The 54,485-nt window shown below is 71.9% G+C and carries 58 protein-coding genes and 1 riboswitch (2 of these 59 running past the window's edge); of the genes, 34 read left to right on the top strand and 24 right to left on the bottom strand.

The window, feature by feature from the left end; all coding sequences use genetic code 11:
* The 3 genes from AMK18_RS26445 to AMK18_RS26455 form a co-directional block, all read right to left on the bottom strand.
* A protein-coding gene (locus tag AMK18_RS26445; protein WP_073864752.1) for a cobalamin biosynthesis protein crosses the window boundary here: on the bottom strand, positions 1-449 show its 5' portion. 544 nt of this gene lie to the left of the window's left edge; only the first 449 of its 993 coding nucleotides appear in the window; it begins with the start codon at positions 447-449; its stop codon lies off the left edge, out of view.
* Positions 450-572: 123 nt separating this feature from the next.
* Positions 573-700, bottom strand: a riboswitch (cobalamin riboswitch).
* 147 nt (positions 701-847) lie between these two features.
* Positions 848-1,081 (bottom strand): hypothetical protein, encoded by a 234-nt coding sequence (locus tag AMK18_RS26450; RefSeq protein ID WP_073864753.1) that lies wholly within the window; start codon positions 1,079-1,081, stop codon positions 848-850.
* Positions 1,082-1,114: 33 nt separating this feature from the next.
* Positions 1,115-2,380 carry an inorganic phosphate transporter gene (locus tag AMK18_RS26455; protein ID WP_018104690.1) on the bottom strand — a complete coding sequence of 422 codons (1,266 nt, stop codon included), beginning with the start codon at positions 2,378-2,380 and terminating at the stop codon, positions 1,115-1,117.
* Between the two features lie 132 nt (positions 2,381-2,512).
* Here AMK18_RS26455 and AMK18_RS26460 point away from each other — a divergent pair, with 132 nt between their 5' ends.
* The 3 genes from AMK18_RS26460 to AMK18_RS26470 all read left to right on the top strand — a co-directional run bounded on the left by AMK18_RS26460 (position 2,513) and on the right by AMK18_RS26470 (position 5,849).
* Complete coding sequence (locus AMK18_RS26460) at positions 2,513-3,172, top strand: class II aldolase/adducin family protein (protein ID WP_073864754.1); 660 nt, start codon at positions 2,513-2,515, stop codon at positions 3,170-3,172.
* Between the two features lie 60 nt (positions 3,173-3,232).
* The gene (locus tag AMK18_RS26465) at positions 3,233-4,360 is read left to right on the top strand and encodes an alpha/beta hydrolase (RefSeq protein ID WP_073864755.1); all 1,128 of its coding nucleotides are present in this window, start codon (positions 3,233-3,235) and stop codon (positions 4,358-4,360) included.
* 184 nt (positions 4,361-4,544) lie between these two features.
* Entirely contained in the window at positions 4,545-5,849 is a 1,305-nt protein-coding gene (locus AMK18_RS26470) for a hypothetical protein (RefSeq protein ID WP_018104693.1), read from the top strand.
* 152 nt (positions 5,850-6,001) lie between these two features.
* On the opposite strand, the gene AMK18_RS26475 is transcribed toward AMK18_RS26470, so the two are convergent.
* Together AMK18_RS26475 and ypfJ are read right to left on the bottom strand one after the other, a co-directional pair.
* A complete protein-coding gene (locus AMK18_RS26475; protein ID WP_073864756.1) occupies positions 6,002-6,409 on the bottom strand; it encodes a VOC family protein in 408 nt (135 codons plus the stop codon).
* 68 nt (positions 6,410-6,477) lie between these two features.
* Entirely contained in the window at positions 6,478-7,365 is an 888-nt protein-coding gene (gene ypfJ / locus AMK18_RS26480) for a KPN_02809 family neutral zinc metallopeptidase (RefSeq protein ID WP_073864757.1), read from the bottom strand.
* Positions 7,366-7,611: 246 nt separating this feature from the next.
* Between ypfJ and AMK18_RS26485 the strand changes: the two genes are divergently transcribed.
* The 3 genes from AMK18_RS26485 to AMK18_RS26495 all read left to right on the top strand — a co-directional run bounded on the left by AMK18_RS26485 (position 7,612) and on the right by AMK18_RS26495 (position 10,695).
* On the top strand, positions 7,612-9,210 hold the full coding sequence (locus AMK18_RS26485) for an ABC-F family ATP-binding cassette domain-containing protein (RefSeq protein WP_073864758.1): 1,599 nt from the start codon (positions 7,612-7,614) through the stop codon (positions 9,208-9,210).
* A 320-nt stretch (positions 9,211-9,530) separates the two neighbouring features.
* Complete coding sequence (locus AMK18_RS26490) at positions 9,531-9,752, top strand: helix-turn-helix domain-containing protein (RefSeq protein WP_007263382.1); 222 nt, start codon at positions 9,531-9,533, stop codon at positions 9,750-9,752.
* A 151-nt stretch (positions 9,753-9,903) separates the two neighbouring features.
* Positions 9,904-10,695: an enoyl-CoA hydratase/isomerase family protein gene (locus tag AMK18_RS26495; RefSeq protein WP_073864760.1), complete on the top strand. Its 792-nt coding sequence runs from the start codon at positions 9,904-9,906 to the stop codon at positions 10,693-10,695.
* Between the two features lie 59 nt (positions 10,696-10,754).
* Here the strand turns inward: AMK18_RS26495 and AMK18_RS26500 are convergent, their stop codons facing one another.
* Positions 10,755-11,453 (bottom strand): hypothetical protein, encoded by a 699-nt coding sequence (locus tag AMK18_RS26500; protein ID WP_073864794.1) that lies wholly within the window; start codon positions 11,451-11,453, stop codon positions 10,755-10,757.
* Positions 11,454-11,546: 93 nt separating this feature from the next.
* Between AMK18_RS26500 and AMK18_RS26505 the strand changes: the two genes are divergently transcribed.
* From AMK18_RS26505 to amaP, 5 genes are read left to right on the top strand one after another with little or no spacing between them, the layout of a single operon-like run.
* Positions 11,547-12,029, top strand: coding sequence for an Asp23/Gls24 family envelope stress response protein (locus tag AMK18_RS26505; RefSeq protein WP_018104699.1), 483 nt, complete (start codon positions 11,547-11,549; stop codon positions 12,027-12,029).
* Positions 12,030-12,062: 33 nt separating this feature from the next.
* Positions 12,063-12,254 (top strand): hypothetical protein, encoded by a 192-nt coding sequence (locus tag AMK18_RS26510; protein ID WP_018104700.1) that lies wholly within the window; start codon positions 12,063-12,065, stop codon positions 12,252-12,254.
* Positions 12,251-12,613, top strand: coding sequence for an Asp23/Gls24 family envelope stress response protein (locus tag AMK18_RS26515; RefSeq protein WP_073864761.1), 363 nt, complete (start codon positions 12,251-12,253; stop codon positions 12,611-12,613). Before AMK18_RS26510 ends, AMK18_RS26515 begins: the two co-directional genes overlap by 4 nt.
* Positions 12,610-13,296 carry a DUF6286 domain-containing protein gene (locus AMK18_RS26520; RefSeq protein WP_073864762.1) on the top strand — a complete coding sequence of 229 codons (687 nt, stop codon included), beginning with the start codon at positions 12,610-12,612 and terminating at the stop codon, positions 13,294-13,296. Before AMK18_RS26515 ends, AMK18_RS26520 begins: the two co-directional genes overlap by 4 nt.
* Positions 13,293-13,880, top strand: coding sequence for an alkaline shock response membrane anchor protein AmaP (gene amaP, locus AMK18_RS26525; RefSeq protein ID WP_018104703.1), 588 nt, complete (start codon positions 13,293-13,295; stop codon positions 13,878-13,880). The genes AMK18_RS26520 and amaP overlap by 4 nt, the downstream gene beginning before the upstream one ends.
* A gap of 126 nt (positions 13,881-14,006) precedes the next feature.
* Here the strand turns inward: amaP and AMK18_RS26530 are convergent, their stop codons facing one another.
* From AMK18_RS26530 to AMK18_RS26550, 5 genes are all read right to left on the bottom strand, one after another.
* Positions 14,007-14,762 carry an SDR family oxidoreductase gene (locus AMK18_RS26530; RefSeq protein WP_018104704.1) on the bottom strand — a complete coding sequence of 252 codons (756 nt, stop codon included), beginning with the start codon at positions 14,760-14,762 and terminating at the stop codon, positions 14,007-14,009.
* A gap of 4 nt (positions 14,763-14,766) precedes the next feature.
* Positions 14,767-16,593 carry a glycoside hydrolase family 15 protein gene (locus AMK18_RS26535; protein WP_073864763.1) on the bottom strand — a complete coding sequence of 609 codons (1,827 nt, stop codon included), beginning with the start codon at positions 16,591-16,593 and terminating at the stop codon, positions 14,767-14,769.
* 62 nt (positions 16,594-16,655) lie between these two features.
* Positions 16,656-17,459, bottom strand: coding sequence for an SURF1 family cytochrome oxidase biogenesis protein (locus AMK18_RS26540; protein ID WP_073864764.1), 804 nt, complete (start codon positions 17,457-17,459; stop codon positions 16,656-16,658).
* 71 nt (positions 17,460-17,530) lie between these two features.
* Positions 17,531-17,764, bottom strand: coding sequence for a hypothetical protein (locus AMK18_RS26545; RefSeq protein WP_026171732.1), 234 nt, complete (start codon positions 17,762-17,764; stop codon positions 17,531-17,533).
* Between the two features lie 63 nt (positions 17,765-17,827).
* On the bottom strand, positions 17,828-18,835 hold the full coding sequence (locus AMK18_RS26550; protein ID WP_018104708.1) for a DEDDh family exonuclease: 1,008 nt from the start codon (positions 18,833-18,835) through the stop codon (positions 17,828-17,830).
* 82 nt (positions 18,836-18,917) lie between these two features.
* On the opposite strand from AMK18_RS26550, the gene AMK18_RS26555 reads away from it, so the two are divergent.
* Positions 18,918-19,631, top strand: a complete 714-nt coding sequence (locus AMK18_RS26555; protein ID WP_018104709.1) for a VIT1/CCC1 transporter family protein — start codon at positions 18,918-18,920, stop codon at positions 19,629-19,631.
* Here AMK18_RS26555 and AMK18_RS26560 read toward each other — a convergent pair.
* On the bottom strand, positions 19,628-22,753 hold the full coding sequence (locus AMK18_RS26560) for an NACHT domain-containing protein (RefSeq protein WP_443333233.1): 3,126 nt from the start codon (positions 22,751-22,753) through the stop codon (positions 19,628-19,630). The genes AMK18_RS26555 and AMK18_RS26560 overlap by 4 nt on opposite strands.
* 148 nt (positions 22,754-22,901) lie before the next feature.
* On the opposite strand from AMK18_RS26560, the gene AMK18_RS26565 reads away from it, so the two are divergent.
* Genes AMK18_RS26565 through AMK18_RS26575 form a run of 3 tightly spaced genes read left to right on the top strand, consistent with a single transcriptional unit; the run spans position 22,902 to position 25,525 of the window.
* Positions 22,902-23,804, top strand: coding sequence for a sterol desaturase family protein (locus AMK18_RS26565; protein WP_073864766.1), 903 nt, complete (start codon positions 22,902-22,904; stop codon positions 23,802-23,804).
* Positions 23,801-24,460, top strand: coding sequence for a lysoplasmalogenase (locus tag AMK18_RS26570; protein ID WP_018104712.1), 660 nt, complete (start codon positions 23,801-23,803; stop codon positions 24,458-24,460). The genes AMK18_RS26565 and AMK18_RS26570 overlap by 4 nt, the downstream gene beginning before the upstream one ends.
* A gap of 21 nt (positions 24,461-24,481) precedes the next feature.
* Positions 24,482-25,525, top strand: coding sequence for a zinc-dependent alcohol dehydrogenase family protein (locus AMK18_RS26575; protein WP_073864767.1), 1,044 nt, complete (start codon positions 24,482-24,484; stop codon positions 25,523-25,525).
* A gap of 81 nt (positions 25,526-25,606) precedes the next feature.
* Here AMK18_RS26575 and AMK18_RS26580 read toward each other — a convergent pair whose 3' ends face one another.
* Complete coding sequence (locus AMK18_RS26580; RefSeq protein ID WP_073864768.1) at positions 25,607-27,145, bottom strand: S8 family peptidase; 1,539 nt, start codon at positions 27,143-27,145, stop codon at positions 25,607-25,609.
* 288 nt (positions 27,146-27,433) lie between these two features.
* Here AMK18_RS26580 and AMK18_RS26585 point away from each other — a divergent pair, with 288 nt between their 5' ends.
* The 3 genes from AMK18_RS26585 to moaA all read left to right on the top strand — a co-directional run bounded on the left by AMK18_RS26585 (position 27,434) and on the right by moaA (position 30,585).
* Positions 27,434-27,799 (top strand): DUF485 domain-containing protein, encoded by a 366-nt coding sequence (locus AMK18_RS26585; RefSeq protein ID WP_073864769.1) that lies wholly within the window; start codon positions 27,434-27,436, stop codon positions 27,797-27,799.
* Positions 27,796-29,433, top strand: coding sequence for a solute symporter family protein (locus AMK18_RS26590; RefSeq protein WP_018104716.1), 1,638 nt, complete (start codon positions 27,796-27,798; stop codon positions 29,431-29,433). Before AMK18_RS26585 ends, AMK18_RS26590 begins: the two co-directional genes overlap by 4 nt.
* Positions 29,434-29,595: 162 nt before the next feature.
* Positions 29,596-30,585 (top strand): GTP 3',8-cyclase MoaA, encoded by a 990-nt coding sequence (gene moaA / locus AMK18_RS26595; protein WP_073864770.1) that lies wholly within the window; start codon positions 29,596-29,598, stop codon positions 30,583-30,585.
* A 10-nt stretch (positions 30,586-30,595) separates the two neighbouring features.
* Here moaA and AMK18_RS26600 read toward each other — a convergent pair whose 3' ends face one another.
* The 3 genes from AMK18_RS26600 to AMK18_RS26605 all read right to left on the bottom strand — a co-directional run bounded on the left by AMK18_RS26600 (position 30,596) and on the right by AMK18_RS26605 (position 31,914).
* Positions 30,596-30,844, bottom strand: coding sequence for a hypothetical protein (locus AMK18_RS26600; protein WP_073864771.1), 249 nt, complete (start codon positions 30,842-30,844; stop codon positions 30,596-30,598).
* 125 nt (positions 30,845-30,969) lie between these two features.
* Positions 30,970-31,155, bottom strand: coding sequence for a hypothetical protein (locus AMK18_RS34665; protein WP_143202278.1), 186 nt, complete (start codon positions 31,153-31,155; stop codon positions 30,970-30,972).
* 390 nt (positions 31,156-31,545) lie between these two features.
* Positions 31,546-31,914 (bottom strand): DUF3099 domain-containing protein, encoded by a 369-nt coding sequence (locus AMK18_RS26605; protein ID WP_073864772.1) that lies wholly within the window; start codon positions 31,912-31,914, stop codon positions 31,546-31,548.
* 198 nt (positions 31,915-32,112) lie between these two features.
* On the opposite strand from AMK18_RS26605, the gene AMK18_RS26610 reads away from it, so the two are divergent.
* The gene (locus AMK18_RS26610) at positions 32,113-32,388 is read left to right on the top strand and encodes a GlsB/YeaQ/YmgE family stress response membrane protein (RefSeq protein WP_018104720.1); all 276 of its coding nucleotides are present in this window, start codon (positions 32,113-32,115) and stop codon (positions 32,386-32,388) included.
* Positions 32,389-32,472: 84 nt separating this feature from the next.
* On the opposite strand, the gene tyrS is transcribed toward AMK18_RS26610, so the two are convergent.
* The 3 genes from tyrS to AMK18_RS26625 are packed head-to-tail and all read right to left on the bottom strand — an operon-like array spanning position 32,473 to position 36,706.
* Positions 32,473-33,741 (bottom strand): tyrosine--tRNA ligase, encoded by a 1,269-nt coding sequence (tyrS, locus tag AMK18_RS26615; RefSeq protein WP_018104721.1) that lies wholly within the window; start codon positions 33,739-33,741, stop codon positions 32,473-32,475.
* A gap of 50 nt (positions 33,742-33,791) precedes the next feature.
* Positions 33,792-35,186, bottom strand: coding sequence for a metallopeptidase TldD-related protein (locus AMK18_RS26620; RefSeq protein ID WP_073864773.1), 1,395 nt, complete (start codon positions 35,184-35,186; stop codon positions 33,792-33,794).
* Positions 35,183-36,706: a TldD/PmbA family protein gene (locus AMK18_RS26625; protein WP_073864774.1), complete on the bottom strand. Its 1,524-nt coding sequence runs from the start codon at positions 36,704-36,706 to the stop codon at positions 35,183-35,185. Before AMK18_RS26625 ends, AMK18_RS26620 begins: the two co-directional genes overlap by 4 nt.
* A gap of 222 nt (positions 36,707-36,928) precedes the next feature.
* On the opposite strand from AMK18_RS26625, the gene fabG reads away from it, so the two are divergent.
* The 3 genes from fabG to AMK18_RS26640 all read left to right on the top strand — a co-directional run bounded on the left by fabG (position 36,929) and on the right by AMK18_RS26640 (position 38,975).
* Positions 36,929-37,648, top strand: coding sequence for a 3-oxoacyl-[acyl-carrier-protein] reductase (gene fabG / locus AMK18_RS26630; protein WP_018104724.1), 720 nt, complete (start codon positions 36,929-36,931; stop codon positions 37,646-37,648).
* 5 nt (positions 37,649-37,653) lie between these two features.
* Positions 37,654-38,421 carry an enoyl-ACP reductase FabI gene (gene fabI, locus AMK18_RS26635; protein WP_073864775.1) on the top strand — a complete coding sequence of 256 codons (768 nt, stop codon included), beginning with the start codon at positions 37,654-37,656 and terminating at the stop codon, positions 38,419-38,421.
* 173 nt (positions 38,422-38,594) lie between these two features.
* Positions 38,595-38,975 (top strand): hypothetical protein, encoded by a 381-nt coding sequence (locus AMK18_RS26640; protein ID WP_073864776.1) that lies wholly within the window; start codon positions 38,595-38,597, stop codon positions 38,973-38,975.
* 9 nt (positions 38,976-38,984) lie between these two features.
* On the opposite strand, the gene AMK18_RS26645 is transcribed toward AMK18_RS26640, so the two are convergent.
* A complete protein-coding gene (locus AMK18_RS26645; protein ID WP_018104727.1) occupies positions 38,985-39,659 on the bottom strand; it encodes a FadR/GntR family transcriptional regulator in 675 nt (224 codons plus the stop codon).
* Between the two features lie 100 nt (positions 39,660-39,759).
* On the opposite strand from AMK18_RS26645, the gene AMK18_RS26650 reads away from it, so the two are divergent.
* The 4 genes from AMK18_RS26650 (at position 39,760) to AMK18_RS26660 (ending at position 42,123) form a co-directional block, all read left to right on the top strand.
* On the top strand, positions 39,760-41,049 hold the full coding sequence (locus tag AMK18_RS26650; RefSeq protein WP_073864777.1) for a CynX/NimT family MFS transporter: 1,290 nt from the start codon (positions 39,760-39,762) through the stop codon (positions 41,047-41,049).
* A 26-nt stretch (positions 41,050-41,075) separates the two neighbouring features.
* Positions 41,076-41,186: an SGM_5486 family transporter-associated protein gene (locus tag AMK18_RS35535; protein WP_018104729.1), complete on the top strand. Its 111-nt coding sequence runs from the start codon at positions 41,076-41,078 to the stop codon at positions 41,184-41,186.
* A 146-nt stretch (positions 41,187-41,332) separates the two neighbouring features.
* Positions 41,333-41,533 carry a hypothetical protein gene (locus AMK18_RS26655; RefSeq protein WP_018104730.1) on the top strand — a complete coding sequence of 67 codons (201 nt, stop codon included), beginning with the start codon at positions 41,333-41,335 and terminating at the stop codon, positions 41,531-41,533.
* Positions 41,534-41,604: 71 nt separating this feature from the next.
* Positions 41,605-42,123 (top strand): SixA phosphatase family protein, encoded by a 519-nt coding sequence (locus AMK18_RS26660; protein WP_073864778.1) that lies wholly within the window; start codon positions 41,605-41,607, stop codon positions 42,121-42,123.
* Positions 42,124-42,202: 79 nt separating this feature from the next.
* Here the strand turns inward: AMK18_RS26660 and serB are convergent, their stop codons facing one another.
* Positions 42,203-43,459 carry a phosphoserine phosphatase SerB gene (gene serB / locus AMK18_RS26665; RefSeq protein ID WP_026171734.1) on the bottom strand — a complete coding sequence of 419 codons (1,257 nt, stop codon included), beginning with the start codon at positions 43,457-43,459 and terminating at the stop codon, positions 42,203-42,205.
* Positions 43,460-43,687: 228 nt separating this feature from the next.
* On the opposite strand from serB, the gene AMK18_RS26670 reads away from it, so the two are divergent.
* Positions 43,688-46,243: an ABC transporter ATP-binding protein/permease gene (locus tag AMK18_RS26670; protein WP_073864779.1), complete on the top strand. Its 2,556-nt coding sequence runs from the start codon at positions 43,688-43,690 to the stop codon at positions 46,241-46,243.
* 85 nt (positions 46,244-46,328) lie between these two features.
* Here AMK18_RS26670 and AMK18_RS26675 read toward each other — a convergent pair whose 3' ends face one another.
* Positions 46,329-47,072 carry a transglycosylase SLT domain-containing protein gene (locus AMK18_RS26675; RefSeq protein WP_018104734.1) on the bottom strand — a complete coding sequence of 248 codons (744 nt, stop codon included), beginning with the start codon at positions 47,070-47,072 and terminating at the stop codon, positions 46,329-46,331.
* A 440-nt stretch (positions 47,073-47,512) separates the two neighbouring features.
* Between AMK18_RS26675 and AMK18_RS26680 the strand changes: the two genes are divergently transcribed.
* Together AMK18_RS26680 and AMK18_RS26685 are read left to right on the top strand one after the other, a co-directional pair.
* Entirely contained in the window at positions 47,513-48,658 is a 1,146-nt protein-coding gene (locus AMK18_RS26680; protein WP_018104735.1) for a GAF domain-containing sensor histidine kinase, read from the top strand.
* On the top strand, positions 48,651-49,295 hold the full coding sequence (locus AMK18_RS26685) for a response regulator (protein ID WP_018104736.1): 645 nt from the start codon (positions 48,651-48,653) through the stop codon (positions 49,293-49,295). Before AMK18_RS26680 ends, AMK18_RS26685 begins: the two co-directional genes overlap by 8 nt.
* Positions 49,296-49,340: 45 nt before the next feature.
* On the opposite strand, the gene AMK18_RS26690 is transcribed toward AMK18_RS26685, so the two are convergent.
* Positions 49,341-50,120 carry a hypothetical protein gene (locus AMK18_RS26690; RefSeq protein WP_026171735.1) on the bottom strand — a complete coding sequence of 260 codons (780 nt, stop codon included), beginning with the start codon at positions 50,118-50,120 and terminating at the stop codon, positions 49,341-49,343.
* Between the two features lie 154 nt (positions 50,121-50,274).
* On the opposite strand from AMK18_RS26690, the gene AMK18_RS26695 reads away from it, so the two are divergent.
* From AMK18_RS26695 to AMK18_RS26715, 5 genes are all read left to right on the top strand, one after another.
* Positions 50,275-51,072, top strand: coding sequence for an ABC transporter ATP-binding protein (locus tag AMK18_RS26695; RefSeq protein WP_018104738.1), 798 nt, complete (start codon positions 50,275-50,277; stop codon positions 51,070-51,072).
* Between the two features lie 52 nt (positions 51,073-51,124).
* The gene (locus tag AMK18_RS26700; RefSeq protein WP_073864780.1) at positions 51,125-51,952 is read left to right on the top strand and encodes a hypothetical protein; all 828 of its coding nucleotides are present in this window, start codon (positions 51,125-51,127) and stop codon (positions 51,950-51,952) included.
* A gap of 59 nt (positions 51,953-52,011) precedes the next feature.
* Positions 52,012-52,443, top strand: coding sequence for an NfeD family protein (locus tag AMK18_RS26705; protein WP_073864781.1), 432 nt, complete (start codon positions 52,012-52,014; stop codon positions 52,441-52,443).
* 74 nt (positions 52,444-52,517) lie between these two features.
* Complete coding sequence (locus AMK18_RS26710) at positions 52,518-53,447, top strand: SPFH domain-containing protein (protein ID WP_018104741.1); 930 nt, start codon at positions 52,518-52,520, stop codon at positions 53,445-53,447.
* A 62-nt stretch (positions 53,448-53,509) separates the two neighbouring features.
* The gene (locus AMK18_RS26715) at positions 53,510-54,277 is read left to right on the top strand and encodes a sulfite exporter TauE/SafE family protein (RefSeq protein ID WP_018104742.1); all 768 of its coding nucleotides are present in this window, start codon (positions 53,510-53,512) and stop codon (positions 54,275-54,277) included.
* 10 nt (positions 54,278-54,287) lie between these two features.
* On the opposite strand, the gene AMK18_RS26720 is transcribed toward AMK18_RS26715, so the two are convergent.
* Positions 54,288-54,485 carry the final stretch of a hypothetical protein gene (locus AMK18_RS26720; protein WP_073864782.1) on the bottom strand. The gene runs 270 nt beyond the window's last position, so 198 of the gene's 468 nt are visible here — the last part of the coding sequence; its start codon lies beyond the right edge, outside the window — the gene reads right to left on this strand; its stop codon occupies positions 54,288-54,290.

Consider the following 54,485-nt stretch of genomic DNA (forward strand, 5'->3'; position numbering starts at 1 on the left):
GAGGTGTTCTCGGCGACGGACTCCACCACGGCGCGCGCGATCCCGGGGCCGTCCAGCGCCTGCGGGTCGCGCCCGCACAGGTGCGGCAGCCGCTCCCGGGCCAACTCGACGTCCCCCGCGGCGAGCGCCCCGCCGATGGCCCGGGCCTCGCGCCCCAGCGACGTACCGCCGACGACGGACCAGGTGGCGGCGGCGGTCAGGGCCACGGACGCGGCGGGGTGGCGGCGCAGGGCGCGGGCGGCGAGCGCGGCGCTCCCGGCGGCGCCCCCGGCGCAGATCAGGGTGTGCAGGGCGCCCCGGCCGCGGTGGTCGCGCCAGAGCCGGTCCTCGACGGCCGCGGCGGCCCGCCCGAAGGCGGCGACCGGGTGGCCCCTGCGGGGGTCACCGAGCAGCAGGTCGCCGATCAGGCCGGCGGTGGCGCCGTACGCGTAGATGCGATCGGCACGCACGGTTCAGCCGGCCGTACCGGAGTCCGCCGACAGAGGCTGTGGGGAGAGGGGCGCACGGCAGCCGGGCATGGCGATATGTCCTCACTCAGGGTCCGCGCCCTGGTTCGACGTGACGGCGACAAGAGTCTCCTGGCTTCCGGATCGGCGGATTCCCCCGGTCTTCCAGCCCGCTCGCGCGGGCCGTGACGTGCGGTGGGGGACCGCTCCCCGGTGACAGTGGCGGGACCGCGCCGGATTCGCACCGGCTTCCTCTGCTGTCGCCGTAATGGCTCCGGCAGTCCACCACGCCCCGCGAACGCCCGTCAACTCGCCGTTGACCTGCGACGGCAGGGTGTGGGCGGACGCACATCGGGCCGGACGCGCACGAGGTGCGTCCGGCCCGAGGGAGGGGGTTCGCGTCAGGCGACGATGAGGTAGATGCCGTACGCGACCGCCGCCGCGCACAGCCCGAAGCAGACGTACGCCCCGGCGTGCGCCAGCAGGAGCGAGGAGCCCGCCGGACCGCCCTGCGCAGCCGGTTCCGGCTGCTTGGAGAGGCCGACGATGCCGAGCGTGAAGAGGCCCACCAGAGCGACGGTGGTGACGAGGGAGACGCCGAAGACGGTGCCCAGAGCTGCCCAGTCGATGTTCATACGGGGTGTCCTTTACCGGAGTACCGGGGTCTGTCAGACCGTGGCGGGTCGGGCCGGATCGGCGGCGACGGGTGCGGCGGGCGCCGGAATGGTGGCGGCGAGGTCGTGCGCCACGGTGGGCGGCGGGCTCACGGCCGCGATGGCCTGGGTGACGACACCGGCGGGCTCGGCCGGGGCCGTGTCCTCGGTGCCCGGTGCGACATCGCCGTGGCCGACGGGCTTGCGGCGCGAGAGCACCCAGATCGCCCCGGAACCGGCGATCAGGAGGGCCGCGACGACCACGACGCCCCAGGTGCCCTGCTTCGTCAGGAACTCGGCGCCCGCCCCGACCAGACCGGCGGCCGGCAGGGTCAGGCCCCAGGCGACGAACATCCGGGTGGCGGTGGACCAGCGGACCACACCCCCGGCACGGCCGAGGCCCGCGCCCATCACGGCCCCGGAGCAGGACTGCGTGGTGGAGAGGGAGAAGCCGAGGTGCGAGGAGGCCAGGATGACGGTGGCCGCGCTGGTCTGGGCGGCGAAGCCCTGCGGGGGCTTCAGCTCGGTCAGGCCGCTGCCCATGGTGCGGATGATGCGCCAGCCGCCGAGGTAAGTGCCGAGCGCGATGGCCAGACCGGCGCTGACGATGACCCAGACCGGCGGGTTGGAGCCGGGGGAGAGGACGCCGCCGGTGACCAGGGCCAGGGTGATGATGCCCATCGTCTTCTGCGCGTCGTTGGTGCCGTGGGCGAGCGAGACGAGCCCGGCCGAGGCGATCTGCCCCGCCCGGTAGCCCTTGGCGGTGGCCTTCTCCTGGGCGTCGTTACGGATCTTCCCGCCGATCCGGTACGTGAGCCTCGTGGCCAGGAGCGCGGCCACACCGGCCACGATCGGGGCGGCGACGGCGGGCAGCAGCACCTTGGTGACGACGGTGCCGCCGTTGACCGACGACCAGCCGGCGGACATCACCGCGGCGCCGATGAGGCCGCCGAACAGTGCGTGGGAGGAGCTGGACGGGAGCCCGACCAGCCAGGTCAGAAGATTCCACAGGATGGCGCCGACGAGCGCCGCGAAGATGACCTCGGTTCTGAGGCCGTCCTCGTTGACGATCCCGCCGGAGATCGTCTTGGCGACCTCCACGGACAGGAACGCGCCGACCAGATTGAGAACGGCGGACATCGCGACCGCCGTCTTGGGTTTGAGTGCGCCGGTCGAGATGGTCGTGGCCATCGCGTTGGCGGTGTCGTGGAAACCGTTCGTGAAATCGAACACTAGAGCTGTCACGATCACTATCGCGAGCAGCAGCGTGATGTGTTCCATTTACCCAGGCAATCGTTCGACGTCATTGGCACGTGGAACGTAGGCAACTTGAGTGAACAGAAGATGAACTGAACAGGGCGCTGCGGTGACCCTCGCGGCGGCGGCCGGACGGGGCCCGGAAAGGATCTTCGGATGAGTGACGGACGGCACGACGCGATGGCCCGTGGATGGGAGGCGGTCGTCGCCGCGGCGCGCCGCACGGCGGCCGAGGGGCTGGTCGTCGGGACCTCCGGAAACGTCTCGCTGCGGGTCGGTGACACGGTGCTGGTCACACCCAGCGGAGTGCCGTACGACCGGCTGCGCCCCGAGGACCTGACCGGTGTCGATCCGGAGGGCAACCAGACCTTCGGAACACTGACCCCGACCAGCGAACTTCCCCTCCACCTCGCCGTCTACCGGAACACCGACGCGAAAGCCGTCGTGCACACCCACGCGGTCCACGCCACCGCCGTCTCCACCCTCGTCACCGAGGTCCCCTCCGTCCACTACGCCGCCGCGATGCTCGGCGGCCCGGTCCGCGTCGCCCCCTACGCCCGGTACGGCACCCCCGAACTCGCCGCGAACATGCTCACCGCCCTCCGCGACCGCACCGGCTGCCTGCTCGCCAACCACGGCACCGTCACCTACGGCGCCACCCTCGACGAGGCGTACGACCGCACCGCCCAGCTCGAATGGCTCTGCCGCGTCTGGCTCACCGCGAGCGCCGTACCCGGCCGCACCCCGGCCCTGCTCTCGGAGGACCAGCTCGGCGAGGTGCTGGAGGCCCTGAAGGGATACGGGCAACAAGGCTGAGGCGGCACCGGACGGCCCTGCCCGCTGGCATCGCGGCGCCCGGACCCCGACACTGAGGGTGTGCGCCCGGTTACCGCGACGGCAGCGGCCGTCACCACACTCATCGGCGCCGGCGCGGCAGCGGTCGCGGCCGGCCGGTTCGCCGGCGACGTCGCCCTCAAGACGCCGCCCGGCCGACCGCTCCCCGCCGACCGCGAACTCACCGTCCACGCGACGGCCGCCGGGCAGGTCACCCTGACCCGGTCCCTCACCTCGCTGCGCCCCGGCACGTACGGGCTGACCGGCAAGGACGTCCACGCCGTCGTCGGCCCCGTGATCGACCGGGCCCACCAGGCAGCCGACACGGTCGTACGCCGACTGGAACGCGTCGACCGCGGCATCCTCGCCCCCGGCGACAAGGTCCGCCTCACGCCCCAGGTGTACAGCGGCGACCCCGGCAGCGCCCTCGGCCTGGCCTTCCGCGAGGTGCGGATCCCCGGCGAGCTCGGCGAACTGCCCGCCTGGTACGTCCCCGCTCCCCGCCCCACCTGGGTGATCACCGTCCACGGCATCGGTGCCACCCGGGAGCACCCGCTGAACCTCCTCGGCTTCCTGCACGGCCAGCAGCTGCCCGTGCTCGACCTCGCCTACCGGGGCGACCCCGGCGCCCCGCGCTCCCCGGACGGGCTCGGCCACCTCGGCGAGTCCGAGTGGCGCGACCTGGACGCCGCGATCCGCTTCGCCGTCCGCAACGGCGCCGAGCAGGTCATCCTGTACGGCTGGTCCACCGGCGCGTCCATGGCGCTGCACGCCTGCGTGGGCTCCGCGCTCCGCGACCGGATCTCCGGCCTCGTCCTCGACTCGCCCGTGCTCGACTGGACCGACACCCTGCGCGGCCTGGCCGCCGCACGCGGGGTGCCCGCCGCGCTGCTGCCGCTGGCCGTGCGCGCCGCCCAGGGGCAGACCGGACTGCACGGCACCGCCCTCCTGGACACCTCGGTCCCCGTGACCCTGCACGTCCCCACGCTCGTCCTCCACGGCCCCGACGACACCCTGGCCCCCTTCATCCACTCCCGCCGGCTCGCCGCCGCCCGCCCGGACCTGGTCTCCCTGCACACCGTGGACCACGCTCCGCATGCGGCGATGTGGAACGCCGACCCGGCCCGCTACGAGGAGACCCTGCGCCGCTTCCTCACGCCCCTGATGTGAGGTGATGCGCCGGTTCGGCCGATTGGTCCCGGCCGGTGCGGGGGCCCGTCAACGCCGGTGACCCGGGTTCCGTTTGGGCTTTCGGGCCGTCAGGGGCAAGACTGCTCCCGTGACGTCCCGTACCCCGCGCGACTCCAGGCTGCGTCTTGTCCGCCCGCGACCCCTCGCCACCGCCCGCAGGGCCGTGACCACCCGGCGCACCAGGCCCGCGCCGCGCCCGCCCGAGGGCACCCCACCCCGGGCGGAGCTGGCCCGCCAGGCCCGGACGGTCCTCGCCGACGCCGTACGGATCGCCCGCTGGGCGGCCGACGGGGCGGCCCCCGGCACCACACCGCCGACCGCCCTCGAACACGCCGCCGCCGCGCTGGACATCTCCCCGGAGCAGGTCCGCTCCGGCTGGGACCGGGCCCGGCTCGCCGGACTGGTCGAACTCCACGGCGACACCGCACGCCCCGGCTGGCGGCTGCGCGCCTGGGACCGCGACGATTCCGCGGTGCTGCGCGGCTGGGTGGCGCTCTTCGACGCCTGGTCGCTCGTCCACCCCGCGCCCCGGGGCGTCGAGTCCACCGCGGTCGCCGAGGCCGTCGAGGCCGTGCCGCAGGTCCTCTCGCTGCTCCAGCTCTCGGCCGGCCCGGTCACCGTGCCCGCCCTCCTCGACCTCCTCGGCCAGCGCGTCGCGGAACTCCACGAGGAGCGCTGCGAGGTGCCGTACGGCTCCGAGCCGCTGCCCGCCCCCGCCGAACCGGCGCCCACCGCCCACCCCCCGGCCCTCGTCGCCCGCCTGCTCGACTGGGCCCTGGAGGGTCTGGCCGACGTCGGGGCGCTCACCCTCGGCGCGGACCAGGCCACGCTGACGCCGCTCGGCAACTGGGCGGTCTGGGTCAAGCTGGAACAGATCTGCGTCGCCGCGCAGAGCCCCGCCGGCAACATCGAGCAGGCCGCCGCCGACATGCTCCTCGGCTGCGCCCGCCTCACCCCCGGCCCCGCCCGCGCCGAATACCGCGCCTGGCTGGCCGCCCGCCCCGTCGGCAGTGCCGTCGCCGAACTGCTCGACGTCGCCCGGGGTGAGGACGCGTTGCTGCGTGGGCTCGCCTTCGAGGCCCTGCGCGTGGTCGGCGCCCCCGCGGAGCCCGAGGTCCGGGCCGTCCTGACCGACCCGCCCCTGCGCCCGTACGCGCTGCTCTGGCTCGCCGAGTACGACGGCGCGGACCCCGAGGACGCTCAGGAGGTCCTCAGCCGCGAGGAGGCCACCTGGCTCTGGGTCGACACGGCGGCGGCCGTCGCGGACCACGGTGAGACGGGCCTCCTGGTCCGCCACCTCGACTCGGCGGTCCAGGGCACGGTCCCGGCCCTCCTGGACGAGGTCCGCGCCGTCGGCCACCCCCGCACGGTCCAGGTCCTGGTGGCCCTGGCCGCGGCCCACCCGGACCCGGCCCTGGCCAAGGCGGTCCGCAAGGCGGCTTTCCAGGTCCACACGGGCGGCTCATGACACGGGGGCGCTGCCCCCGTACCCCCGCTCCTCAATCGCCGGAGGGGCTTATAGGTAGCCTCGCCGGCGTTTGAGGCGCGGGGTCCGGGGCAGCGCCCCGGTTTCGGGAAGGGGCAGGTAGGGGACAAGGCCCGCCGCAGGCGCGCCCCGCCTCAGCCCGCCGCCCCCGGCGCATACGTGCCGAAGCTCCACACGTTGCCCTCCCCGTCCCGCGCCATGTAATCCCGCGACCCGTACGACTGATCCGTGGGCGGCATCAGAATCTCCACCCCATGCTCAACCGCCCGCGCATAGTGCGCGTCCACTTCCTCCACCACCACGTACACCCCCGCAGGCCCCGCCCCCGCCATCGCCCGCGCGAACACCCCCTCCCGCCCCCGCGACCCCAGCATCACCCTGCCGTTCCCGCACGACAGCTCCGCATGCACCACCGACCCGTCGTCCCCCTCGTACACCGCCTCCGCGACGAACCCCAGCCCCTCCGTCAGCAGCCGGATCGCGCCCTTCGCGTCGTCGTAGAGGAGCGTCGGGTACACCGTCGCCACGCCCGTCTCCACCATCGCGCTCAGCCCCTTCGTACAGCTTGTGTGATCCACGTCTCAGTCTCGCACCGGCCACCGACAACGGCTCAGCGGAACGTGTCGCAGTCGCCCATGTCCCCGCTCCGGAATCCCGTGGTGAACCACTCCTGCCGCTGCGCCGCGGACCCGTGCGTCCAGGACTCGGGCGTGACCCGGCCCTGGAACCGCTCCTGGATCCGGTCGTCCCCGACCGACGCCGCCGCGTCCAGGCCGTCCCGGATGTCCGCCCGGGTCACCTCGGTGATCAGCGGCCGCCCGGTCGACTCGTCGGGCGTGGTCGTCGCGTGGTGCGCCCAGACCCCCGCGTAGCAGTCCGCCTGGAGCTCCACCCGGACCGCGTTGCTGTTCTCGCCGGTCCGCCCGTCCTGGGTCCGGCCCAGCGTCCCCATCTGGTTCTGCACGTGGTGCCCGTACTCGTGGGCGACGACGTACGCCTGCGCGAACGGCCCGCCGCTCGACCCGAACTTCGTCCGCAGCTCGTCGAAGAACCCAAGGTCGAGGTAGACCTGCCGGTCGCCGGGGCAGTAGAACGGCCCCACGGCCGAGGTCGCGGAGCCGCAGGCCGTACCGACCCGGTCGGTGAACAGGACGGTCCGCGCCGTCGCGTACCGCGCGTCGCGCCGGGTGAACTCCTGGCCCCAGTAGTCCTGCACGCTGTTGACCACCGCCACGATCCGGCAGTCGTCCTTCGTGTTGGCGTCCCGCCCGGTCCGGCACTCCTGTGCCACCTGCCCCGCCGAGGACGCGGTCGCCGTCGGCGAGTCGCCCGACGAGAGCCCGAGCTGATCGGGGCCCACCCCGAAGAGCAGCCCCAGGATGAGCGCGATCACCCCGGCGATGCCCCCGCCCACGGTGGCCCGGCCGCCCGGGACGCGGCTGCCGCGTACGTCCCTGACCTCCGACGTGTCCAGACCGGCGTCGTCGTCGAACTGCATCGCACACCCTCCGCCACGGATCACGGTCCCTTCGCCGAGTATCCGGTCATACGCCCCGTAATGCCCTGTTCACCTCCTGCGCCCGGGCGGGCGCACCCGTGGGGGGAGCACGCGGAAAAGTCGGTGGACACCGCCAGTAGACTGGTTTCCATGGCAGTTCTCCTTGTGCGTGTGCGTGAGTAGCGGCGTCGATCCGTCACCACCCGTCGTTCCTCCGCCCTTCCTTTCGCCCTGGAGTACCTCCCCGTGATCACCGCCTCCGGCATCGAGCTGCGCGCCGGCGCCCGTCTGCTCATCGAATCCGCCAGCTTCCGCATCGCCAAGGGCGACCGCATCGGCCTCGTCGGCCGCAACGGAGCGGGCAAGACCACCCTCACCAAGTGCCTCGCCGGCGAGGGCGTCCCCGCCGCGGGCACCATCACCCGCTCCGGCGAGGTGGGCTATCTCCCGCAGGACCCCCGCACCGGCGACCTCGACGTCCTGGCCAGGGACCGGGTCCTGTCCGCCCGCGGCCTGGACGAGATCCTGCGCAAGATGCGGGAGAACGAGGACCGGATGGCGAACGGCAAGGGCGCCACCCGCGAGAAGGCGATGAAGAAGTACGAGCGCCTGGAGACGGAGTTCCTCACCAAGGGCGGTTACGCCGCCGAGGCCGAGGCCGCCACCATCGCCGCCGCGCTCAGCCTGCCCGACCGGGTGCTCGGCCAGCCGCTGCACACCCTCTCCGGCGGTCAGCGCCGCCGCGTCGAGCTGGCCCGCATCCTCTTCTCGGACGCCGACACGCTGCTCCTGGACGAGCCGACCAACCACCTCGACGCGGACTCGATCGTCTGGCTGCGCGACTACCTCAAGACCTACCGCGGCGGCTTCGTCGTGATCTCCCACGACGTCGAGCTGGTCGAGACGGTCGTCAACAAGGTCTTCTACCTCGATGCCAACCGGTCCCAGATCGACGTCTACAACATGGGCTGGAAGCTCTACCAGCAGCAGCGCGAGGCCGACGAGAAGCGCCGCAAGCGCGAGCGCCAGAACGCCGAGAAGAAGGCCGCCGCCCTCAACGCGCAGGCGGACAAGATGCGCGCCAAGGCGACCAAGACGGTCGCCGCGCAGAACATGGCCAAGCGCGCCGACCGGCTGCTGTCCGGCCTGGACGAGATCCGGGTCGCCGACAAGGTCGCCAAGCTGCGCTTCCCCGACCCCTCGCCCTGCGGCAAGACGCCCCTGATGGCGGAAGGGCTCTCCAAGTCCTACGGCTCGCTGGAGATCTTCACCGACGTCGACCTGGCCATCGACAAGGGCTCCCGCGTCGTCATCCTCGGCCTCAACGGCGCCGGCAAGACCACGCTGCTGCGGCTCCTCGGCGGCGCCGAGCAGCCCGACACCGGCCAGGTCGTGGAGGGCCACGGCCTCAAGCTCGGCTACTACGCCCAGGAGCACGAGACCCTGGACCCGGACCGCACGGTCCTGGAGAACATGCGCTCCGCCGCCCCCGACCTGGACCTCGTCGACGTCCGCAAGACGCTCGGCTCGTTCCTGTTCTCCGGGGACGACGTGGACAAGCCGGCCGGGGTGCTCTCCGGCGGCGAGAAGACCCGACTGGCCCTGGCCACCCTGGTCGTCTCCTCCGCCAACGTGCTCCTGCTGGACGAGCCCACCAACAACCTGGACCCGGCCAGCCGCGAGGAGATCCTCGGCGCGCTGCGCACGTACAAGGGTGCCGTGGTCCTCGTCACGCACGACGAGGGCGCCGTCGAGGCCCTTCAGCCGGAGCGGATCATCCTGCTCCCGGACGGCATCGAGGACCTGTGGGGTGCGGACTACCGGGACCTGGTCGCCCTGGCCTGATCCCCCCGGACTGGATCATTCGGCCTACCCGAGATCCGTCATCTGTGTGAGTACGTCTCATACCTCGGCGCGGCGCCCGGCAGATAGCTGCCGGGCGCACCCATTTCCGCCCCCCTGCCCTTGCGTGCCCTGACCTGGACGTTCCTTCCCGGATGCTGGCACGACACCCCGTACGGCCTGTTGGAATGAGGCATTCCGGTCGCACCGGCGCACTCCCGGGGCGCGAATCCGGTCGCAGAGACCTTGCCGAATGGGTGGCCAGGAAGCGCCCGAGGGGTGATCATGAGAGTCCAGAGCGCACTTCCCATGAGGAGGCACGGGTGGCCGAGACTCTGAAGAAGGGCAGCCGGGTGACCGGCGCCGCGCGCGACAAGCTCGCGGCAGACCTGAAGAAGAAGTACGACTCCGGTGCGAGCATCCGGGCGCTGGCCGAGGAAACGGGCCGCTCCTACGGATTCGTCCACCGGATGCTCAGCGAATCCGGCGTGACGCTCCGCGGACGCGGCGGCGCCACACGAGGCAAGAAGGCCGCGGCGGCCTGACGGCCGGCAGCGGATCGGGGCACGTCGATGGAAGGCCCCAGGAGTTCCCTGGTCCGGGTGCGCCCACCCGGTCGGCCGCAGGGTCGATCCGGTGGTTACTGTTCAGTCACTTAGCTTGATGTGCTGACTGCACCCGAACCGGAGGACCCGTATGACCTCGCTCGACTCCGTGCTCGACCAGGACGGCGTCCGACTCACCGTCGACGACGCGGTTGCCACGGTGACCCTCACCAACCCGGCGAAGCGCAACGCCCAGTCTCCCGCTCTGTGGCGGGCGTTGACGGAGGCCGGACGGGCCCTGCCCGGCAGTGTGCGGGTCGTCGTGCTGCGCGCCGAAGGCGTGTCGTTCTCCGCCGGACTCGACCGCCAGGCGTTCACCCCCGAGGGGTTCGACGGTGAGCCGTCGTTCCTCGACATGGGGCGCGGCCCGGAGGCCGAGCTCGACGCGCTGATCGCCGAGTACCAGGAGGCGTTCACCTGGTGGCGCCGCAACGACATCGTGTCGATCGCGGCCGTCCAGGGCCACGCCATCGGTGCGGGCTTCCAGCTCGCCCTCGCCTGTGACCTGCGCATCGTCGCCGAGGACGTCCAGTTCGCCATGCGCGAGACCAGCCTCGGCCTGGTGCCCGACCTCACCGGCACGCACCCCTTGGTGCACCTCGTCGGGTACGCCCGCGCGCTGGAGATCTGCGCCACCGGCCGCTACGTCCACGCCGAGGAGGCGGAGCGCACCGGCCTGGCCAACCTCGTCGTGCCCGCCGCCGACCTCGAAGGCGCCGCGCGCGACCTGGCGGGTGCCCTGCTGGCCGCCCCGCGCGACGCCGTCATCGAGACCAAGGCGCTGCTGGGCGGCGCCCTCTCGCGTACGTACGAGGAGCAGCGCGCCGCCGAACGGGCCGCGCAGGGCCGCCGCCTCCGCGACCTGGCGAGCGCCCTCGGCTGACGCACGGGCGGGCCGGCCGGGGCCGAGACGCCCCCGCCGGCCCGGACCCGTACCGCGGCTCAGTCCTCCGCGACCGCCGTGACCAGCACCGCGACCGGGGGCCGCCCCTCGGCCGCCTCCGTCACCGCCTCGCGCACGGCGAGGGCCACGTCCAGCGCGCGGTGACCGCTCTCCGTCGCCAGTTCGACGCGCACATGGTCCTCGCCCGTCCGCACCGCCGGACCGAGCACCCCGGTCAGCGCCGCCACCCCGGCCACCGAGGCGGCGGCCCGCCCCGCGGCGTTCTCCGCGTCCACCGGGCGCACCTCCTCCGGCTCCGGCTCCACTCGTTCGGGTGAGCCGTCGAGCAGTTCCGTCACCCGCAGGTCCACCTCGGAGACCACCAGGCCCAGCCGGCGCGCGGCGGCCGACAGAAGGGCCGCGCGCAACGCGTCGGCGGCTGCGGGCAGGGGCCGGTCGGCCGTCGCGGTCATCGTCGCCTCGATTCGTAGGGGACCCGGCGGCAGCGCGCTCGGGGGCGGGGGCACCTGTGCGGCGGGCGCCGAGTCCGGGTCGGCCACGGCGATCCGCAGCTCACCCAGGACCGGACCGGGCTCGGGGCCCGCCACGGCCCGGCGCAGCACCGCGACCGCGGCCCGCTCCGCGATCCAGGCGCCGTCCGCCGGACCGCCCAGAGGGAGCAGTCGCCCCAGCGAGAGCCGTTGCCGTACCGCAGCCGTCCATGCGTGGGCCCTGTGCGGGCCGTCAGCCGTCGTCATGGCCACCAGACTGCCGTATCCACGGCGCGAGTCGGGGCAAGCGCCCTTAATGTGGGCGAAGTAGTCACATCTGCCCCGAAGGGAAGAGCGGCGATGACCGAGACCCCACAGCGGAACCGGCCCGAGAACCCCGACAGCAACGCCTCGGGCGGCAGCAGCCTGACCAAGCGCGGCGGCGGCGACCCCGGCACCCGCGGCCGTACGACCATCGCGGACGGCGTGGTCGAGAAGATCGCCGGAATGGCGGCACGCGACGTCGTCGGGGTGCACGCGATGGGCAGCGGCCTGTCCCGCACGTTCGGCGCGGTCCGCGACCGCGTCCCCGGCGGCTCCAAGTCCGTCACCCGCGGCGTCAAGGCCGAGGTCGGCGAGACCCAGACCGCGCTGGACCTGGAGATCGTCGTGGACTACGGCGTGTCGATCGCCGACGTCGCCCGCGATGTACGGGAGAACGTCGTCGCGGCCGTCGAGCGCATGACGGGCCTGGAAGTGGTCGAGGTCAACATCGCCGTCAGCGACGTGAAGCTGCCCGACGAGGACGACGATGACGACGAGTCAGAGTCCCGCGTCCAGTAGTCCCGGCGTCCCCGAGCGGTTGAGGAGCACACGATGAGCATGGCTGTGGCCGGTCTGCTGGCCGGCATGGCGCTCGGTTTCGCCGGATACTTCGGCGGGTTCGGAGCCTTTGTGCTGGTGGCCGCCCTCGGAGCGGTCGGCTTCGTCGCCGGCCGCTTCGTCGACGGCGACCTGGAACCCGGCGACTTCTTCCGCAGTCGCGAGCGCGGCGACCGACGGCGGTGACGGAGGTGTCGGGGGCGAGCGGCCCGGTCCCGGCCGGGGAACGGGGAGAGACGCGGATCGCCGACCGGGTGGTCGCGAAGATCGCCGCGCAGGCGGCCAAGGAGGCGGTCGACACGACTCCGAAGGAGGCGGCGTCGCCCCGTGCCACGGTCACCGTGCACCGCGACACCGCCCGCGTACGGGTGAGTCTGGAGCTGGGATATCCCACGGACATCGGCCACCAGTGCGGTGCCGTGCGTCGGCGGGTCGCCGAGCGGGTAAAGGCGTTGGCGGGGATGGAGGTGCCCGAAGTGGCCGTCCAGGTCGAACGCCTGCATCCCACCGGAGCGAGCCTGGCGGCACAGGGGAGGATTCGATGACCGAGCCCCACGACCCGGACGACGGCACGCGGCGACCGCCCGAGGCCGGGGCGGTGGAACACGGCAGTGTCCTCGCGCTCGACCAGTCGGCCTCCTCCGCGGCCTACGACCCCGCGCCCGACAAGGAACGGCCCGATGGCCGCGCGGGGCGCTTCTGGGCCGCCCGCCGCATCCCCGCCGGCATCGTCGCCGCGGTGATCCTCGGCGCGAGCGGCCTGCTCCTCTACGACGTGGCGGCGGTCCGCGCCGGACACCCCGCGATGCAGTGGCGCCGCACCCTGGCGGACGAGCTCGCGACCCGGCGGCTGGACGACGTCTGGGTGCTGACCGGCGCGTCCGTCGCGGCCGCCCTCGGGCTCTGGCTGCTGCTCCTCGCGCTCACGCCCGGGCTGCGCGACCTGCTGCCGATGCGCCGCGAACACACCGACGTGCGCGCCGGGCTGGACCGGACGGCGGCGGCCATGGTGCTGCGCGACCGGGCCGTCGAGGTGGCCGGCGTCCAGTCGGTCCGGGTCCGCATGGGCCGGAGCAAGGTGGGAGTGCGTGCCGTCTCGCACTTCCGGGAACTGGACGACGTACGGGCCGACCTGGACACCGTGCTCTCCACAGGCATCCGGGAACTGGGACTCGCCAGGCAGCCGAGCCTGTCGGTCCATGTCCGCCGGCCGGCGAAGAAGGGGTGAACGGCGTGCTCAGGACCGTCAACCGGGTACTGCTGGGGCTGGCCGGGCTGGTGCTGATCTGCGTGGGCGGCGGGGTGCTCGCCGCGGCGGCGGGCCTCTCCGTGCCGTCCTGGTGGCCCTGGTACGGCAAGAACGACGTCCTGCTCAGCGAGGCCGACCGGGACCGCTGGCGCGGCGAGGGCTGGTGGTGGCCGACCGTGATCGCGGTCCTCGCCGTCCTCGTGGTCCTCGCCCTGTGGTGGCTGCTGGCCCAGCTCCGCCGCTCGCGCCTCAACGAGGTGCTGGTGGACAGCGGGGACGGCGAGGGCGCCCTGCTGCGCGGCCGCGCCCTGGAAGGGGTGCTCGCCGGGGAGGCGGGCGCCCTGGACGGCGTCGCCCGCGCCCAGGTCACCCTGACCGGCAAGCGCTCCACCCCGGCCGCCCGGGTCCGGCTGCTGATGGAGCCGCACGCCGCGCCCGACGAGGCGCTGGGGAGGCTGAGCGGTGAGGCGCTGGCCCACGCGCGGGACTCCGCGGGGCTGGCCCGGCTGCCCGCCGAGGTCCGGCTCAAGGCCGTCAAGCACCGGGCCGCGCGGGTGAGCTGACGGGCGGTGCGGTGGCGCGGGCCCCGCGCCACCGCCGTATCACCGCACGCGGCCAGGGCGTGTCCGCGAAGTCCCGTCTGGCCCGCCACGCCCTTCGGGCGTACGACGGGACTTCGCGGACACGCCCTAGAAGCCGTGCCGGTAGCCGCCGTCGACCGGCACCATGATGCCCGTCAGGTACGAGGCGGCGGGGGACAGCAGGAACGCGGCCGTGCGGCCGAACTCCTCCGGGGTGCCGTAGCGGCGCAGCGGGATGTTCGCCTCGTTGGCGTTGCGCGAGGCCTCCGCGTCGCCCGAGAGCGCGTCCAGCTCCCGCACCCGGTCCGTGTCGATCCGGGCCGGCAGCAGACCCACGACCCGGATGCCGCGCGGGCCCAGCTCGTCGGCCATCGACTTCGCGACGCCGGCCAGGCCGGGGCGCAGCCCGTTCGAGATGGTCAGCCCGGCAATCGGCTCGTGGACGGAGCCGGAGAGCACGAAGCCGATGACCCCGCCCTCGCCGAGCGCCGCGGCGGCGGCCCTGGCCAGCCGTACCGCACCCAGGAAGACGGACTCGAAGGCCGTCTGCCACTGCTCGTCGGTGTTGTCCGCGATCCCGCCCGGCGGCGGGCCGCCGACGCTGATGAGGATGCCGTCGAGCCGGCCCAGGCCCTCCCGGGCGGCCTCCACCAGCCGTGCGGCCGACGCCGGGTCGGCGTTGTCGGCGGCGAGGCCGACGGCGTCCGGGCCCAGGTCGGCGGCTGCCTGCTGGGCGCGCCGTTCGTCCCGGCCGGTGATGATCACCTTCGCGCCGTCCGCCACCAGCGCCCGCGCGGTGGCGTAGCCGAGCCCGCGCGTCGCTCCGGTGACGATGTACACACGGTCCTTCAGTCCAAGATCCATGGCCCTATCCTGCCGTGCCGCCCCCGGCGTCGTCCTCGGCGGCCCGTGCTTCGGCCGGCTGCGCCTCGGCGAGCGCGACCGCCGTACCGACCAGACCGATGTGGCTGAACGCCTGCGGGAAGTTGCCGAGCTGGCGCCCCGCCGCCGTGTCGTACTCCTCGGCGAGCAGGCCCACGTCGTTGCGCAGGGCGAGCAGCCGCTCGAAGAGCTCGGTGGCCTCCTCGGGGCGCCCGGTCATCCGCAGGGCGTCCGCCAGCCAGAACGAGCAGGCCAGGAAGGCGCCCTCGCCGCCGGGCAGCCCGTCGATCGAGCCGCCGTCCGTGCTGTAGCGGCGCACCAGACCATCGCTGCCCAGCTCCTCGCGCACCGCGTCCACCGTGCCGATCACCCGAGGGTCGTCCGGCGGCAGGAAGCCGGTCCGGGCGATCAGGAGCGTCGCCGCGTCCAGCTCCCGGGAGCCGTACGACTGGGTGAAGGTGTTGCGCACCGGGTCGTAGCCCTTCTCGCACACCTCCCGGTGCACGGCGTCCCGCATCGCCCGCCAGCGGTCGGCGTCCCCGGCCAGCGAGGGATCGTCCTCCAGGCTGCGCACCGCCCGGTCGGCCGCGACCCAGGCCATCACCTTGGAGTGCACGAAGTGGCGCCGCTGCCCGCGGATCTCCCACAGCCCCTCGTCCGGCTCGCGCCAGGTGGACTCCAGGAACCCGAGCAGGCTGAGCTGGAGGCTCCAGGCGTGCGGCTTGTCGTCCAGGCCCGCGTCCCGGGCCAGCCGGAGCGAGTCGATGACCTCCCCGTAGACGTCCAGCTGGCGCTGGCGCACCGCCGCGTTGCCGATCCGGACCGGGGCGGAGTTCTCGTAACCGCGCAGCCACGGCAGCTCGGACTCGGGGAGTCTGCGCTCGCCGGCCAGCCCGTACATGATCTGGAGGTCCGCCGGGTCCCCGGCGACCGCGCGCAGCAGCCAGTCGCGCCAGGCGGCGGCTTCCTCCAGATAGCCGGCCGAGACCAGCGCGCCGAGGGTGAGCGTGGAGTCCCGCAGCCAGCAGAAGCGGTAGTCCCAGTTCCGTACGCCGCCGATCTCCTCCGGGAGCGAGGTGGTCGGGGCCGCCACGATGCCGCCGGTCGGGCCGAAGGTGAGCGCCTTGAGAGTGATCAGCGAGCGGATCACGGCGTCCCGGTACGGCCCCTCGTACTTGCAGCGGGCGGACCACTCGGCCCAGTCGGTCAGGGAGTTCTCCAGCGCCTCGTACGGGTCGACGAGCCCCGGCCGGGGCGAGTGCGAGGGGTGCCAGGTCAGCACGAAGGCCACCTTCTCGCCCTCGGACACGGTGAAGGAGGAACAGGTGGAGAACTGCTGGCCCCACGTCTTGACCGGCGGTTCGCTGCGCAGCCAGGCGGAGTCCGGCCCGGCGACCGCGACCCGGTGGCCGTCCGAGCGGCGCATCCAGGGCACGATGGACCCGAAGTCGAAGCGCAGTCGGATCACGGACGCCATCTCGACGGTGCCGCTGACCCCCTCGACGATCCGCATCACGTCCGGCTCCTTGTCGCGCTGCGGCATGAAGTCGATGACCTTGACGGTGCCGGTGCGTGTCTCCCAGTACGTTTCGAGGACCAGGGAGTCGCCCACGTAGCCACGCCGGGTGCAGGTGTCCGCGCCCTTGGGTGCGATCCGCCAGTGGCCGTTGTCCTCGTCGCCGAGCAGGGCGGCGAAGCACGCGCCCGAGTCGAAGCGGGGCAGGCACAACCAGTCGACAGAACCGTTTTTGCCGACCAGGGCCGCGGTCTGCAGATCGCCGATGAGGGCGTAGTCCTCGATGCGTGGGGTCACGTTCAGGCGTCTTCCCGAACGGGGCCTCCGTTAAGCAGACTCCGTGCCAGGAGAGGCGGGTGTCACGCCTGGGCGGGCTCGGGCTCCGGTGTCGCGTCCTCGGCGGCGGCCGCCTGTGCTGCCGCGACCCGGTCGCGCTTCTCGCGCCGGGCCAGGACCACGAAGCCCACCGGGACCCCGGCGGCGAACAGCCACCACTGCACGGCGTACGCCATGTGCGGGCCGATGGAGCTGTCGTCGGGGGCCTCGATCGGTTCCGGCGAGCCGTTCTTCGGCGCCGGGGCGGTGAGCTCGATGTAGCCGCCGAGCACCGGGCGGTCCAGCAGCCGGGCCTGCTGGGTGCTGCTGATCAGCATCACCTGACGGTCCGGAAGGTCCGAGATGTCCTTGATGCCGCTCGCGCCGGTCGTCTCGTCGGCCTTGAGCCGCCCGGTGACGGTCACCTCGCCCTTCGGGGCGGCCGGTACGTCGGGGAAGGCGTGCTGGTCGTCGGCGGAGGGGACCCAGCCCCGGTTGATCAGGACCGTGCCGCCGCCCTTGAGGTCGAACGGGACCAGCACGTGGACGCCGATGGAGCCGTCGGTGGCGGTCCTGCGACGGACGACCACCTCGTGCTTCTCGTCGAAGGTCCCGGTGGCCGTCACGGTGCGCCAGTAGTCCGCGCGCGGAACGGTGTGGCCGGGGGAGGTGAGTGCGGACACGGCGACCGGGTCCGCCTTCAGATTGCGCGAGATCAGGGCGTTCTGCGCGACCTTGTGCTCGTGCCGGTGCAGCTGCCAGAAACCCAGCTCGATCATCGTGGGGATGAGGACGAGCGAGAGGAGGGCGAGGATCAGCCACTGCCGGGTCATCAGGAAGCGGTACACCCCACGACGGTACAACCGGCCGCGGGGTGCCTCGCGCACGGGGTGGCCGAAGGGGTGGCCGCCCCGCGTCCTCAGACGCGGTCCACGATGCCCACCTTCCCCTCCGCGCGGGCGCAGTGCCCGCCGCAGAACCAGTGCCCGTCGACCTCGACGCCCTGGCCGATGACCTGGACCCGGCAGTGCTCGCAGATGGGCGCCATGCGGTGGATGGCGCAGGCGAAGCAGTCGAAGACGTGCACCGCGCCCTGCGCGTGCACCTCGAAGGACATCCCGTAATCGTTTCCGCAGACCTCACAACGTGCCATGCGCCACAGGGTGGGACCCGGAAGCGGCGGCGGGCAGCCGTCGGGCGGCGAGTCGCCGCCGGTTCACTCCGATGACGGCGTCGGCGCCGGCACCTTCGCGACGGCCGGGGCGACATCGCGCAGGAGATGCGTGAAGGCGCTCTCGTCCAGGATCGGCGTGCCGTACGTCTTCGCCTTCACCGTCTTCGACGTCGCCGAGTCCGGGTCGTTGGTGACGAGCAGGCTGGTCAGCCGGGAGACGCTGGTCGCCACGTGCAGCCCCGCCTCCACCGCGCGGTCCTCCAGCAGTTCGCGGTCGACCGAGGTGTCCCCGGAGAACGCCACCCGCATGCCCTGCTTGAGCGGTTTGTCCTTCTCGTACCGTCCCGGGTTCGGATACGGGCAGGCCGGACGCTTCCGCGAGGCGCGCCAGGTGCCGTGTCCCCCGTACGAGGACGAGGAGCCGGACCGCGGGGCCACCGGCGATTGCGACCACTCGGTCAGCGGCCGGCACTCCAGGAGTGGCAGCCGCACCCCGTCCCGCGCCGCCGCGTGCAGGCTCGGGCGGAACGCCTCCGCCAGCACCCGCGCGTCGTCCAGCGCGTGGTGCGCGTGCTGCTGGACCACGCCGAAGTGCTCCGCGAGGGACGCCAGCTTGTGGTTGGCCAGCGGCAGCCGGAGCTCCTTGGCCAGTGCGATGGTGCACAGCCGCTGCCGCACCGGCGCGGTGACCGAGGCGCGCGCGTACTCCCGCGCCAGCATCGACCAGTCGAACGCGGCGTTGTGCGCGACGAGCACCCGGTCCGCCAGCCGTTCGGACAGCTCGGCGGCGATCTCCGGGAAGAGCGGCGCCCCCTCCAGCACGTCGCTCGTCAGCCCATGGATCCAGACCGGCCCCGGATCGCGCTCCGGATTGACCAGCGTGTACCAGTGGTCCTCGACATCGCCCCGCGCGTCCAGCCGGTAGACGGCAGCGGACACTATCCGGTCGTCCCGGGCGAGCCCGGTGGTCTCCACGTCGACAACCGCGTACCCCTGCGGGTAGGCGGCGGGCCACGGTGCTGCGGTCTGCGGGTCGTCGAGCATGGTCACAGAGAATACGGGGCGTGTCGGACAGTCCCCTACTCGGTGCGCGTGCGTGCCCGGTGGCGCCCTGAGGTGAGACCATCCCGGGATGACGCGAGCGCCGGAGCACGACGAACCTCACGGTGGCGGGCTGGGTACCCGGCTCAACTGGCTGCGGGCGGCCGTGCTCGGGGCGAATGACGGTGTGGTGTCCACCGCCGGGCTCGTCGTCGGTGTGGCCGGGGCCACCGACGACCGGGGCGCCCTGCTGACGGCCGGGCTGGCCGGGCTGCTCGCCGGGTCGCTGTCGATGGCGGCCGGGGAGTACGTCTCGGTGTCCACCCAGCGCGATTCGGAGAAGGCCGCGCTGGCCACGGAGAAGCGGGAGCTCCAGGAGACCCCGGAGGCGGAACTCGCGGAGCTGACGGGCCTGTTGCAGGGCAAGGGGCTCAGCCGCGAGGTGGCCCGGGAGGCCGCCGTCCAGCTCACCGAGCGCGATGCGCTGCGCGCTCACGCGGAGGTGGAGCTCGGCATCGACCCGGACGACCTGACGAACCCCTGGCACGCGGCGGGCGCCAGCTTCCTCGCGTTCACGGTCGGCGCGCTGCTGCCGCTGCTGGCCATCGTGCTGCCCCCGGCCGGTGCCCGGGTCCCGGTGACCGTGCTCTCCGTCCTCGCGGTACTGGCCGTGACGGGCTGGTGGAGCGCCCGCCTGGGCGAGGCGGCCCCGGGGCGGGCGGTGCTGCGCAATATGGGCGGGGGAGCGGTGGCCATGGCGGTGACGTACGTGGCGGGGCATTTGCTGGGGGCGGCGGGGGTTTAGGGGGTGCTCTGCCGTCTGATGCGCCCGGGAGGAAAATGCTCCTCTCCGATGGCGGGGGTGTCGGCGCCGAGGATGATGGTCAGTCCGTCGAGGCCGGCCAGGGGTGTGAGGTCGTAGGGCCCGGCGTCGCCAAGGTCCTTCCGCGTCGCGTAGAGGCGGAGTCTGGTCAATCCGCCCAGCTGGGCCAGCGGCCCCAGTCCCTGGGACAACCGGCAGCGGTGCAGCTGGAGCGCAGTCAGGCGGGTGGCACCACCCAGAGCGTCGAGGTCGAGCTCGTCTATGTCATCAAGGATGAGACTGCGGAGCCCCGGAAGCGTCGCGAAAGCGGACACGCTGAGGAGCTGGAGCCGGCTGTTCATACGCAGGTACTCCAACTCGGTCCACTGCTCGATCCCCTCCAGGCTCATGTCACTCGCCTGTGCGCCCATGGTCAGCGAGGTGAGCCGGCGGCTCAGCGGGAGTTCGCCGATGCTGTCGACGGGGAAGCGGTGTCCCAGAAACACGCTGGATACCTCTGTGAAGGCTTCCAGTTGCTCTCCCGGCAGGTCGGGGTGCAGCCCTGCCAACGAGAGCCAGGTCAGCGGAAGAGCATGCAGAGGGCTGAGGTCGCGGACTTCGGGGCACTTGCTGAGCCCCACCTTGGTGAGTGAATCCATCGAAGCCAGCGGGGTGAGGTCGGTCAGCTCCTCGTTGTCGTAGACGTAGAGGCTCGTCATGTTGCTGCGGGTGGCCAGCGGGGACAGCCCCGGGTGGGGCCCTTGGAGCCGGATCGCACGTGCGTCGGGGATATGGCTGAGGGTCGTCAGCTGCTCTGGGACGAATGCGGAGAGGTAGGGGCCGCGCCCGCCCCACGACCGCGCCGCCAGGATTTCCCGAGCGTACGTGAGAGTGTCGAAGGCACCCCATGCCTCGCACAGCTGGATGCCGACTGAGTGCCCACTGGCGCCGCGATACCGCCTGATGACCTCGTAAGCCGCATCCCCGCCCACCAGCCCCGCAGTCATCACCACGAACCCCGCCGCGCGATCGTCCTCCACCTCCCCCGGCCCTGGCAGCAGCTCCAACACCAGCTCCCCCACCGCCGCCAGTGCCTCCGCCTCCTCCCGGCTGCGCGGCGGCAGCAACGCCTCCGTCCGGTCGCGGATGTCCGCCCGCAACGCGGGCGCCAACTCCGGCGCGTGCTCCGCGCTCGCCGCCGCCAGGAGCACCAGCCGGTGGCGGTGCCGGGGGGCCCGGTCCGCGCGTCGCAGCAACTGCCGCAGCAGCCGCTCCCGTTCGTCCGGGCGGGCGTGGCCCACCGCCATCTGGATCACGTCGTGCCACTGGTCGTCGTGCGCGTTCTTGACCAGGACGCCCAGGTCGCGGGCCTCCACCGCGGCCTTGGCGCCCAGGTAGTCCTGGAAGGTGCGGTGCACGAACCCGACCGCCCCGGGCGCGGGTTCGCGGAGCAGGCCGCTTCTGATGAGGAGGTGCGAGAACACGTCCTCCGGGGTCGCCCGGATCTGGGACATCGCCGTCAGCCACTCGGTCACCAGATCGAGCGCCTCGGCCCGGTCCGCCTCCGCCAGGCCGTTGCGGATCAGCCAGTACGCCAGCCGTTGCAGCAGCCCGGTCTGCTCCTCGCGGGTCAGGTCCACGCCCTCGACCCCGGTGATTTCGCGTTCCGTGTCGCGGCGGACGAGGAGCATGTCCAGCGCGGCGTCGTACAACTCCTTCCGGGCCCGGGGGAGCTGCATGCGCCGGTCCCGGTTGAGCGCGCACAGCAGGGCGCACATCAGCGGGTTGGTGGCGAGCCGGCCCAGGTCGCGCCGGGTGACCACCGCGTGCCGCAGCGCCTCCTCGTACGTGTCGAGACGGCGGCGCTCCTCGTCGGAGGCGCACTCAAGGCGGGCGGCCCGGTGCCAGTGCTCGATGAAGGTGCGGATGTCCTTCCCGCGCATCGGCAGCAGCGAGTTCGCCTCGAAGCCGGAGCCGGACAGCCAGCTCTCCGGGACCGCCGACGGCCGCGTCGTCACCACGTAGCGGCAGCGCGGGTACGCCGTGATCAGGTCCTTCAGCCACCGCTCCGTGCGCTGCCGCAACCGCATCGGGACCTCGTCCACCCCGTCCAGCAGCACCAGCCCCCGGCCCTCCGACAGCACCCGGTCCGCCCAGCCCGCGGGGGCCGCGCCGTGCAGCGGGACGCCGGTGGCGCGGAGGAAGTCCTCCGGACCCGGCAGCCGGTCGTCCGAGGTGAACGCGCGCAGGCGCAGGACGAACGGGACGCAGCGGTTCCAGTCCGCCAGCTCGCGGCCGAACGACTGGCGGGCGGCGTTCACCGCGAGCCACTGGACCAGGGTGCTCTTGCCGGACCCGGCCGGCCCCCGCAGCAGCAGCCGTTCGCCGCCCGCGAGGCACTGCTCCACCTTGACCGTCACCCGCTCCGGGCCCCCGGCCTCCCACCACTCCGGACCGCTGTCCTGGGAGCTCACCGCCAGGCTGATGTAGGCCGTCTCCAGCGGCCAGTCCCCGGCCGAGCGGCCCAGCGTCAGTCCGAACAGCTCCATCCGGCTGTGCGCCTGCGCGATGAAGCGCGCGTAACGCCCCTCGAAGTCCAGGGCGGCGGCGTCCGGCGCCGGGCCGAGCCGTTGGCGTACGTGATCCACCGCCTCCCGCAGGCTGTCCGTGGCGCGGGTCTGCTCCACCGCCGCGCGCGCCATGAACGACGGCTCGGCGGTCAGCTGCTCCACCAGATGCGCGCAGCACAGGGCCAGCAGCTCCCCGTACAAGCCCCTCGCCCGCTCCGAGAGCCCCGGGTCCGGCGCCGGGAGCGCCGCCGCGAGCCGTTCCGGATCGAGGCCCGCGGCGAACAGCCGGTCCGCCGTCACCGCGTCCCCGGCCGCGAAGGCGTCCCGTACCGCGTCCACGGCGGCCAGGCGTTCGTGCCCGGGCACATCGGCGTACGACTCCGTCAGCCGCCCGCCCAGCACCTTCGCCAGCCGGTCCGGCTTCGCGGGGCGGGGGAGCGGGCGGACCGGGTCGGGGACGAGACCGGCGCCGGGTTTAGGGGTGACCAGTGATCGGGTCACCGCGGTGACCACCGTCGTCGCCAGCCTCAGTAACGCAACTTCCAGACCCTGCACGGTAGTTCCTCCCCCAGAGGCGGACCGGTGCAGCGATCGTACGATGCCCGGCCTGTCGGAAGTCACCAAAGAGCGCCGACGGGAGGTCTCCCATACTTGTTGGTAACAACATCTGGTCCCCGGCCGACCCCGGCCCTACCGTGCAGGCATGCCGACGAACCTGCCCGACGTAGTGCTCTGGTCCATACCTGCCTTCGTCCTGCTCACCGTCCTGGAGATGGCGCTGCACCACTTCCATCCCGACGAGGACGCCGCCGGGTACGAGGCGAAGGACGCCGCCACCAGCATCACCATGGGGCTGGGCAGCCTGGTCTTCGACCTGATGTGGAAAGTGCCCATCGTCGCCATCTACACCGCGGTGTACGAGCTGACGCCGCTGCGCGTCCCGGTCCTGTGGTGGACGGTCCTGCTGATGCTGCTCGCGCAGGACTTCTTCTACTACTGGTCCCACCGCGGCCACCACGTCATCCGCATCCTGTGGGCCTGCCACGTGGTGCACCACTCCAGCGAGAAGTTCAACCTCTCCACCGCGCTGCGCCAGCCCTGGACCTCGCTGACGTCCTGGCCGTTCTATCTGCCGCTCATCGCGTGCGGGGTGCACCCGGCGGCGCTCGCGTTCTGCTCGTCGGCCAACCTCGTCTACCAGTTCTGGGTGCACACCGAGCGGATCGGCAAGCTGCCCCGGCCCTTCGAGTACGTGCTCAACACGCCCTCCCACCACCGGGTGCACCACGCCTCGCAGGGCGGCTACCTCGACCGCAACTTCGGCGGCATCCTCATCGTGTGGGACCGCTGGTTCGGCTCCTTCGCCCAGGAGACGACGCGGCCGGTCTACGGGCTCACCAAGAACATCCACACGTACAACCCGCTGCGCGTCGCCACCCACGAGTACGCCGCCATCGCCCGCGACGTCCGCGCGGCCGACGGCTGGGGCGAGCGGGCCGGGCGCGTCTTCCGGGGCCCGGGCTGGCAGCCGGCCTCGGCCCGTACCGCCCCGGCGACCACCGCGCCCGCCCCCGTCGCCGCGCCCGCCCCCGAGGGCACCGCATGAACGAGCGCCTCGCCCGCCCCCTGCTCATCGCCTTCCTCGTCGCGTGCGCCGTCGACCTCGTCGGCGTGCTCACCGGCCCCGACTGGCTCCACCTCGGCGCCAAGCCGCTCCTGATGCCGCTGCTCGCCGGGTACGCCCTCGCCCGGCGCGGGCCGAGGCTGCTGATCGCGGCGCTGCTGTGCGGCTGGGCGGGCGACGTGTTCCTGCTGATCGACTCCGACCCGGCGTTCCTCGTCGGGATGGCCGGGTTCGCCGCCGGGCACGTCTGCTATCTGGTGCTGTTCGGGCGGGCGCGCGGGGCGCTGATTCCGGCGCTCGTGTACGCCGTCGTGCTCACCGTGTTCCTCGTGCTGATCTGGGACGGGCTGCCGGGCGGGCTGCGGATCCCGATGGCCGGGTACAGCCTGCTGCTGACCGCCATGGCGTACCGCTCCGGCGTCCTCGGCCGGTACGCGGCGACCGGCGGGGCCCTCTTCCTGCTCTCCGACGCGCTCATCGCCACCGGCATCGCGGACTGGCCGCAGCTCCCGGCCCCCGGCTTCTGGGTGATGCTCACCTACGTCGCCGCGCAGCTCCTGCTCACCCTGGGTGCGCTCGCCCCGGCCCGGCAGGAAGCCGGCTCGGGGGCGTACCGTGAAAGGAGTATCAGCATCTGAGATCAGCAAGGACCCCCACGCATGCGCGCCACCGTTATCCACGCCCCCCACGACATACGCGTCGAGGAGGTGCCCGACCCGGTGATCCAGCAGCCCACCGATGTGGTGCTGAGGGTCCTGCGGGCCTGCATCTGCGGCAGTGACCTGTGGGCCTACCGGGGTGAGTCCGCCCGGCAGCCGGGCCAGCGCATCGGCCACGAGTTCCTCGGGATCGTCGAGGAGGCCGGGTCCGAGGTGCGCGGGTTCTCCGCCGGGGACCTGGTCGTCGCCCCGTTCGTCTGGTCCGACGGCACCTGCGCGTACTGCGCCGAGGGCCTGACCACCTCCTGCCCGCAGGGCGGCTTCTGGGGCTCGGTGGGCTCCGACGGCGGCCAGGGCGAGGCCGTCCGCGTCCCGCACGCCGACGGCACCCTGGTCGCCCTGCCCGCGGCCGCGGCCTCCGACGACCGGCTGCTCACCGGCCTGCTGGCCCTCTCCGACGTGCTCGGCACCGGCCACCACGCGGCGGTCGGCGCGGGCGTACGGGCCGGTTCGACCGTCGCCGTCGTCGGGGACGGGGCCGTCGGGCTGTGCGGAGTGATGGCCGCCAAGCGGCTCGGCGCCGAGCGGATCATCGCGCTCGGCCGGCACACGGCGCGCACGGACATCGCCCGGGACTTCGGCGCCACCGACGTCGTCGCCGAGCGCGGCGACGCGGCGGTCGCGGCCGTACGGGAGCTGCTCGGCGGCGAGGGCGCGCACTGCGTGATCGAGGCCGTGGGCACCGAGCAGTCGATGCGCACCGCCGTCGGCATCGCCCGGGACGGCGGGGCGATCGGCTACGTCGGCGTCCCGCACGGCAGCGGCACCGGGCTCGACCTCGGCGACATGTTCAACCGGAACATCGCGCTGCGCGGCGGCGTCGCCCCCGTGCGCACGTACATCCCGGAGCTGCTGCCCGACGTGCTGGACGGCACCATCGACCCCTCGCCCGTCTTCGACCTGTCCGTCGGGCTCGAAGACGTACCGGCCGGCTACAAGGCGATGGACGGGCGCACGGCGCTGAAGGTCCTCATCACGCCGTGAATCACGCCGTGAATCACGCCGTGAACCACCCGTGATCCGGCGGTCCGGGGGCCGGGACGCACCGGCCCCCGGACCCCGGGCTCACCAGCGCACGGCGTCCAGCGCGTCGACCACACCGGCCCCGTAGAAGCCGTTGTGGTTCTTACCGCCCTCGCAGACCGCGTCGGCCGTGCCGTCGCCGTCGATGTCGTACGGCGCGTCGCACGCCTTCGCGTCCGCCTCCAGCGCCAGCAGCGCCTTGACCGCGGCGGGCGGGGCGTACGGGTGCTTCGACTTGATCAGGGCCACGACGCCGGCGACGTGCGGGGACGCCATCGACGTACCGGCCTTGTAGCCGTACTTGCCGCCCGGCAGCGTCGAGAGGATGAGGCCGCTCGTCGCCGGGGGCTCGGGGGTCTGGTAGATCGTCGAGTCCCCGCCGGGCGCGGCCACGTCGATGACCCCGTTCCCGTAGTTCGAGTACGACGCCTTCAGGCCCTTCGCGCCCGTCGCCGAGACCGTGACGACGCCCGGGAGCATCGTCGGGATGTCCAGGCACTGGCGCGGGTCGACGGTCCGGCCGCCCGGGGTGGAGTCGTTCGGGCTGCCCGTGTCCTCGATGGAGTCCGCCGCCAGGTCCTCGGCGGAGTTCCCGGCAGCCGCGACGTTGACCGCGCCCTTCAGCTCGGCGTACCGGGTGGCCCGGTACACGGCCTCGACCAGGGCGCCCTGGTCCGGGTCGTTCTTGCAGTTGTACATCCACGGGTCGGTGTAATAGCTGTTGTTGGTGACGTCCACCCCGTGCTCGGCCGCCCAGACGAAGCCGCAGACGACGGCCTCGGTGTAGAAGAAGCCGTCCGGGTTGCCGACCTTGATGCCGGAGACCTTCACGCCCGGCGCCACGCCCGTCACGCCGATGCCGTTCTTGGCCGCCGCGATGGTGCCGGCGACATGGGTGCCGTGGTCGCTCTCCCCGGTCTTCGGGCGCCAGGCGCCGTCCGTGGTGTCCGGGGCGCCCGACACGCAGTTCGCGGAGGCGGCGCGGTCGAAGTTGGGGGCGAGGTCCGGGTGGGTGTCGTCCACGCCGGTGTCGATGACCGCGACGGTCACCTTGGAGCTGCCCAGCGACTTCTGGTGGGCCTTGTCCGCCTTGATGGCCGGCAGGTCCCACTGCAAGGGCTCCATCGGGTCCTGGTCCGCCGTCGCCTCGGCCGCCGCGGCCTTCTCCTGCGCGGCCGTCAGGGGCTGCTCGACCCCGATGTCCTTGGTGGCCTGGGGCACGATCGGGTTGGTGCGCGTGGCGCCCGCCGACTGGACGCCCCTGACCTCGCGGACCGTCTTCGCGAAGTCCGGGTTCTTCGAGTGGACGACGATGACCCCGATCCGGTCGTAGGCGATCACCACCGTGCCGCCGGCCCGTTCTATCGCCTTGCGCACCTGCTTGACGGTGCCCGGACCGCCCTGGGTGTTGACCACGTACGACAGTTCCGGTCCGTCCGCCGGCACCGCCGCCGCGGGGGCACCGTGCCCCGCCGGGGCGGCGGAGGCGACCCCCGCCGGCAGGAAGCCGAGCGAGGCGGTGAGGGCCAATCCGACGGGCAGCGTCAGTGCGCGCGTCCGTCCGGATACCAGATGAGCCATGGAGTCTCCACTTCATCCGTGTCAGCCGACCGGACACGGGGCGTGTCCAGTCGCGTACATGACCAGTGAAGCTAGCGCCGATCATCCCGGCACATCAATCGATTCGCGCGAACACGTGCACATCGGACCACCCGAAGGGGTGATGCGGAGAAGCCGCGAACCCAAGTGAACCGCTTCGCCGCGCGTTGCGTGCCGTTGTCAGGGGAAGCGCACCACCACCCCCCGAACACGAGGTCCCCAGTGCAACCGAACGTCCCCACCACCGCACCCGCGTCGCGAGGAGAATCCGTGGCTACCGATGCACCGCCGCCCGAGGGCAGTACGGAGAAGACCCCTGCCCAGCCCACGACCGAGGCGTTCCTCGCGGAGCAAGGCAGCGCGGAGTTCGGCGAACTGCGCCGCTCCTACCGCTCGTTCGCCTTCCCGCTGACCATCGCCTTCGTCCTCTGGTACCTGCTGTACGTGCTGCTCTCCAACTACGCGGGCGGCTTCATGGGCACCAAGGTGTTCAGCAACATCAACGTGGCCTTCGTCTTCGGCCTCGCCCAGTTCCTCACCACCTTCCTCATCGCCTGGTTCTACTCGCGGCACGCCAACGCGAAGCTGGACCCGAAGGCCGAGGCCATCAAGGACCGCATGGAGGCCGACGCATGAGCGCCGCGTACCACTCCCAGCACGCCGTCACCCTCGCCGCGTCCGCCACCGAACACCGGCCGCTGATCATCACCCTGTTCGCGGTCTTCGTCGCCGCCACCCTGGGCATCACCGTCTGGGCCGGCCGCCAGACCCGCAGCGCCTCCGACTTCTACGCGGGCGGGCGGCAGTTCACCGCCTTCCAGAACGGACTCGCGGTCTCCGGCGACTACATGTCCGCCGCGTCCTTCCTCGGCATCGCCGGTGCCATCGCCCTCTTCGGCTACGACGGCTTCCTCTACTCCATCGGCTTCCTCGTCGCCTGGCTGGTGGCGCTCCTGCTCGTCGCCGAACCCCTGCGCAACTCGGGCCGTTACACCATGGGCGACGTCCTCGCCTACCGGATGCGCCAGCGCCCGGTGCGCACCGCGGCGGGCGTCTCCACCATCGTCGTGTCGATCTTCTACCTGCTGGCACAGATGGCGGGAGCGGGCGTTCTGGTCTCGCTGCTCCTCGGCATCACCAGCGACGCCGGAAAGATCCTCATCGTTGCGCTGGTCGGCGTACTGATGATCGTCTACGTCACCATCGGCGGCATGAAGGGCACCACCTGGGTCCAGATGGTCAAGGCCGTGCTGCTCATCGCCGGTGCCATCCTGATGACCTTCCTGGTGCTGTGGAAGTTCGACTTCAACGTCTCCGACCTGCTGGGCACCGCCGCCGAGAAGAGCGGCCACGGCTCCGCGTTCCTGGAGCCCGGCCTGAAGTACGGCGCCACCGGCACCTCGAAGCTCGACTTCCTCTCCCTCGGCATCGCCCTGGTCCTGGGCACCGCCGGCCTGCCGCACATCCTGATCCGCTTCTACACGGTGCCCACCGCCAAGGCCGCCCGTAAGTCCGTCAACTGGGCCATCGGCATCATCGGCGCGTTCTACCTGATGACGATCGCCCTCGGATTCGGCGCCGCCGCGCTCATCGGCCCGGACGAGATCAAGGCGAAGAACCCGGCGGGCAACGCGGCCGCCCCGCAGCTCGCCGAATACCTCGGCGGGGTCGGCACCACCGGCGGCGCCGTCCTGCTCGCCGTCATCTCCGCCGTCGCCTTCGCCACCATCCTCGCCGTCGTCGCCGGACTGACCCTCGCCTCCTCCTCGTCCTTCGCCCACGACATCTACGCCAACGTCATCCGCAAGGGGAAGGCCACCGAGAAGGAGGAGATGAAGGCCGCCCGCTGGGCCACCGTCTTCATCGGCGCCGCCGCGATCGTCCTGGGCGCCTTCGCCCGCGACATGAACGTCGCCGGGCTCGTCGCCCTCGCCTTCGCCGTCGCCGCCTCCGCCAACCTGCCGACGCTCCTCTACAGCCTCTTCTGGAAGCGCTTCACCACCCAGGGCGCGCTGTGGTCGATCTACGGCGGCCTGGCCTCCTCCGTGATCCTCGTGCTCTTCTCGCCGGTCGTCTCCGGCAACGACAAGACCTCGATGTTCAAGGGCGTCGACTTCGCCTGGTTCCCGCTGGAGAACCCCGGCCTGATCTCCATCCCGCTCGGCTTCCTGCTCGGCTGGATCGGCTCGCTCCTGTCCAAGGAGGAGCCGGACAAGGGCAAGTACGCCGAGCTGGAGGTCAAGTCCCTCACCGGCATCGGAGCCCACTGACCACGCCCAGGTCAGGCCCGTACGAGGCCGCGTCGTAGGGTCCTACGACGCGGCCTCGCCGCACCTCGTGCCAAACGGGCCCCCTCCGCCTCCACCGCTCTCGCGTAGGCTCGAAAGAGTCAGCTACCGCGACCGGGAAGTCACCGGGGGAGGGGGCCCACCATGCTCATCGACACCTACGGACGGGTCGCCACCGACCTGCGCGTCTCGCTCACCGACCGGTGCAACCTGCGCTGCACGTACTGCATGCCCGAGGAGGGCCTGCAGTGGCTGGGCAAGCCCGACCTGCTCACCGACGACGAAATCGTCCGGCTGGTCCGCATCGCCGTCACCACGCTCGGCGTCACCGAGGTCCGCTTCACCGGCGGCGAACCGCTGCTGCGCCCCGGCCTCGTCTCCATCGTCCAGCGCTGCGCCGAGCTGGACCCCCGCCCGAGGATGTCCGTCACCACCAACGGCATCGGGCTGAAGCGGACCGCCGCCGCCCTGAAGGACGCCGGTCTCGACCGGGTCAACGTCTCGCTCGACACCCTGCGGCCCGAGGTGTTCAAGACCCTCACCCGCCGCGACCGCCACCACGACGTGCTGGCCGGTCTGGAGGCCGCCCACGAGGCCGGGCTCACCCCCGTCAAGGTCAACACCGTCCTGATGCCGGGGCTCAACGACGACGAGGCCCCCGACCTGCTCGCCTGGGCCGTCGAGCACGGCTACGAGCTCCGCTTCATCGAGCAGATGCCGCTGGACGCCCAGCACGGCTGGAAGCGCGACGGCATGATCACCGCGGGCGACATCCTCGACTCGCTGCGCACCCGCTTCGACCTCACCCCCGAGGACGACGGCGAGCGCGGCTCCGCCCCCGCCGAGCGCTGGACCGTCGACGGCGGACCGCACCGGGTCGGCGTCATCGCCTCCGTCACCCGGCCCTTCTGCCGGGCCTGCGACCGCACCCGGCTCACCGCCGACGGACAGGTCCGCACCTGCCTGTTCGCCCGCGAGGAGACCGACCTGCGCGCGGCGCTGCGGTCGGACGCGCCCGACGAGGAGATCGCCCGCCTCTGGAAGCAGGCGATGTGGGGCAAGAAGGCGGGGTCCGGCCTCGACGACCCGAGCTTCCTCCAGCCCGACCGCCCCATGTCCGCGATCGGCGGCTGACCCCGCCCGCTCACGGGGCCGCGGGCCGCGACTCCCACTCCGCCAGCGTCACCACGTCCTTGAGGAACCCCCGCACCCCGAGGAACGAGGACAGGTGCTCCCGGTGCTCCTCACAGGCCAGCCACGTCTTGCGGCGCTCCGGCGTGTGCAGCTTCGGGTTGTTCCACGCCAGCACCCAGACGGCATCGGCCCGGCAGCCCTTGGCCGAACAGACGGGGGCGGCGGCGGGGTTCTCGGCGGAGGAGTCGGGGAAGTTCACGGCCTCAACCCTAATCTCTCGACTTCCGGAAGCCCGACGGCCCGTCGGCTGAGTGGAAGTGGGCGCTGACGTGCGAAGTGCTCGGCCTGGACTCCCGGGCCGAGCACTTGCCGTCGATGGTGTGATCAGGTCGTGCGCTCACGGCGAGCCCGAGCGGCTGCGGGGAGCGCGGCCGTGAGCAGGGTGAGCGCGGCAGCGGAAGATTGCTCACCGATCCATGGTGCAGCCGCGACGATGACGATGACGATGATCAGCCAGTTGCGGTGATCATCCAGTCCGTCGAGCGGGTGTCTCCGCGGTCCGTGTGTCATGTGAGGTGACCCCTTTCGCTTGGGCGTTGAGGGGTTGGCGCCAGCCCAGGGCGACAACTATGGCATGTACACCTGGATGCGGTGCACTGGAACTTCATGAGCGATCTGAGCTTTTCTTGAGCTTCGAGAGGGCGCGAGGGTGCATGAAGAAGAGCCCGTCAGCGGTCTGACGGGCTCTATGCGGGCCGGGGCAGATGGGCCACCCCGCGGCGCATCCGCTGCCGAAAAAAGGCGACGCCGGGCAGCCACGGGGGGAGCTGCCCGGCGTCGGTCCGTCGCTCCGACGGGGGATGCGGAGCGCCTACAAAGTATGGCACGCACACCTGGACGCGGTGCACCGGAACGTCATGATTGATCTGAGCTTTTCTTGAGCTTGGGCCCGTCCTGGGCTCAGTCGTGCTCCGGCCCATCCGGAGACCGGAAACCGCGTCCGGACTGCGGTGAGGGCACGGCCGTACCGGCGTCGAGCGCCGGGTACGACTGGGGCGGCAGGACGAACGTGGACGGCAGCGCGGGGCTGGTCTCGCGGCCCGCGTTGGCGATCACGACGGCCACGTACGGCAGCAGCACCCCGAGGCCGAGCGCCACGAACGCGATGTGCCGCTCCACGTTCCACAGGAGCGCGGCGGCCACCACCGACACGGTGCGCACGGACATCGAGATCACATAGCGGCGCTGTCTGCCGCGCACATCGTCGGCGAGCCCCTGCCGGGCACCCGTGATCCGGAAGACCTCCGCACCACCCTGTTTGCGCACCACGTCCCCACCAACCTTCCCCGGACCCGGACCGGCCGCTCCTACGCTACGCCCGGCCCGCACCGCCTACGAGACCGGGGCACGCCATTTGCGTACATACCGGCTCTCGTCCGCACGGACCCGCCCGACGTGCGGCGGGACGCCCCAGCACCGAGACTGGGCGGGACATGCGCGACACGGCGTCGCACAAGGAGGCAGCACATGGGCTGGTTGTGGGCAATCATCGTGGGCCTGGTGCTCGGACTGATCGCCAAGGCGATCCTGCCGGGCAAGCAGCAGATCCCCCTCTGGCTGACGGTCATCTGCGGCATGATCGGCAGCATCCTCGGAAATGCTGTCGCCACGTGGATCGGCGTCAACGACACCAAGGGCATCGACTGGACGCGCCATGTGCTCCAGCTCATCGGCGCGGTGGTGATCGTCGGTGTCGGCGACATGCTGTACGCCTCGCTGCGGGGCAACAGACAGCGCACCTGAATCCCCTCCGGGACTCCCGGAACGGACGAAGCGGCCGGACACGCGTGACGTGTCCGGCCGCTTCTCCGTCGGTACGGGTACGGCTCAGCCGGCCGTGACCTCGATCGCCGCCAGGTTCTTCTTGCCCCGGCGCAGCACCAGCCAGCGCCCGTGCAGCAGCTCCTCGCGGGCCGGGGCGGCCTCGCCGTCGACGGCCTTCACGTTGTTCACGTACGCGCCGCCCTCCTTGACCGTGCGCCGCGCCCCCGACTTGCTCGGCGCCAGACCGGCCTCCACCAGCAGGTCCACCAGCGGGCCCAGCTCGGTGACCCGGGCGTGCGGCACCTCGGACAGGGCGGCGCCCAGCGTCGCCTCGTCCAGCTCGCCCAGGTCACCCTGGCCGAACAGGGCCTTCGACGCGGCGACGACCGCCGCGCACTGGTCGGCCCCGTGCACGAGCGTCGTCAGCTCCTCGGCCAGCGCGCGCTGCGCCGTCCGAGCCTGCGGGCGCTCCTCCGTGACCTTCTCCAGCTCCTCCAGCTCGGCCGGGGTCCGGAAGCTGAGGATGCGCATGTAGCGCGAGATGTCCCGGTCGTCCACGTTCAGCCAGAACTGGTAGAACGCGTACGGCGTCGTCATCTCGGCGTCGAGCCAGACGGCCCCGCCCTCGGACTTGCCGAACTTGGTGCCGTCCGCCTTCGTCATCAGCGGCGTCGCCAGCGCGTGCACCTCGGCGCCCGGCTCCAGGCGGTGGATCAGGTCCAGGCCGGCCGTGAGGTTGCCCCACTGGTCGCTGCCGCCCTGCTGGAGGGTGCAGCCGTAGCGGCGGTACAGCTCCAGGAAGTCCATGCTCTGGAGCAGCTGGTAGCTGAACTCGGTGTAGCTGATGCCCTCGTCGGACTCCAGCCGGCGGGCGATGGACTCCTTGGTCAGCATCTTGTTGACCCGGAAGTGCTTGCCGATGTCCCGCAGGAACTCGATCGCGGACAGGCCCGCGGTCCAGTCCAGGTTGTTCACCATGACCGCGGCGTTCTCGCCCTCGAAGGACAGGAACGGCTCGATCTGCGACCGCAGCCGGGTCACCCACTGGGCGACGGTCTCCGGGTCGTTCAGCGTGCGCTCCGCGGTCGGCCGGGGGTCACCGATCTGGCCGGTGGCCCCGCCCACCAGGGCGAGCGGCCGCAGCCCGGCCTGCTGGAGCCGGCGCATGGTGAGCACCTGCACCAGGTGGCCGACGTGCAGGCTCGCCGCGGTCGGGTCGTAGCCGCAATAGAACGTGACGGGACCGTCCGCGAGAGCCTTGCGCAATGCGTCCTCGTCGGTGGACTGGGCGAACAGCCCGCGCCACTTCAGCTCGTCGACGATGTCCGTCACGGTTCCTGTGCTCCTTACGGCAGTGAGTTGTACGGGTCAGTCTAGGCCGGTCACACGCCCCGGCTGACCGAGCTCATGTTGAAGTCCGGGATGCGCAGCGCGGGCATCGCGGCCCGGGTGAACCAGTCGCCCCACTCGCGCGGGAGCGTCTTCTCGGTGCGGCCCGCCTCGGTGGCGCGGGACAGCAGGTCGACCGGGGACTCGTTGAACCGGAAGTTGTTCACCTCGCCCACCACCTCGCCGTCCTCCACCAGATAGACGCCGTCCCGGGTCAGCCCGGTCAGCAGCAGCGTGGCCGGGTCCACCTCGCGGATGTACCAGAGGCAGGTCAGCAGCAGCGCGCGGCCGGTCGTCGCGGCGACCATCTCCTCCAGCGACCGGTCGCCCCCGCCCTCCAGGAGGAGGTTGTCGATCGCCGGGGCGAGCGGCTGCTTCGTCAGGGCCGCGGTGTGCCGGGTCGTCGTCAGCCGCTCCAGGCGGCCGTCGGCGACCCAGTCCGTCCGGGCCAGCGGCAGCCCGTTGTCGAAGACCGAGCCGCCGTCGCCGGAGGAGTGGGCGATGACGAAGGGCGCCGACTCCAGGCCCGGCGCGTGCGGGTCGCTGCGCAGGGTCAGCGGCAGCGGGGACAGCGTCTCGCCGAGCCGGGTACCGCCGCCCGGCTTGGAGAACACCGTCCGGCCCTCCGTCGCGTCCCGCGCCGTGGACGACCAGAGCTGGTAGATCAGCAGGTCGGCGACCGCGGTCGGCGGCAGCAGCGTCTCGTACCGCCCGGCGGGCAGCTCGATCCGGCGCTCCGCCCAGCCGAGCCGCCGCGCCAGCTCCGCGTCCATCTCGGCCGGGTCGACGTCCTTGAAGTCCCGCGTGGAGCGGCCCGCCCAGGCGGAACGGGTGCGGTCGGGCGACTTCGCGTTCAGCTCCAGCGTGCCGTTCGGCTGGTCGTGGCGCAGCCGCAGCCCCGTGGAGGTGCCCAGGTACGTGGAGGTCATCTGGTGGTGGGCGAAGCCGTACAGTTCGCGCCCTCCGGCCCGGGCCCGGGCGAAGGCGTCGCCGAGGGCCGGCGCGAACGCGGCGAACACCTCGGAGTCCGTTTCGGCGGGCGCGTCCGTGAAGTCGGGCGACGCGGGCACCCCGGTGACCAGCGGCTGGGCGTCCTCGGCCGGTCCCGCGGAGCGCGCGGCGGCCTCGGCGGCCCGGACCAGCTGCTCCAGGTCGTCCGTGGTGACGGCGGCCCGGGACACCACGCCGGAGGCGGTGCCCTCGGCGCCGTCGACCGTGGCGACGACGGTCAGGGTCCGGCCCCGGGTGACCCCGTTGGTGGTCAGCGCGTTGCCGGCCCAGCGGAGATTGGCCGACGACTCCTCGTCCGCGATGACCACACAGCCGTCGGCGGTGGACAGGTCGAGCGCCCGCTCGACGATCTCGTACGGCTTGCTGACGCGGCTCATCGCCCGGCCTCCTGCGTCGTGTTGAGGATGTTCACGCCCCGGAACAGGGCCGACGGGCAGCCGTGCGAGACCGCCGCGACCTGGCCCGGCTGGGCCTTGCCGCAGTTGAAGGCGCCGCCCAGCACGTATGTCTGAGGGCCACCGACCTTCTCCATCGAGCCCCAGAAGTCCGTCGTCGTCGCCTGGTACGCGACATCGCGCAGCTGTCCGGCCAGCTTCCCGTTCTCGATGCGGAAGAACCGCTGCCCGGTGAACTGGAAGTTGTACCGCTGCATGTCGATCGACCAGGACCGGTCGCCGACCACGTAGATCCCGCGCTCGACCCCGCCGATCAGGTCCTCCGTGGAGAGCCCGCCCGGATCCGGCTGGAGCGACACGTTCGCCATGCGCTGGACGGGGACATGGCCGGGGGAGTCCGCGTAGGCGCACCCGTTGGACCGGCCCAGGCCCGTCAGCTTCGCGATGCGGCGGTCCGTCTGGTAGCCCACCAGCGTCCCGTCCTTCACCAGGTCCCAGGACTGCGCCTCGACGCCCTCGTCGTCGTAGCCGATCGTCGCGAGCCCGTGCTCGGCGGTGCGGTCGCCCGTCACGTTCATCACGGGCGAGCCGTACGCCAGCTTGCCCAGCTGGTCGAACGTGGCGAACGACGTTCCCGCGTAGGCCGCCTCGTAGCCCAGCGCCCGGTCCAGCTCCGTGGCGTGGCCGATCGACTCGTGGATCGTCAGCCACAGGTTGGACGGGTCCACGACCAGGTCGTACGTCCCCGCCTCCACGCTCGGCGCCCGCATCTTCTCGGCCAGCAGCCCGGGGATGCGCTCCAGCTCACCGGCCCAGTCCCAGCCGGTCCCGGTCAGGTACTCCCAGCCGCGCCCCACCGGCGGCGCGATGGTGCGCATCGAGTCGAACTCGCCGGTCGCCGAGTCCACCGCCACGGCCGTGAACTCCGGGTGCAGCCGGACCCGCTGCTGCGTGGTGACCGTGCCCGCCGTGTCCGCGTAGAACTTGTTCTCGTGCACGGCCATCAGCGAGGCGTCCACGTGCGCCACGCCCTCGGCCGCCAGCAGCCGCGCGCTCCACTCGGCGAGCAGTCCGGCCTTCTCCCCGGCCGGTACGTCGAAGGGGTCGACGTCGTAAGCCGAGACCCAGGTCCGCTCCCCGTGCGAGGGCTCGTCCGCCAGCTCCACCCTCTCGTCGGAGCCCGCCGCCGCAATCACCTTCGCCGACAGCTTCGCCATGGCCACGGCCTGCGAGGCGACCCGCGCCGCCGCGTCCATCGTCAGGTCGACGCCCGAGGCGAACCCCCAGGCCCCGCCGTGCACGACGCGGACCGCGTAACCGAGGTCGGTGGTGTCGGAGCCCCCGGCGGGCCGGGCGTCCCGCAGCCGCCAGGTGGCGCTGCGCACCCGCTCGAACCGGAAGTCGGCGTGCGCCGCCCCGAGCGCCCGCGCCCGGGCGAGCGCCGCGTCGGCGAGAGCCCGTAGCGGAAGCGCCAGGAACGACTGATCTACCTCATGGGGCACGGGCGGCCTCTCCTTCGCGGTCACATACCCTCGGATCGTTTACGAGGCAGTGAAGCACGGCCCACGTCCCGTCACGGACGATTTCCCCGGGCTGGCCCGGACCTCGGACTGTAGGAACCCGACAGTGCCCGGCCAAAGGCGCTGTCAGGGGCCGATTCTCCGCCGCGCGGACGGTACCGATAGGTTTCCGAGGTACCAGACCGCTAACGAAAGGGTGATCCGTTGAGCCGCTCGGTTCTCGTCACCGGAGGAAACCGGGGCATCGGCCTCGCCATCGCCCGCGCTTTCGCCGACAACGGCGACAAGGTCGCGATCACCTATCGTTCCGGCGAGCCGCCCGCCGAGCTCACCGAAGCCGGTGTTCTCGCGGTCCGTTGCGACATCACGGACCCCGAGCAGGTGGAGCAGGGCTACAAGGAGATCGAGGAGAAGCACGGCAACGTGGAGGTGCTGGTCGCCAACGCCGGTATCACCAAGGACCAGTTGCTGATGCGCATGTCCGAGGAGGACTTCACGTCCGTACTCGACACCAACCTCACCGGCACCTTCCGGGTCGTCAAGCGCGCCAACCGCGGCATGCTGCGCGCCAAGAAGGGCCGCGTCGTCCTGATCTCCTCGGTCGTCGGCCTCCTCGGCTCGGCCGGCCAGGCCAACTACGCGGCGTCCAAGGCCGGTCTGGTCGGATTCGCCCGGTCCCTGGCGCGCGAGCTCGGCTCGCGGAACATCACTTTCAACGTCGTCGCGCCCGGCTTCGTGGACACCGACATGACGCAGGTGCTCACCGAGGAGCAGCGCAAGGGCATCGTGGCCCAGGTGCCGCTCGCGCGTTACGCGCAGCCCGAGGAGATCGCCGCCGCGGTGCGCTTCCTCGCCTCCGACGACGCGTCGTACATCACTGGAGCCGTCATCCCCGTTGACGGCGGATTGGGCATGGGTCACTGATCACCATGAGCGGAATTCTCGACGGCAAGCGCATCCTCATCACGGGTGTGCTGATGGAGTCGTCCATCGCGTTCCACGCCGCCAAGGTGGCGCAGGAGCAGGGCGCGGAGGTCATCCTCACCGCGTTCCCGCGGCCCACCCTGACCGAGCGCATCGCCAAGAAGCTCCCCAAGCCCGCCAAGGTCATCGAGCTGGACGTGACCAACCAGGAGCACCTGGACCGCCTCGCCGGCCTGGTCCGCGACGAGCTGGGCTCGCTGGACGGCGTCGTGCACTCCATCGGCTTCGCGCCGCAGGACGCGCTCGGCGGCAACTTCCTCAACACCCCGTTCGAGTCGGTCTCCACGGCGATGCACGTCTCGGCGTTCTCGCTGAAGTCGCTCGCCATGGCGTGCAAGCCGCTGATGAGCGAGGGCGGCTCGATCGTCGGCCTCACCTTCGACGCGCAGTTCGCCTGGCCGCAGTACGACTGGATGGGCCCGGCCAAGGCCGCCCTGGAGGCCACCTCCCGCTACCTGGCCCGCGACCTGGGCCCGGACGGCATCCGCTGCAACCTGATCTCGGCCGGACCGCTCGGCTCGATGGCCGCCAAGTCCATCCCGGGCTTCGACGGGCTCGCCGACGTGTGGAACACCCGCGCGCCGCTGGCCTGGGACATGAAGGACCCGGAGCCGGCCGGCCGCGGCATCGTCGCGCTGCTCTCGGACTTCTTCCCGAGGACCACCGGCGAGATCATCCACGTCGACAGCGGCGTGCACATGATGGGCGCCTGACCTCCCGGTCCCGTACGTTCCGACCGCGCACCGTCCCCGGAGTCCCCGGAGGCGGTGCGCGGTCGTTTTCCGCCGTGCGTACGCCCTTGCCGCGCTCAGGTCGAAAAGACGGACGATCCACCGCAGAATGTGGAGGAACCGGACTTCCGGCCAGGTGTGGGGAGGAGATCGCTGTGCGACGCACACCTCACCGAACCCGTTCCCTGCTGGCCTCCGGCGCGGTCGTCGCCGCGCTGCTCGTCCCGGCCGGTCTGTACGCCGCCGGGCACGTCGGAGCCGCTGGTGCGACCGCGCCGCCCGCGCCCAGCCCCGAGCCCGCCGGCTCCGAGTGCCGTACGTCGGTCGAGGGCTCCCGGGTCGTCGCCTACTGCCACAACCCGTACCCCTCGGCCGACCGCGTCCAACTGCACACCGAGTGCGCCCGCTGGTGGGACGTGGACGCGGACTCCAAGCCGGTGACGGTCGGACCGGGGCGCACGGTGCGCCTCGCCGACCGCTGCTGGAAGGAAGTCGCCTCCGCCTGGGTCACCCACAGCGCGGCGCCCAAGGCCTAGGGCCCAGGGCTAGACCCGGTCCGCCAGGCAGGTCAGCGCGTGGCTCGCGGCCTCCGTCGCCGCCGTCTCCGCGTCGCCCGCCCGGATCGCCTCGACCAGGCGGCTGTGGTCCATGTGGTTCTCCGGCCGCAGCTCCTGGCCGACGTCGCCGCGCAGGTAGTCCCGCAGCAGGTCGCCCAGGTCCGCGTAGAGCCCCGTCAGCACGTCGTTGTGGGAAGCGGCCACCACGGCCAGGTGCAGTGTCGCGTCGGCGGCCACGAACGCCTCGGCGTCCCCGGCGGCCCAGGTCTCCTCGCGCCGCCGCATCAGCGCGTCCAGCTGCTTCAGGTCCCGGTCGGTGCGCCGGACCGCCGCCAGGCGCGCCGCCGAGGACTCCAGGGTCGACCGGAGCTCCGCGATGTGGCGCGGGTCCGCCGAGGCGAACCGGCGGTGCATCACCCCGGCCAGCTCGCTGGTGGCGACCACGTAGGTGCCAGAGCCCTGCCGGATGTCCAGCAGCCCGTTGTGCGCGAGCGCCCGGACCGCCTCACGGACGGTGTTACGGGCCACCCCCAGCTGCTCGACGAGCTCGGGTTCGGTCGGGATGCGGGAACCCACCGGCCACTCGCCCGTGGTGATCTGGTTCCTCAGCTGGGCAATCACCTGGTCGGCGAGTGCCGAACGCCTCGGGGACGTCAGCGCCATGGTGCTCCTCGGTCGCAACTGCTCATGGGCCCGATCTTCTCAGGGTCCGGTGGGCGGACGGAATGGACAATCAATCATCCCATGATTCTATGATGGCCCCATGCGTGACGAAGAGACGACTCCCCAGACCGCGACCGGGACCCTGAACCCCGGCGCCCCGGCAGCCACCCGCGCCGACGCCCCCGCCCCGCGGACCGGCCCCTCGCCGTGGACGCTGCGCCTGGTCGCCATCGGGCTCGTCCTCACCGCGCTCAACCTCCGCCCCGCCATCACCAGCCTCGGAGCCCTCCTCGAAGAGGTCCGGGACGGGCTGCACATGAGCGGCAGCATCGCCGGGGTCCTCACCTCCGTGCCCCCGCTCTGCTTCGCGGTCTTCGGCGTCATGGCACCGCGCCTCGCCCGCCGCTTCGGCCCCGGCGCGGTGGTCTGCGCGGGCATGGTCGCCATCACGGCGGGCCTGGTGATCCGCCCCCTGATCGGCGGCACCGCGGGCTTCCTGGCCGCCAGCGCCCTGGCCCTCATGGGCATCGCCGTCAGCAACGTCCTGATGCCGGTGATCGTCAAGCGCTGGTTCCCCGACCGCGTCGGCTCCATGACCGGGCTCTACTCCATGGCCCTGGCCCTCGGCACCTCGCTCGCCGCCGCCGTGACCGTGCCCCTGACCGACGCGATGGGCGGCAGCTGGAAGGCCGGACTCGGCATCTGGGCCGTCCTGGCCGCCGCCGCGATCCTGCCCTGGATCCCGCTGCTGCGGGCCCGGGCCACCGCCCACGAGCCGGTCCCGGCCGCCGCGCGGCCCGGGGCCCCGGAGCTCCGGATCACCCGCAGCCGGACCGCCTGGGCCCTCGCCTGCTTCTTCGGCCTCCAGGCCACCGCCGCGTACATCACCATGGGCTGGATGCCGCAGATCTTCCGGGACGCCGGGGTCTCCGCCGGCACCGCGGGCGTCCTGCTCGCGGTCACCATGGCCATGGGCGTCCCGCTCGCCTTCGTGATCCCGCGCGTCGCCGCCCGGATGCGCACCCAGGGCCCGATCGTCGTCTTCCTCGGCGCCTGCGGCCTCACCGGCTACGCGGGCCTCTACCTGGCCCCCTCCGGGGGCGCCTGGGCCTGGGCGCTGCTCCTGGGCATCTCGAACTGCGCGTTCCCGCTCGCCCTGACGATGATCGGGATGCGGGCCCGCAGCGGCGCCGGAGTGGTCCGGCTGTCCGCGTTCGCCCAGTCCACCGGCTACCTGATCTCGATCCCCGGACCGCTCCTGGTCGGCGTGCTCTACCAGCACAGCGGTGGCTGGGGCGTGCCGATCGCGCTGATGGCCGCCCTGATGGTGCCGCAGATGGTCGTGGGCGTCCTGGCCGGGCGGGACCGGACGATCGAGGACGAATCCTGAGATGCGAGACTGGGGCCATGTCACCTGTGCTCGATCCGAATCCCCAGAACGGTCAGAAGAAGCTGCTCCTCGTCTTCGGGGCCATGCTGCTGATCACGGTCGTCGTCGGCGTCATCGCCTCCCTCGCGTCCCCGTGACGCCCCGGCCCGGCGGAGGGTGGGGCTAGCACCCCCATCCCCTAGGGGGCCAGGGTCAGGGTGAAGTGGGTGGGTCACCGGATGGGAGCGGTGCCCCCGTCTCCGTAGGTTCTGAGTATCAGAACCGACCACCCACGGAGGCGGACATGCCGGCCCGTACGCACACCACCCGTCCGGAGCCGAGCGGCGTCGACGTACGGCTGCCGTGGTGGGCCATCGCGCTGCCCGCCGTGGCCTTTGCCGCGCTCCTGCTGCTGATCGCCGGACCGGGCCAGGCGCAGGCCGCCACCGGTGAATCGGCGACCGGCCAGCTGCTGCGGCACCTCGTGGAGCTGGTGACCCGCTGACCTCCGGCCCCGGGGCACGAAGCCTCCAACACCCTGCGCCGGCTGGCGCGTTTCATGCGAAGCTGAGGTGTATGAGCGCCGATACATCTCGCAGGATCGTCCTTCTCAGGCATGCCAAGGCGGAATGGTCGCAGGAGTCCGACCACGAGCGGCCGCTGGCCGAGCGCGGCCGTATGGAGGCCCCCATGGTGGGCCGCAGGCTCGCCGATTCCGGGATCGTCTTCGACCTGGCCCTCTGCTCGACCGCCGCCAGAACGCGTGAGACGTGGAAACTGGCCGTGCACGAGATGCCCGAGCGCCCCAGGACCGTGTACGAGGAGCGGCTCTACGAGGCATCGCTCGGCGAGCTGATCGCCCTGGTCAACGAGACCCCGGACGACGTCGCCGACCTGCTGGTCATCGGCCACAACCCCGGCATGCACGCGCTCGCCGACGCCCTCTCCGGCAGCGGCGAGGGCGACGCGCTCGCCCGGATGGCGCGCGGCGGCTTCCCGACCGCCGCCTTCGCCGTGGTCGGGTTCACCGGCCCCTGGAAGAGCGTCGAGCACGGCGTCGGCCGCCTCGCCGAGTACTGGACCCCCAACGACTGACCCGCCGCCCGTACGGGAAGGGCCCCGGCACACACCGCGAGGTGCGCGCCGGGGCCCTTCCCGTAGCAGCGGCGGAAACCTACTCCACGAGGCCGTCGGCCGCCTCGACCTCCTCGCGGGAGACGCCGAGCAGATAGAGCACGGTGTCCAGGAACGGCACGTTCACCGCCGTGTGCGCGGCCTCGCGGACCACCGGCTTCGCGTTGAACGCGACCCCGAGCCCCGCCGTGTTCAGCATGTCCAGGTCATTGGCCCCGTCACCGATCGCCACCGTCTGCGCCAGCGGCACCCCCGCCTCGGCGGCGAAGCTCCGCAGCAGCCGGGCCTTGCCCGCCCGGTCCACGATGTCCCCGGTCACCCGGCCCGTGAGCTTCCCGTCCACGACCTCCAGCGTGTTGGCGGAGGCGAAGTCGAGCCCCAGGCGCTCCTTCAGATCGTCGGTCACCTGCGTGAAACCGCCCGAGACCACGCCCACTTGGTAGCCGAGCCGCTTCAGCGTACGGATCAGCGTCCGGGCCCCCGGCGTCAGCCGGACCTCGGCGCGGACCTTCTCCACCACGGACACGTCGAGCCCCGCGAGCAGCGCCACCCGGGCGTGCAGCGACTGCTCGAAGTCCAGCTCGCCGCGCATCGCCCGCTCGGTCACCTCGGCGACCTCGGCCTCGCAGCCCGCGTGCGCCGCGAACAGCTCGATGACCTCGTCCTGGATCAGCGTCGAGTCGACGTCCATCACGACGAGCCGCTGCGCCCGGCGGCTCAGCCCCGCCGAGACGACCGCCACGTCCACGCCGATGCCCGCGGCCTCCGGCGCCAGCGCGCTGCGCAGCTCCTCGGTCCCCGTACCGGACACCGCGAACTCGACCGCCGTGACGGGATACTTCGCCAGCCGGAAGATGCGGTCGATGTTCCCGCCGGTCGAGGTGATCCGGGCCGCTATGGCCGCCGTGGACTCCGCGGTCAGCGGGTGCCCCAGCACCGTGACGTGGGAACGGCCGACGCCGCGCGGCCGGTTGTCGCCGGTGCCGGAGATGATCTCGGCCTGGAGCTTCAGCGACTCCGCCCAGCTGTGCACGGTGGCCCGCAGCTCGCCCTCGGTGGTCCCGCCCGCGGTGGGCGCGGTGACGAGCGCGCACAGGACGATGCGGCCCCGGGTCACGACCTGCTCGATGTCGACCACGTCGACCGAGTAGGCGGCGAGGGTGTCGAAGAGGCCCGCGGTGATCCCGGGGCGGTCCTTCCCGAAGATCTTCACCAGCAGGGTCGGTACGTCCGGACCCTGCCGGGACGCGGCGGGCTCGGGAGACAGGGCGGGCTCAGGAGGCCGGGATACGCTCATGGTGCACCCACCGTATCGGTCCCCGAGCGCTCGCAGGCAGCCCGTCCCGAGTGCCGGACACCCCGGGCACCCGCATCCGGTCCGTCCCCTTTCGCCTGGCTGCGGAGGTCTCGGTGAGGTCACCCTCGGCCGCCCGGCTTTCGTATCCGGGACTGATCCTGGAATAGTTCCCCACGATGTTCAGCATCCCTAGACTCCCTGCGACGGGGGTAACACGGGGGACAACTAGTGGGGCGCGGAGTGCCGGAACTCGTACTGGAATTGAATGGCAGGACCTGGACGCTCGATCCGTCCAGGACATACACCCTGGGGCGCGATCCGCAGGGGGACATGGCGATCGATGACGCCAGAGTGTCGTGGCGGCACGCCACGATCGCCTGGAACGGGCGCAGTTGGTTCATCGAGGACCACGGCAGTACCAACGGCACGTACGTGCACGGGCAGCGGATCCATCAGATGGAGATCGCGGCCGGCTCCACCGTGAACCTGGGCAACGCCACCGACGGACCCCGGCTGAGCCTGAGCGCCGCGGACGTCTACAGCGGCCGGGCCGCCGGTCCCGCGCAGCCGCAGCAGACCCCGCCGCACCAGCCCCAGCAGGGCGGACCTGGCTGGCAGCAGCCGGCGCCCCAGCAGCAGGCACCTCAGCAGCCCGTCCCGCCGCAGCAGCAGGGCTGGCAGCAGCCGCAGCAGCCGCACGTGCCGCAGCAGGGCGGGGCCCCGGGCCCGCCCGGACCCGGCACCGGTCCGGCGGGAGCGGCGCCGGTCTACGGGGACCGCAGCCCGACCACGTTCCACCAGCTGGCCCTCGGCCGGGTGATGCGGATCGGCCGTGCGCTGGAGAACGACCTGGTCGTCTCGGACCTCCAGGTCTCCCGCAACCACGCCGAGTTCCACGCGACGCCCGACGGCCGCTTCGAGATCCGCGACCTCGGCTCGCACAACGGCACGTACGTCAACGGCCAGCCGCTCTCCAAGTCCGGTTCGGCGCTCATCGGCCCGAACGACACCGTCGGCGTCGGTCACTCGACGTTCCGGCTCGTCGGGGACCGGCTGGAAGAGTTCGTCGACACCGGTGAGGTCTCCTTCGCGGCCCGCCACCTCACGGTCACGGTCGACGGCGGCAAGCAGATCCTCAAGGACGTCTCGTTCGGCGTCCCCGAGAAGTCGCTCATCGGCGTCATCGGCCCGTCCGGCTCCGGAAAGTCCACCCTGCTCAAGGCGCTCACCGGCTACCGGCCCGCCAACCAGGGCGACGTCCTCTACGACAACCGGAACCTCTACAAGCAGTTCGCCGAGCTCCGCCAGCGCATCGGTCTGGTCCCGCAGGACGACATCCTGCACAAGGAACTGACCGTCACCCGCGCCCTGAAGTACGCGGCCAAGCTCCGCTTCCCCGCGGACACCACCGAGGCCGAGCGCCAGGCCCGGATACACGAGGTCCTGACCGAGCTCAAGCTCGACATCCACAAGGACAAGAAGGTCACCTCGCTCTCCGGCGGACAGCGCAAGCGCGTCTCCGTGGCCCTGGAGCTGCTCACCAAGCCGTCGCTGATCTTCCTGGACGAGCCGACCTCCGGCCTCGACCCGGGCATGGACCGCGACGTGATGCAGCTGCTGCGCGGACTGGCCGACGACGGCCGTACCGTCCTGGTCGTCACGCACTCGGTGGCCGAGCTGGCCATCTGCGACAAGCTCCTGGTGATGGCGCCGGGCGGCGCCGTGGCCTACTTCGGCCCGCCGGACGAGGCGCTGAACTTCTTCGGCTACACCACCTGGGCCGACGTCTTCTCGGCGTTCGAGAACTACCGCGACTACGACTGGTCGGGCCGCTGGCGCGGTTCGCAGCACTACCAGATGTACGCCGCCGACATCGACGCCGCCGCCGTGCAGTCCGTACACATGCCGCCGCCGCAGCAGATGCGTCCGCCGAAGCCGCAGGGCTGGGGCACGCAGCTGTGGACGCTGATGCGCCGCTACCTCTCGGTGATCGGCTCCGACAAGGGCTTCATGGGTCTGATGGTGATCCTGCCCGCGGTGCTCGGCATCGTCAGCGTGGTCATCCCGGCGGACTTCGGCCTCGCCCCGCCGAAGCCGCCGTCCCGGTTCAACGGCGACGCCGGAACGATCATGCTGATCCTGGTGATCGGCATGACGTTCTCCGCGGCGGCCAACTCCGTACGAGAACTGATCAAGGAACGGGTCATCTACGAACGGGAACGGGCCACCGGCCTCTCCCGCTCGGCCTACCTGATGTCCAAGGTGATCGTGCTCGGCGTGATCACGGCCATCCAGGGCGTCATCATCTGCGGCATCGGCTTCGCCACCCGCGATCTGCCCGAAGAGGGCCTGATCATGCCGCCGGCCGTCGAGCTCTGCGTGACGATCATCGCGCTCGGCTTCACCTCGATGATGTTCGGCCTGGTGATCTCCTCGCTGGTGAAGACCTCCGAGAAGACCATGCCGCTGCTGGTCATGTTCGCGATCGTCCAGGTCGTCTTCACCGGCATCCTGTTCCAGGTGTACGGCTCGCCCGGCCTGGAGCAGTTCGCCTGGCTGATGCCGTCCCGCTGGGCCATCGCGGGCGCGGGCTCCACGCTCGACCTCGCCCATCTGATGCCGCCGTGGGACCAGAAGAACCCCACGGACCTGGACCCGCTCTGGGAGCACTCGGTGAGCCAGTGGGGGATCAACATCTCGGTGCTGCTGTTCCTCGGCGTCATCTGCGGCTTCGCGGTCGCGCGGCTGCTGCGCCGCCACGAGCCCGAGGTCATGCGCAAGTAACCGGCCCGGACATGCGCCGGAGGGCGGCACCCACGCGGGGTGCCGCCCTTCGGCGCCTGTCGTCGGCGGTACGGATCGCTGCGGATCAGTACGCGCTGTTGACGTTGTCGATCGAGCCGTACTTGTCGGCGGCGTAGTTGGCCGACGCGGTGATGTTGGCGACCGGGTCGTACTGCGTGTGCGGGGTGCCGGACACGTGGTAGTAGTCGAAGGTCGGCTTGATGATCTGGAGCAGACCGATCGAGGGGACGCCGTTCTGGGCGTTGATGTCCCAGTCGTTGATCGCGTTCGGGTTACCGCTGGACTCGCGGATGATGTTGCGGTGCAGACCCTCGTACGTGCCCGGGATGCCCTTCTTGTGCATGATGTCGAGGGACTCCCGGATCCAGCCGTCCAGGTTGTTGCCGTACAGGTGGGTACGGGCGGAGGAGCGGCTGGAGCGCGACTCGGACTTGTGGGACTTGGCCTTGGAGTGCGCCTTGGCCTTCGCCTTCTTCTTCAGCTCGGCCTTCTTCTCGGCCTTCTTGGCCTTGGCCTTCACCGCGGCGGCCTTCTTGGCCTTGGCGGCGTCGGAGGCCTTGACCAGCTTCTCGGCGGTCGAGTGCTGCTGAATGACGCTGTCCTGGATCGCGCGGGCCTGCTTGGAGCTCGCGGAGTCGAAGATGACCGGGGAGGCGGAGAGAGCCTGCGGTTCGGTCTCGGCCTCGGCGTGACCGGGCACCAGGGACAAGGAGAGTGCAGCGGCGGCGACGGCGGAGACGCCGGCGGCGGAGAGCTTCTGGGTCTTGTTCAGGTTACGGAGACGGCCGGTGAAGCGGGACGCGGACATACAGGCTTACCTCTTCGAATTCGGGGGGTCCTCACGGAGGACGAAGACGGGAGCGACTGCGCATCTCCGTCGGGGACGAGCTCAATTCTTAGCGGCGGCAAAATGCCGTGGCAAAGGTGTGACGTACGAAGCCGGGTAGTGGAATGGTGGGCGGTTTGCCGGGTTCGCTCCCAGGTCATCACCGTCCAAATCGCCCTTTTCGGTCCACTAGGCAGCTTCGTAAGTGACGTGGGCCCTATGCCCGGCCTCACATCGGGCGGGTAACAGCCTCACCATGTGTTGCTGAAGCAATGCGGAATGCGACGTTCCGGAGGGGGGTCGGGCAGCCGTTTCCGCCCCCGCGCACGGCGTACCGGCCGCAGGTCCTAGTCCTTCCGCCCCGGTCCCCGGCCGCCTCCGGTCCGATACGGGGCGCACAGGCCGCCGGTACGGTGAGGCGCATGAGCCACCGACCGCCCTCCGGCCTCGCCGCCGTCAGCGCCGCGCTGCTCGCCATGAGCCGCCACCTGGAGGTACGGGACGTCCTGAAGACGATCGTCGCCTCGGCCCGCGAACTCCTGGACGCCGAGTACGCCGCCCTCGGGGTCCCCGACGACGACGGCGGCTTCGCCCAGTTCGTCGTGGACGGCGTCAGCGACGAACAGTGGAAGGCCATCGGCCCGCTGCCCCGGCAGCACGGCATCCTCGCCGCGATGCTCCACGGCGCGAAGACCGAGCGCCTCGCCGACGTCCGCAAGGACCCCCGCTTCGGGGGCTGGCCCAGTGCCCACCCCGACATGTCCGACTTCCTCGGCCTGCCCATCCGGGACGGCGACGAGACCATCGGCGCCCTCTTCCTCGCCAACAAGAGGTGCCCCAAGCCCGAGGGCGTCTGCGGCTTCAACGCCGAGGACGAGGAACTGCTCTCGATCCTCGCCCAGCACGCGGCCATCGCCCTCACCAACGCCCGCCTCTACGAACGCAGCCGCGAGCTCACCATCGCCGAGGAGCGCTCCCGACTCGCCCACGAGCTGCACGACGCGGTCAGCCAGAAGCTCTTCTCGCTGCGGCTCACCGCCCAGGCCGCCGCCGCACTGGTCGACCGCGACCCGGCCCGCGCCAAGGGCGAGCTCCAGCAGGTCGCCGCCCTCGCCGCCGAGGCCGTGGACGAACTGCGCGCCGCCGTCGTGGAGCTCCGCCCGGCCGCCCTGGACGAGGACGGCCTCGTCGCCACCCTCCGCACCCAGGTCCAGGTCCTCGACCGGGCCCACACCGCCCGGGTCACCTTCACCGCCACCGGCGTCCGGGCCCTGCCCGCCGCCCAGGAGGAAGCGCTGCTCCGGGTCACCCAGGAGGCCCTGCACAACGCCCTGCGCCACGCCGACGCGGCCCACGTCGACGTCACCCTCGCCCGCCACGACGGTGCCACGCTGCTGCGGATCACCGACGACGGCCGGGGCTTCGAACCCGCCGCCACCCGCCGGGCCGGGCGCCACCTGGGCCTGGTCTCCATGCGGGACCGGGCGAGCGGCGTCGGCGGCCGCCTCACCGTTGAATCCGCGCCCGGCAAGGGCACCACGATCGAGATGGAGATCCCCGGTGGCTGACAGGATCATCAGGGTGCTGCTCGTCGACGACCACCAGGTCGTCCGCCGCGGCCTGCGCACGTTCCTGGAGATCCAGGACGACATCGAGGTCGTCGGCGAGGCGGCCGACGGCGCCGAGGGCGTGGCCAGGACGGAGGAGCTGCGGCCCGACGTCGTACTGATGGACATCAAGATGCCCGGCACCGACGGCATCGAGGCGCTGCGCCGCCTCCGCGAGCTGGAGAACCCGGCCAAGGTGCTGATCGTCACCAGCTTCACCGAGCAGCGCACGGTCGTCCCCGCCCTGCGCGCGGGCGCCTCCGGTTACGTATACAAGGACGTCGACCCGGACGCCCTGGCCGGCGCCATCCGCTCCGTGCACGCCGGGCACGTCCTGCTCCAGCCCGAGGTGGCCGGGGCACTGCTCGCCCAGGACGAGCCGGGCGCGGGCACCGGCCGGGGGAGCACCCTCACCGAACGCGAGCGGGAAGTGCTCGGCCTGATCGCCGACGGCCGGTCCAACCGCGAGATCGCGCGGGCCCTGGTCCTCTCCGAGAAGACGGTCAAGACCCACGTCTCGAACATCCTCATGAAGCTCGACCTCGCCGACCGCACCCAGGCGGCACTCTGGGCGGTCCGCCACGGAGCGGCGGGCTGAGCCGGGGGAGCGGTCACGCCCTCGACGCGCGCCCGCTCCCCTCTCTTACCGAGCCCGCTCCTCCACATACGCGTTGTACGCCGCCACCTGCGCCCGCCGGGCCACCCGCTCCACCGGCCGCAGCGCCTCGCCCCGCGCCGCCATCTCCGACGCGCTCACCGCGCCGCCGTGCCCGTTCTCGGACGCCACCGAGATCAGCAGCCCGACCCGCTGGGCCAGCTCAAGCACCCGAACCGCCCGCGGCGGATAGCCCGGGGCCAGCACCTCGCGCCCCCGCTCCGCCCGCGCCCGGTACGCGTCCACCGCCGCCTCGGCCACCGGCCCCGAACCGGCCACGTCCAGCCGGGTCAGCAGCGCCGTCGCGTCCCGCAGCGCCTCGGCCAGCTCCCGTTCCGCCTCGCCCAGCGAGGGCACGTCGGCCGGCGGAGCCTCCCGTACCGCCAGGCAGTGCCACACCACGTCCACGTGCACATCGCCGGCCGGGCCCGCCTCGCGCACCTCGGGCACCAGCCCGTACGGGGCGCCGTGGGTCACCACGGCCTCCTCCGCCTCCAGGGCCCGGGCGTTGAAATCGGCCGGACCGCTCAGCCCCAGCGGATGCCCCGGCACCGGCAGCGCGACCCGGAAGCCGCTCACCCCCAGCGCCCGCAGCCGCCCCAGGGCGAACGTCAGCCCGACCGGACCGGCCTCACCCGGCAGCCCCTCGACGCGGTGCACCGCGTCCTCCCCGACGATGGCGAGCGCCGCGTCGTCCGGGGACACCAGCCCCGCCAGCAACGCGTTCCCCCAGGCGGCCAGCAGCCCTGAACGTGGTTCCGAAAGCATGCGGACAGCCTAGGGGGTGCCTTGCCGATCATGACCGGGTCCGCGACGGCGGGCCCAGCGCCGTCGGTACTCACGCGGTGGCGTAGGTTTTCCCTGGGAGCTGTGCCCACAGGCACGCGACGATCTCGACACTGCATGGGGAGACAACGCGCTCATGAGCGATGTACTGGAGCTGGTGGACGTATCCGTGGTCCGCGACGGACGCGCTCTGGTGGACGACGTCTCCTGGTCGGTCAAGGAGGGTGAGCGCTGGGTCATCCTCGGCCCCAACGGCGCCGGCAAGACCACCCTGCTCAACATCGCGTCCAGCTACCTCTTCCCCACCAAGGGCACCGTCAGCGTCCTCGGCGAGCGCCTCGGCGGCGTCGGCACCGACGTCTTCGACCTGCGCCCCCGCATCGGCATCGCGGGCGTCGCCCTGGCCGAGAAGCTGCCCCGCCGCCAGACGGTCCTCCAGACGGTGCTCACCGCCGCCTACGGCATGACCGCCACCTGGAACGAGAACTACGACAAGGTGGACGAGGACCGCGCCCGCGCCTTCCTCGACCGGCTCGGCATGACCGAGTACCTCGACCGCAAGTTCGGCACCCTCTCCGAGGGCGAGCGCAAGCGCACCCTGATCGCCCGCGCCATGATGACCGACCCCGAGCTGCTCCTCCTGGACGAGCCCGCCGCCGGTCTCGACCTCGGCGGCCGCGAGGACCTGGTCCGCCGCCTCGGCCGGCTGGCCCGCGACCCGTACGCGCCCTCCATGATCATGGTGACCCACCACGTCGAGGAGATCGCCCCCGGCTTCACCCACGTCCTCATGATCCGCCAGGGCAAGGTGCTCGCCGCCGGCCCCATGGAGACCGAGCTCACCTCCCGCAACCTCTCCCTCTGCTTCGGCCTGCCCCTCGTGGTCGAGCACCAGGGCGAGCGCTACACCGCCCGCGGACTGCCGCTCGGCTAGAGCGGCACCGAGTACATCAGAGGTTGACGGCTCGTACGCCTGGGGTGGGGGTATGGAACAGCAGCAGTACGTGGCGCGTTGCTCGGAGCTCTTCGCGGTGGGTGGCCACGCGGCCGTGAGGAAGGCCGCCGAGGCGGGGCTCGACGAGTGCGGACCCGATCCGGCTCTCTATCGCTGGCTCGGACAGGCGCACGCCGCGGAAGACGACGACGACCACGACCGTGAGGCCGAGACGGCCTATCGCAAGGGCCTCGCACTGGCGGAAGACGATCTCGGGCTCATGGTGTCGTATCTGGAGCTGTGCCTCCGCTCGGACTCCTGGGCCTACCCGGGGCGGGCGCGCCGGGCGGCGGCTCTGCGGGAGAGGATCGAGGAGCTGGCTCCGCCCGGGTCACCCGAGCGCGAGCGGGTCGACGACGCGACGGGCTGGGCCGGCCGGGGGTATTGGGACGACCTGTACGCAGCCGCCGCGCGCGGGCAGGCCGATCAGGCGGCTGTGGCGGAGCAGAGCGTGCTCGTCACCGACGCGCTACGGCGGGCCGCCCGGGGCGAGTCCGCCGCGGACACCGGCGAAGACCTGCGGGCAGCCGAAACCGCCGCGGCGGTCGAACTGCTCCAGGGCGCCCGGAACGCACCACTGCGCCTGCTCCTCGCGCACCGGGTCGCCGCGTACGTGTTGACGTTCGCGGCGTCGTTCGGCCTGAACAAGGCGCTGGTGCTGAGCGGGGTGCTGGACTTCAGCCTGTGGGGCTGGCTGCTCTGGATTCCCGTGCTCCTGGCCGAGGCCAAGCTCCGCGAGGCCAGGAACCTGGGACGGGAGCGCGTGATCGCCCGCATCCAGGCGCGCCACGACGAAGCGCCCCTCAAGTCCGCCCCATAGCAGGCGTCCTGCCCGGTCGTGCCCTGTCCTTGAGGTGCGCGCGGTCCTACGATGGTCACGTGGACATCGACGCGTGGGTGTGGTGGCTGATCGGCGCGGTGGGACTGGGCATTCCGCTCGTCCTGACCGCGATGCCCGAGTTCGGCATGTTCGCCGTGGGGGCCGTCGCCGCCGCGGTCGTCGCGGCCCTCGGCGGCGGAATCGTCGCCCAGGTCCTGGTCTTCGTCATCGTCTCCGTGGCGCTGACCGCCGTGGTGCGCGTGATCGCCGGGCGGCAGCGCGCCGACCGGACACCCGCGCACGCCACCGGCATCGACGCCCTGAAGGGCCGTCAGGCCGTCGTCCTGGAACGGGTGGACGGCGAGGGCGGCCGCATCAAGCTGGCGGGCGAGGTCTGGTCGGCGCGCGCCCTCGAACCCGGATTCAGCTACGACCCCGGCCAACAGGTCGACGTCGTGGACATCGACGGGGCGACGGCCGTCGTCATGTGACCGAACTGCCCCCACACCCAGGCGCGTTCTGTCAGACTCGATGACGATCATCAACCGAAGGGCACGAGGAAACGATGCAACCGATCATCATCGTCCTGATCATTCTGGTGGTGCTCGTCTTCATCGCCCTGATCAAGACGATCCAGGTCATCCCGCAGGCCAGCGCCGCCATCGTGGAACGCTTCGGCCGGTACACCCGCACCCTCAACGCGGGGCTGAACATCGTCGTCCCGTTCATCGACTCGATCCGCAACCGGATCGACCTGCGCGAGCAGGTCGTGCCCTTCCCGCCGCAGCCCGTCATCACCCAGGACAACCTGGTCGTCAACATCGACACCGTCATCTACTACCAGGTGACCGACGCCCGGGCGGCGACGTACGAGGTCGCCAGCTACATCCAGGCCATCGAGCAGCTCACCGTCACCACCCTCCGCAACATCATCGGCGGCATGGACCTGGAGCGGACCCTCACCTCCCGCGAGGAGATCAACGCGGCCCTGCGCGGCGTTCTGGACGAGGCCACCGGCAAGTGGGGCATCCGCGTCAACCGCGTCGAGCTCAAGGCGATCGAGCCGCCCACCTCCATCCAGGACTCGATGGAGAAGCAGATGCGCGCCGACCGCGACAAGCGCGCCGCCATCCTCCAGGCCGAGGGCACCCGCCAGTCCGCGATCCTCACCGCCGAGGGCGAGAAGCAGTCCGCGATCCTGCGCGCCGAAGGCGAGGCCAAGGCCGCCGCCCTGCGCGCGGAGGGCGAGGCCCAGGCCATCCGTACGGTCTTCGAGTCCATCCACGCCGGCGACCCGGACCAGAAGCTGCTGTCGTACCAGTACCTCCAGATGCTGCCGAAGATCGCCGAGGGCGACGCCAACAAGCTCTGGATCGTGCCCAGCGAGATCGGCGACGCCCTCAAGGGCCTCAGCGGCGCCTTCGGCAACCTCGGCTCCGGCGCACCCGGCTTCAACACCGGCAAGGAACGGCGCGAGGAACCCCCGGTCGACTGACGTGTACACCCCCCGTGCATGATGCGGTGCAGCAAGCACCGATCACGCACGGGGGATACGCCATGTCCATCTGGGAGATGCTCGCCGTCTTCGCCGCGGGGATCAGCGCCGGCACGATCAACACGATCGTCGGCTCCGGCACGCTCATCACCTTCCCCGTCCTGCTCGCCACCGGCCTGCCCCCGGTCACCGCCACCGTCTCCAACGCGCTCGGCCTGATCCCCGGCTCCATCAGCGGCGCGATCGGCTACCGCAAGGAGCTCGAAGGACAGCGCTCCCGCGTCCTCAAGCTCACCGTGGGCGCCCTCATCGGCGGCCTCACCGGCGCCACCCTGCTCCTGGCCCTGCCCTCGACGGCCTTCGAGACCATCGTCCCGGTCCTGGTCGCCCTGGCCCTCGTCCTGGTCATCCTGCAACCGCGCATCAGCAAGGCCGTCCAGGAGCGGCGCGCCCGCACCGGGGCACCCGCCCACCCCGACGGCGGCCCGCTGCTCTACATCGGCCTGACCCTCGCCAGCGTCTACGGCGGCTACTTCACGGCCGCCCAGGGGATCATCTACCTCTCCCTCATGGGCATGCTGGTGGACGACACCATCCAGCGCCTCAACGCCGTCAAGAACGTCCTCGCGGCCGTCGTCAACAGCATCGCCGCGCTGTTCTTCCTCTTCGTCGCCGACTTCGACTGGACCGCCGTCGTCCTGATCGCGGTGGGCTCCGCCATCGGCGGCCAGATCGGCGCCAAGGTCGGCCGCCGCCTCAGCCCCGCCCTGCTGCGCGCCCTCATCGTCACCGTCGGCACGGTCGCCATCGTCCAGCTGCTGCTGCGCTGACGCCCCGGCCTCAGGACGGGGTGAGGTACGCGGCCGCCGCGTCCACGAACCGGTCGTGCGCGGACCGCGCGGCCTCCCGGGCGGCGGTCAGCGCCTCGACACTGTGGGACCGGTCCTGCATGCAGTAGGCGGCGACGACCATGTTCTTCGCCGCGGTACGCACGGCCGCGTCCGGGATGAGCACCTGCACGGCGACGAGCGGCCGGGT

The sequence above is a fragment of the Streptomyces sp. CB01249 genome (genome assembly GCF_001905735.1).
GTDB lineage: Bacteria > Actinomycetota > Actinomycetes > Streptomycetales > Streptomycetaceae > Streptomyces.

Excerpts from the sequence above, each read along its gene's own strand:
- AMK18_RS26450 (WP_073864753.1), bottom strand. The coding sequence starts at position 1,081 with ATGAACATCGACTGGGCAGCTCTGGGCACCGTCTTCGGCGTCTCCCTC.
- AMK18_RS26455 (WP_018104690.1), bottom strand. The coding sequence starts at position 2,380 with ATGGAACACATCACGCTGCTGCTCGCGATAGTGATCGTGACAGCTCTA.
- AMK18_RS26460 (WP_073864754.1), top strand. The coding sequence starts at position 2,513 with ATGAGTGACGGACGGCACGACGCGATGGCCCGTGGATGGGAGGCGGTC.
- AMK18_RS26475 (WP_073864756.1), bottom strand. The coding sequence starts at position 6,409 with ATGGTGGAGACGGGCGTGGCGACGGTGTACCCGACGCTCCTCTACGAC.
- ypfJ (WP_073864757.1), bottom strand. The coding sequence starts at position 7,365 with ATGCAGTTCGACGACGACGCCGGTCTGGACACGTCGGAGGTCAGGGAC.
- AMK18_RS26495 (WP_073864760.1), top strand. The coding sequence starts at position 9,904 with ATGACCTCGCTCGACTCCGTGCTCGACCAGGACGGCGTCCGACTCACC.
- AMK18_RS26500 (WP_073864794.1), bottom strand. The coding sequence starts at position 11,453 with ATGACGACGGCTGACGGCCCGCACAGGGCCCACGCATGGACGGCTGCG.
- AMK18_RS26505 (WP_018104699.1), top strand. The coding sequence starts at position 11,547 with ATGACCGAGACCCCACAGCGGAACCGGCCCGAGAACCCCGACAGCAAC.
- AMK18_RS26510 (WP_018104700.1), top strand. The coding sequence starts at position 12,063 with ATGAGCATGGCTGTGGCCGGTCTGCTGGCCGGCATGGCGCTCGGTTTC.
- AMK18_RS26520 (WP_073864762.1), top strand. The coding sequence starts at position 12,610 with ATGACCGAGCCCCACGACCCGGACGACGGCACGCGGCGACCGCCCGAG.
- AMK18_RS26530 (WP_018104704.1), bottom strand. The coding sequence starts at position 14,762 with ATGGATCTTGGACTGAAGGACCGTGTGTACATCGTCACCGGAGCGACG.
- AMK18_RS26545 (WP_026171732.1), bottom strand. The coding sequence starts at position 17,764 with ATGGCACGTTGTGAGGTCTGCGGAAACGATTACGGGATGTCCTTCGAG.
- AMK18_RS26555 (WP_018104709.1), top strand. The coding sequence starts at position 18,918 with ATGACGCGAGCGCCGGAGCACGACGAACCTCACGGTGGCGGGCTGGGT.
- AMK18_RS26565 (WP_073864766.1), top strand. The coding sequence starts at position 22,902 with ATGCCGACGAACCTGCCCGACGTAGTGCTCTGGTCCATACCTGCCTTC.
- AMK18_RS26570 (WP_018104712.1), top strand. The coding sequence starts at position 23,801 with ATGAACGAGCGCCTCGCCCGCCCCCTGCTCATCGCCTTCCTCGTCGCG.
- AMK18_RS26575 (WP_073864767.1), top strand. The coding sequence starts at position 24,482 with ATGCGCGCCACCGTTATCCACGCCCCCCACGACATACGCGTCGAGGAG.
- AMK18_RS26580 (WP_073864768.1), bottom strand. The coding sequence starts at position 27,145 with ATGGCTCATCTGGTATCCGGACGGACGCGCGCACTGACGCTGCCCGTC.
- AMK18_RS26590 (WP_018104716.1), top strand. The coding sequence starts at position 27,796 with ATGAGCGCCGCGTACCACTCCCAGCACGCCGTCACCCTCGCCGCGTCC.
- moaA (WP_073864770.1), top strand. The coding sequence starts at position 29,596 with ATGCTCATCGACACCTACGGACGGGTCGCCACCGACCTGCGCGTCTCG.
- AMK18_RS34665 (WP_143202278.1), bottom strand. The coding sequence starts at position 31,155 with ATGACACACGGACCGCGGAGACACCCGCTCGACGGACTGGATGATCAC.
- AMK18_RS26610 (WP_018104720.1), top strand. The coding sequence starts at position 32,113 with ATGGGCTGGTTGTGGGCAATCATCGTGGGCCTGGTGCTCGGACTGATC.
- AMK18_RS26620 (WP_073864773.1), bottom strand. The coding sequence starts at position 35,186 with ATGAGCCGCGTCAGCAAGCCGTACGAGATCGTCGAGCGGGCGCTCGAC.
- fabI (WP_073864775.1), top strand. The coding sequence starts at position 37,654 with ATGAGCGGAATTCTCGACGGCAAGCGCATCCTCATCACGGGTGTGCTG.
- AMK18_RS26645 (WP_018104727.1), bottom strand. The coding sequence starts at position 39,659 with ATGGCGCTGACGTCCCCGAGGCGTTCGGCACTCGCCGACCAGGTGATT.
- AMK18_RS26650 (WP_073864777.1), top strand. The coding sequence starts at position 39,760 with ATGCGTGACGAAGAGACGACTCCCCAGACCGCGACCGGGACCCTGAAC.
- AMK18_RS26655 (WP_018104730.1), top strand. The coding sequence starts at position 41,333 with ATGCCGGCCCGTACGCACACCACCCGTCCGGAGCCGAGCGGCGTCGAC.
- AMK18_RS26660 (WP_073864778.1), top strand. The coding sequence starts at position 41,605 with ATGAGCGCCGATACATCTCGCAGGATCGTCCTTCTCAGGCATGCCAAG.
- serB (WP_026171734.1), bottom strand. The coding sequence starts at position 43,459 with ATGAGCGTATCCCGGCCTCCTGAGCCCGCCCTGTCTCCCGAGCCCGCC.
- AMK18_RS26675 (WP_018104734.1), bottom strand. The coding sequence starts at position 47,072 with ATGTCCGCGTCCCGCTTCACCGGCCGTCTCCGTAACCTGAACAAGACC.
- AMK18_RS26680 (WP_018104735.1), top strand. The coding sequence starts at position 47,513 with ATGAGCCACCGACCGCCCTCCGGCCTCGCCGCCGTCAGCGCCGCGCTG.
- AMK18_RS26690 (WP_026171735.1), bottom strand. The coding sequence starts at position 50,120 with ATGCTTTCGGAACCACGTTCAGGGCTGCTGGCCGCCTGGGGGAACGCG.
- AMK18_RS26695 (WP_018104738.1), top strand. The coding sequence starts at position 50,275 with ATGAGCGATGTACTGGAGCTGGTGGACGTATCCGTGGTCCGCGACGGA.
- AMK18_RS26700 (WP_073864780.1), top strand. The coding sequence starts at position 51,125 with ATGGAACAGCAGCAGTACGTGGCGCGTTGCTCGGAGCTCTTCGCGGTG.
- AMK18_RS26710 (WP_018104741.1), top strand. The coding sequence starts at position 52,518 with ATGCAACCGATCATCATCGTCCTGATCATTCTGGTGGTGCTCGTCTTC.
- AMK18_RS26715 (WP_018104742.1), top strand. The coding sequence starts at position 53,510 with ATGTCCATCTGGGAGATGCTCGCCGTCTTCGCCGCGGGGATCAGCGCC.